General features: G+C 44.4%; 45 protein-coding genes and 2 tRNA genes (1 of these 47 running past the window's edge). 6 read left to right on the top strand and 41 right to left on the bottom strand.

Annotation, left to right across the window (positions count from 1 at the left end; genetic code table 11):
* The 5 genes from Q3C19_RS01715 to Q3C19_RS01695 all read right to left on the bottom strand — a co-directional run.
* Nucleotides 1-1435 carry the 5' end (the start) of a TonB-dependent receptor gene (locus Q3C19_RS01715; protein ID WP_277120457.1) on the bottom strand. The gene continues 1676 nt to the left of window position 1, outside the view, so only the first 1435 of its 3111 coding nucleotides appear in the window; the start codon lies at nt 1433-1435; its stop codon lies off the left edge, out of view.
* A 24-nt stretch (nt 1436-1459) separates the two neighbouring features.
* On the bottom strand, nt 1460-2650 hold the full coding sequence (locus Q3C19_RS01710; protein WP_071149348.1) for an AGE family epimerase/isomerase: 1191 nt from the start codon (nt 2648-2650) through the stop codon (nt 1460-1462).
* 76 nt (nt 2651-2726) lie between these two features.
* Entirely contained in the window at nt 2727-4247 is a 1521-nt protein-coding gene (locus Q3C19_RS01705; RefSeq protein ID WP_071148708.1) for an ADP-ribosylglycohydrolase family protein, read from the bottom strand.
* A 28-nt stretch (nt 4248-4275) separates the two neighbouring features.
* On the bottom strand, nt 4276-5676 hold the full coding sequence (locus tag Q3C19_RS01700) for a sugar porter family MFS transporter (protein ID WP_302726783.1): 1401 nt from the start codon (nt 5674-5676) through the stop codon (nt 4276-4278).
* A gap of 135 nt (nt 5677-5811) precedes the next feature.
* A complete protein-coding gene (locus Q3C19_RS01695) occupies nt 5812-6909 on the bottom strand; it encodes a DUF4434 domain-containing protein (RefSeq protein WP_071149347.1) in 1098 nt (365 codons plus the stop codon).
* A 205-nt stretch (nt 6910-7114) separates the two neighbouring features.
* Here Q3C19_RS01695 and Q3C19_RS01690 point away from each other — a divergent pair, with 205 nt between their 5' ends.
* On the top strand, nt 7115-8323 hold the full coding sequence (locus tag Q3C19_RS01690; protein ID WP_071148706.1) for an ROK family transcriptional regulator: 1209 nt from the start codon (nt 7115-7117) through the stop codon (nt 8321-8323).
* 19 nt (nt 8324-8342) lie between these two features.
* Here the strand turns inward: Q3C19_RS01690 and Q3C19_RS01685 are convergent, their stop codons facing one another.
* Nucleotides 8343-8627, bottom strand: a complete 285-nt coding sequence (locus Q3C19_RS01685; RefSeq protein WP_071148705.1) for a hypothetical protein — start codon at nt 8625-8627, stop codon at nt 8343-8345.
* A gap of 145 nt (nt 8628-8772) precedes the next feature.
* On the opposite strand from Q3C19_RS01685, the gene Q3C19_RS01680 reads away from it, so the two are divergent.
* Nucleotides 8773-9621: a hypothetical protein gene (locus Q3C19_RS01680; RefSeq protein ID WP_071148704.1), complete on the top strand. Its 849-nt coding sequence runs from the start codon at nt 8773-8775 to the stop codon at nt 9619-9621.
* A gap of 16 nt (nt 9622-9637) precedes the next feature.
* Here Q3C19_RS01680 and ispF read toward each other — a convergent pair whose 3' ends face one another.
* From ispF to Q3C19_RS01665, 3 genes are read right to left on the bottom strand one after another with little or no spacing between them, the layout of a single operon-like run.
* A complete protein-coding gene (gene ispF, locus Q3C19_RS01675; RefSeq protein ID WP_022163347.1) occupies nt 9638-10117 on the bottom strand; it encodes a 2-C-methyl-D-erythritol 2,4-cyclodiphosphate synthase in 480 nt (159 codons plus the stop codon).
* A 55-nt stretch (nt 10118-10172) separates the two neighbouring features.
* Complete coding sequence (locus Q3C19_RS01670; RefSeq protein ID WP_302726779.1) at nt 10173-10790, bottom strand: fumarylacetoacetate hydrolase family protein; 618 nt, start codon at nt 10788-10790, stop codon at nt 10173-10175.
* A 2-nt stretch (nt 10791-10792) separates the two neighbouring features.
* Complete coding sequence (locus Q3C19_RS01665) at nt 10793-11452, bottom strand: redox-sensing transcriptional repressor Rex (RefSeq protein WP_071149346.1); 660 nt, start codon at nt 11450-11452, stop codon at nt 10793-10795.
* A 180-nt stretch (nt 11453-11632) separates the two neighbouring features.
* On the opposite strand from Q3C19_RS01665, the gene Q3C19_RS01660 reads away from it, so the two are divergent.
* Nucleotides 11633-11980, top strand: a complete 348-nt coding sequence (locus tag Q3C19_RS01660; RefSeq protein ID WP_288911011.1) for a translation initiation factor — start codon at nt 11633-11635, stop codon at nt 11978-11980.
* Nucleotides 11981-12044: 64 nt separating this feature from the next.
* On the opposite strand, the gene tsf is transcribed toward Q3C19_RS01660, so the two are convergent.
* The 11 genes from tsf to carB all read right to left on the bottom strand — a co-directional run bounded on the left by tsf (nt 12045) and on the right by carB (nt 24355).
* Nucleotides 12045-13037 carry a translation elongation factor Ts gene (tsf, locus tag Q3C19_RS01655; RefSeq protein ID WP_022163351.1) on the bottom strand — a complete coding sequence of 331 codons (993 nt, stop codon included), beginning with the start codon at nt 13035-13037 and terminating at the stop codon, nt 12045-12047.
* Nucleotides 13038-13168: 131 nt separating this feature from the next.
* A complete protein-coding gene (rpsB, locus tag Q3C19_RS01650; protein WP_071148701.1) occupies nt 13169-14005 on the bottom strand; it encodes a 30S ribosomal protein S2 in 837 nt (278 codons plus the stop codon).
* Between the two features lie 198 nt (nt 14006-14203).
* The gene (rpsI, locus tag Q3C19_RS01645) at nt 14204-14590 is read right to left on the bottom strand and encodes a 30S ribosomal protein S9 (RefSeq protein ID WP_071148700.1); all 387 of its coding nucleotides are present in this window, start codon (nt 14588-14590) and stop codon (nt 14204-14206) included.
* A 7-nt stretch (nt 14591-14597) separates the two neighbouring features.
* Complete coding sequence (rplM, locus tag Q3C19_RS01640) at nt 14598-15059, bottom strand: 50S ribosomal protein L13 (RefSeq protein WP_022162284.1); 462 nt, start codon at nt 15057-15059, stop codon at nt 14598-14600.
* Between the two features lie 322 nt (nt 15060-15381).
* Nucleotides 15382-15873, bottom strand: coding sequence for a DUF4488 domain-containing protein (locus Q3C19_RS01635; protein WP_022162285.1), 492 nt, complete (start codon nt 15871-15873; stop codon nt 15382-15384).
* Nucleotides 15874-16052: 179 nt separating this feature from the next.
* A complete protein-coding gene (asnS, locus tag Q3C19_RS01630; RefSeq protein WP_302726770.1) occupies nt 16053-17456 on the bottom strand; it encodes an asparagine--tRNA ligase in 1404 nt (467 codons plus the stop codon).
* A 78-nt stretch (nt 17457-17534) separates the two neighbouring features.
* Nucleotides 17535-18932 (bottom strand): pseudouridine synthase, encoded by a 1398-nt coding sequence (locus Q3C19_RS01625; RefSeq protein WP_302726768.1) that lies wholly within the window; start codon nt 18930-18932, stop codon nt 17535-17537.
* A gap of 99 nt (nt 18933-19031) precedes the next feature.
* On the bottom strand, nt 19032-20378 hold the full coding sequence (gene purB, locus Q3C19_RS01620; RefSeq protein ID WP_277120463.1) for an adenylosuccinate lyase: 1347 nt from the start codon (nt 20376-20378) through the stop codon (nt 19032-19034).
* 348 nt (nt 20379-20726) lie between these two features.
* Nucleotides 20727-20801, bottom strand: a tRNA-Val gene (locus Q3C19_RS01615).
* Nucleotides 20802-20833: 32 nt separating this feature from the next.
* Nucleotides 20834-20908, bottom strand: a tRNA-Val gene (locus tag Q3C19_RS01610).
* Between the two features lie 219 nt (nt 20909-21127).
* Nucleotides 21128-24355: a carbamoyl-phosphate synthase (glutamine-hydrolyzing) large subunit gene (carB, locus tag Q3C19_RS01605; protein ID WP_071148696.1), complete on the bottom strand. Its 3228-nt coding sequence runs from the start codon at nt 24353-24355 to the stop codon at nt 21128-21130.
* Between the two features lie 777 nt (nt 24356-25132).
* Between carB and trpS the strand changes: the two genes are divergently transcribed.
* Nucleotides 25133-26224 (top strand): tryptophan--tRNA ligase, encoded by a 1092-nt coding sequence (trpS, locus tag Q3C19_RS01600; protein ID WP_022164370.1) that lies wholly within the window; start codon nt 25133-25135, stop codon nt 26222-26224.
* An 838-nt stretch (nt 26225-27062) separates the two neighbouring features.
* Here trpS and mutL read toward each other — a convergent pair.
* The 14 genes from mutL to lptB form a co-directional block, all read right to left on the bottom strand.
* Nucleotides 27063-28976 carry a DNA mismatch repair endonuclease MutL gene (gene mutL, locus Q3C19_RS01595; protein WP_302726763.1) on the bottom strand — a complete coding sequence of 638 codons (1914 nt, stop codon included), beginning with the start codon at nt 28974-28976 and terminating at the stop codon, nt 27063-27065.
* Nucleotides 28977-28981: 5 nt separating this feature from the next.
* Complete coding sequence (locus Q3C19_RS01590; RefSeq protein ID WP_022164366.1) at nt 28982-29272, bottom strand: hypothetical protein; 291 nt, start codon at nt 29270-29272, stop codon at nt 28982-28984.
* 4 nt (nt 29273-29276) lie between these two features.
* Entirely contained in the window at nt 29277-31064 is a 1788-nt protein-coding gene (locus Q3C19_RS01585) for an OstA-like protein (RefSeq protein ID WP_277121866.1), read from the bottom strand.
* 2 nt (nt 31065-31066) lie between these two features.
* Complete coding sequence (locus tag Q3C19_RS01580; protein WP_022164364.1) at nt 31067-32437, bottom strand: peptidylprolyl isomerase; 1371 nt, start codon at nt 32435-32437, stop codon at nt 31067-31069.
* A gap of 16 nt (nt 32438-32453) precedes the next feature.
* Complete coding sequence (locus Q3C19_RS01575) at nt 32454-33296, bottom strand: peptidylprolyl isomerase (RefSeq protein ID WP_022164363.1); 843 nt, start codon at nt 33294-33296, stop codon at nt 32454-32456.
* 57 nt (nt 33297-33353) lie between these two features.
* Entirely contained in the window at nt 33354-34901 is a 1548-nt protein-coding gene (locus Q3C19_RS01570; protein ID WP_071148693.1) for a peptidylprolyl isomerase, read from the bottom strand.
* Nucleotides 34902-35001: 100 nt separating this feature from the next.
* On the bottom strand, nt 35002-36477 hold the full coding sequence (gene guaB / locus Q3C19_RS01565) for an IMP dehydrogenase (protein ID WP_071148692.1): 1476 nt from the start codon (nt 36475-36477) through the stop codon (nt 35002-35004).
* Between the two features lie 102 nt (nt 36478-36579).
* The gene (gene recQ, locus Q3C19_RS01560; protein ID WP_071148691.1) at nt 36580-38763 is read right to left on the bottom strand and encodes a DNA helicase RecQ; all 2184 of its coding nucleotides are present in this window, start codon (nt 38761-38763) and stop codon (nt 36580-36582) included.
* Nucleotides 38764-38909: 146 nt separating this feature from the next.
* On the bottom strand, nt 38910-40154 hold the full coding sequence (gene clpX / locus Q3C19_RS01555; RefSeq protein ID WP_302726756.1) for an ATP-dependent Clp protease ATP-binding subunit ClpX: 1245 nt from the start codon (nt 40152-40154) through the stop codon (nt 38910-38912).
* A gap of 2 nt (nt 40155-40156) precedes the next feature.
* Entirely contained in the window at nt 40157-40819 is a 663-nt protein-coding gene (clpP, locus tag Q3C19_RS01550) for an ATP-dependent Clp endopeptidase proteolytic subunit ClpP (protein ID WP_021847796.1), read from the bottom strand.
* Nucleotides 40820-41039: 220 nt separating this feature from the next.
* Nucleotides 41040-42395 carry a trigger factor gene (tig, locus tag Q3C19_RS01545; protein WP_022164358.1) on the bottom strand — a complete coding sequence of 452 codons (1356 nt, stop codon included), beginning with the start codon at nt 42393-42395 and terminating at the stop codon, nt 41040-41042.
* Between the two features lie 287 nt (nt 42396-42682).
* Nucleotides 42683-44905 carry a beta-N-acetylglucosaminidase gene (locus Q3C19_RS01540; RefSeq protein WP_302726750.1) on the bottom strand — a complete coding sequence of 741 codons (2223 nt, stop codon included), beginning with the start codon at nt 44903-44905 and terminating at the stop codon, nt 42683-42685.
* Nucleotides 44906-45107: 202 nt separating this feature from the next.
* A complete protein-coding gene (locus tag Q3C19_RS01535) occupies nt 45108-47027 on the bottom strand; it encodes a glycoside hydrolase family 97 protein (RefSeq protein ID WP_302726748.1) in 1920 nt (639 codons plus the stop codon).
* A 50-nt stretch (nt 47028-47077) separates the two neighbouring features.
* Entirely contained in the window at nt 47078-47833 is a 756-nt protein-coding gene (gene lptB, locus Q3C19_RS01530) for an LPS export ABC transporter ATP-binding protein (RefSeq protein WP_022164355.1), read from the bottom strand.
* A 78-nt stretch (nt 47834-47911) separates the two neighbouring features.
* Here lptB and Q3C19_RS01525 point away from each other — a divergent pair, with 78 nt between their 5' ends.
* A complete protein-coding gene (locus tag Q3C19_RS01525; RefSeq protein ID WP_022164354.1) occupies nt 47912-48655 on the top strand; it encodes an ABC transporter permease in 744 nt (247 codons plus the stop codon).
* Between the two features lie 32 nt (nt 48656-48687).
* Nucleotides 48688-49458 carry an ABC transporter ATP-binding protein gene (locus Q3C19_RS01520; RefSeq protein WP_022164353.1) on the top strand — a complete coding sequence of 257 codons (771 nt, stop codon included), beginning with the start codon at nt 48688-48690 and terminating at the stop codon, nt 49456-49458.
* Nucleotides 49459-49662: 204 nt separating this feature from the next.
* Here the strand turns inward: Q3C19_RS01520 and Q3C19_RS01515 are convergent, their stop codons facing one another.
* The 7 genes from Q3C19_RS01515 to Q3C19_RS01485 form a co-directional block, all read right to left on the bottom strand.
* On the bottom strand, nt 49663-50316 hold the full coding sequence (locus Q3C19_RS01515; RefSeq protein WP_302726747.1) for a response regulator transcription factor: 654 nt from the start codon (nt 50314-50316) through the stop codon (nt 49663-49665).
* A complete protein-coding gene (locus tag Q3C19_RS01510) occupies nt 50294-52531 on the bottom strand; it encodes a tetratricopeptide repeat protein (protein WP_302726746.1) in 2238 nt (745 codons plus the stop codon). The genes Q3C19_RS01515 and Q3C19_RS01510 overlap by 23 nt, the downstream gene beginning before the upstream one ends.
* 356 nt (nt 52532-52887) lie before the next feature.
* A complete protein-coding gene (gene der, locus Q3C19_RS01505) occupies nt 52888-54201 on the bottom strand; it encodes a ribosome biogenesis GTPase Der (RefSeq protein ID WP_302726745.1) in 1314 nt (437 codons plus the stop codon).
* 40 nt (nt 54202-54241) lie between these two features.
* Nucleotides 54242-55123 carry a GTPase Era gene (gene era / locus Q3C19_RS01500; protein ID WP_022164348.1) on the bottom strand — a complete coding sequence of 294 codons (882 nt, stop codon included), beginning with the start codon at nt 55121-55123 and terminating at the stop codon, nt 54242-54244.
* Nucleotides 55124-55240: 117 nt separating this feature from the next.
* The gene (locus Q3C19_RS01495) at nt 55241-56245 is read right to left on the bottom strand and encodes a beta-ketoacyl-ACP synthase III (protein ID WP_022164346.1); all 1005 of its coding nucleotides are present in this window, start codon (nt 56243-56245) and stop codon (nt 55241-55243) included.
* Nucleotides 56246-56369: 124 nt separating this feature from the next.
* Nucleotides 56370-56555 (bottom strand): 50S ribosomal protein L32, encoded by a 186-nt coding sequence (rpmF, locus tag Q3C19_RS01490; protein WP_022164345.1) that lies wholly within the window; start codon nt 56553-56555, stop codon nt 56370-56372.
* A gap of 13 nt (nt 56556-56568) precedes the next feature.
* On the bottom strand, nt 56569-57144 hold the full coding sequence (locus Q3C19_RS01485) for a DUF177 domain-containing protein (RefSeq protein WP_022164344.1): 576 nt from the start codon (nt 57142-57144) through the stop codon (nt 56569-56571).
* Between the last annotated feature and the right edge of the window lie 527 nt (nt 57145-57671).

Below are 57671 nucleotides of genomic sequence, written 5' to 3'. Positions count from 1 at the left end.
TCAATAGATATTTTTTCTGCATTGTATAATTTTTCACATACGATGCATTCAATTTTAAACTTAATCCTTTGACAAACGGCAATTTATAACGCATGGATACATTACCTTGAAAATAGGTCTTTTTAATATTATTTTTTCCAGAAAGGTCTCGTGCTGCAATCGGATTATTATTGCCATTACCATCTAAATTGATACTGCCTACTGGCATACCACTTGCTGTATAAGGTTGCAAATAAGGATAAGACAACATTGCTTGCTGAAAAATAGAAGCATATGATCCTACACCTGCAGAAGCTCCCGGCTCATTTTCATTCGACACATAACCTGACAAATCAAACGATAAATCAAAATTATCCGTCACCTTAGCGTCCATATTAGAACGAAAATTATATTTATCATAAGAAGTTCTATCTATAATACCCTGCTGATTATATGCCCCCACCGAAGCAAAGAATTTTAGTTTCTCTGTACCTCCCGAAATAGAAACATTATTTGTATAAGTAGGAGCAATATCTTTAAATAATAAATCGAACCAGTCCGTATTTCCATAAACACTTTCTTCCGGACCAGGATTATTTATACGGTCAATTTCACCAGCTGTAAAGCGCAAATTCTCTTCAGCTACCCCATCCATACGTTGAGCCATATTATACCAATATGCATAATCTGAACCGTTCAGAAATTTAGGGAAATTAGTATTTTGGCTTAATGTAACAGCCGAATTAACCGTTACTGTAGGTTTCTGTATTTCTCCACGCTTTGTCGTAACCAATATTACACCTGCTGCTGCACGTACCCCATAAACCGCTGCTGCAGTTGCATCTTTCAATATTGTAATGGACTCTACTTCATCTTGCGTAAAAGATGGGAAATAATCAGTTACAACACCATCTATGACAATAAGAGGACTACCATCGCCTGCGCCATTTCCACGAATATACAAACTAGAACCATCATGACCAGGTTGACCACTACTTTGTTTTGTTATCAAACCAGGAAGACGACCTGCCAACATTGAAGACAAATTTCCACTTGGTGCCATCTTTAGTTCTTTATTATCAACCTGAGCAATAGCACCAGTCACATTTATTTTCTTCTGCGTACCATATCCTACAACCACCACTTCATCCAATAATTCAGAATCTTCCTTCATTACCACTTTCAGAATCCTCTCACCATTCAGAGATACCTTCCGCGTTGTGTATCCGATGTAAGAGAATGTCAGGTTAGCTTTAGCATGAGGCACCATAATAACAAAATGTCCATCTGCATTTGTCACAGTACCAACCTTACGATCTTCCGTAAAAACAGAAACTCCAATTAAAGGATTATCTGCTTCATCAAAAACATTTCCTTCCACTCTAATCTGAGCAATAGCCTTTATACTCATAAGAGCAGATAAAAAGAGCAGTAAAATAAAACATCTGTTTTTCATTATCATTCAAATTTAAAGTTAAAACTATACCATTCCATTCTTATTCTGAGAACCTATTTCTTCCAGCACCTTCCAACACTGATAAAGTCCACGAGGTACATGAAAACATCCTTTCCATTTACCACCTTTCAGAGGAAGAAGTACCTCACCACGACGGTTCAGATAACCATACCACTCAGGATATTTTTCATCTCTAAAGTGCGACCACACATAATCGTGCACTTCCTCAAACCACTCCAAACATTGCTTGTCTCCTGTCAGATAATAACCCTTCAAAAGCGAAATCAAAGTCTCAATATGTACCCACCACAGTTTTTGATCCCATTCAAGCTGCTGAGGAGGATTACCCAAACGATCCATAAAATAAAAGATTCCACCATATTGTTTATCCCACCCATAATTGAGCATGGTCAAAGTGATGTTTTTAGCCTTCTCAATCAGTTCCGGGCGTCCAAGACGTCTGCCCAAATCCATAATGAACCACATGGCTTCAATAGCATGACCGGGGGTTACCTGTCTACCTTCGAAAGAATCAGACAGAGAACCGTCAGATAAAACATTTTCTACGATTATTCCTCCTAGTTCAGGACGATAGAAAACATCCATTACTTCGTGAATACAAGTATCCATCGTCTTCACTAAAAACTCTTCGTCAAGCAAATGCTCTATTTCCAATGCGAGATTACAAAGAATCATAGGTAATGCAAATCCTTTCAGATTGCGGGTGCCTGGATGCAGCTTGTTCCACTTTCCTTTCGGATTGTCCACCTTTGAAAGAATAATATCAAACGTCTTCTTGGCAATCTCTGCATACTCCTGTTTTCCGGTAGCCAAACTCAACTGTCCAAATGCCATCGTAGCAAACGTATAAGAGAAGATGTTGTAAGGTTCTACTAAAGGATGCCCCTCACGATCGAGAGAGAAATACCAATTATAGTTTCCGTCATGCCCATACTTCTTCAGGAATTCACCACCTTGAACGGCACAATCCAGCCACTCTTGCTTTTGTTCCACTTTATTGTAAAGCATGGAGAACATCCACACTTCACGCCCCTGCAACCAAATAAACTTATCTGTATCAAACACATCACCATTACGCTTCAGACAAGTGAAATATCCTCCAAATTCACGATCCTGCGAATGATCCAACCAAAAAGGAAGAACCTTATCTAAAAGTTCATCTCTGTACTGATTTGCCAGTCTTTCAAAATCCATCATTTTTTCCGTTTTTAAATTAGATAGTCAAGAGCCTCTATCAAACTAATATTCGTTAATCTCTTCATATTTTTTATTATTCATCTACTGTATAAGTAATCACATCCCTTATCCAAATATCAGCACCTTTTATCGGATTCATCCATTTACACGTTATTTTATAGTTTCCATAAGGTTGTGTATAATTAAAAAACAATTCATGTTTACGATGATTATATTTCGATGGGAGCAAACATCTTTCCACCAATTTTGCATTAAAATATATATCCAACTCAGCGACATAATTTTCAGGAATATTCTCACCTTTAAGTTCGCCACGAATAACAGCGCCAACACCATTAAATTCAACCGACCGAAAATCCTTCACCCAATTTTCTACAATAAATTTCCGATCCAATTTCAAGCCTTCAAAAGAAACTTCTAACGGTACTGGTTGGGGAGATTGATACGCTATTTTGACATTGCCACCATCTACTTTTCCTCCTTCTCTTTCTACCATCTGCAAAGCATGATTAAAACTTAACTCACAACCTTTTTTAAAACTTACTGTATTGTTAAAAGGGAGATCCTCTACCACAGACAACTCCTGTTTATATTTCTCCGGAAGATGATCATAACCTATCATTGCCCCCAATATTCCTCCGGAAGAAGCAGGATTACAATCTGAATCTTGTCCTGCTCGTGTAGATATATCAATCGTTCTTTCAAAATCACCTTTTCCATAAAGTAAGCCCAAAACAATATATGCACCATTGACATAAGTTTCAATGTTAAACGGCATTTCTACTCCATCAGGACAGGCAATATCATTGTCACCCCATTTCTTCTCAATTCTCTCCCAACATTCTTTCCAATTATCTGGATACAGTTTACTCCATCTAATCACATCTGACATACATTCATAAAAACGGCTTCTTTCAGGAACGACTTTCAATGCTTCTGTCACAACATACTCAACATCATCACTTACATATGCCAAAGAATACATAGCCGCGACATATACTCCTCCATACCATCCATCTCCATAAGCCATAATATGCCCTACACGATCACAAATTTCTGTAGCACTATTCACCATACCAGGCGACATAATTCCTGCAAAATCCGCTTCTATTTGAAAATCCAGGCAATTTGCATGAGGATTATTATGCCAATGCCCACATTTCGAAGGTTCTATCCCCCTTAAAAGATTGTAACGAGCCATCTGATTAGCATGACACAAAGGATAGTCCTTGCCCAAGAACGCTACAGCAAATGAGTCGGTCGGTGCATCCAAACCACATTTTTCAATAGTTTCCACAAAAGTCAAATCAACGTAAATATCATCATACAATCCTCCACCAGCATCATACCACTTCTTAATTTCGCCAGATCCCCAAGGAATTCTGACCGAATCAGGAATCATCTGTGACAAATACTTAAACTCTGTTGGTCCACCATATGTACAGCCTATTATCTGTCCAGCCCAAGCGCCTTTCACTTTATCAAATAATATGTCTTTTGATAAAGTAACGTTCATCATTCCATTCTGATTAGCATTACAAGAGCATAAAGTTGCTATCATGCAACCAATTAGCAAACAATTCTTAATCTTCATTTTATATTTTATAATTTAAGGTCATTCTTCATTTTTTCATCCAATAACGCTCAATTTCTTCCAGCGATTTACCTGTTGTTTCAGGAACTAATTTCCAAACTATCAATATATATGGAACACACATAAATGCGAATAATAAGAAAGTGCCAGCAGGAGTCAGATTTTGTAACATCCAAGGAGTAAGCTGACCCACCAAATACGTACCTACCCAAAGAGCAAAACCTGCAATAGACATAGCTATACCACGGATACGAGTAGGATACATCTCGGACAACAGTACAAAAATGACGGCCGAAATGGAAATAGCACAGCAAAACACATAAAACAGAAAGAAAAACAACAAAAAGTTGTTAGATAAGCCTAATACTTCTGAAAAACGAAAATAGAAACCAATCAACAGTAATGACAACACCATACCCGAAACCCCATAATAAACAAGTTTCTTACGACCGACGCGGTCAATAATAAAGACTGCAATCACAGTTGTCACTGCATTAACGATACCCACCAATACCTGACTAAACAAAGCATCACCGCCAGACAGACCCGCTTCTTCAAAAATGGAAGGACCGTAATAAAGTACAGCATTCACACCCATGAACTGTCCCAAAATAGCAATAGCCGCACCAATCAATACCGCCTTCAGGATGCCGGGTTGCAACAAGAATTTCCAATCGGATTTGCTTTCAGATTGAACCACAGACTTTGTCTCGCTAAGCTGCACAACTGCATCCCGAGATAAAAGATATATCTTGCGAAATACACCAAGCGCCTTGTCGTCACGACACTTGAGCACAAGCCAGCGGGGACTTTCGGGAATAAACAACACCACAAGGAAGAACAACAACGAAGGAACACAAGAAAAGCCCAACATACCCCGCCAAACTTCGGACACCAAAATTGTATTCATCCAACCACTACCAAGCGAAGCACCACTCTGTGAGAAATGCAGGAGTTGATAATTGGCCAAATAAGCACCAAGAAAACCCAAAGTTACCGCCAATTGATAAAGTGACACCAATCGCCCCCGATAACGCGCAATAGAAACCTCGGATATATAGAGTGGTGACACAATAGACACTACTCCGATTCCTACCCCACCCAACACACGAGCTACCACCAATTGATCGAATCCGCCGGCAAATGCACATCCTATGCCTGACACCGAAAAGAACAAAGCAGCTATCAGCATCGTAATCTTACGTCCATAACGGTCGCTCAATTTGCCGGCAAACAACACCCCGATGATAGAACCTACCAAAGCACAACCGACAAACCATCCCGTCTGAATCTGGTCAAGCCTAAATTGCGTCGTCACCAGCGATATGGTGCCCGAAATAACCGCCGCATCATATCCGAACAAGAATCCTCCCAAAGCCGCTACGACAGAAAGGAATACCAAATAAGAAAAATTTATATCTGTTTTCATACCTATTAAAGTTAATCTATAAGAAAATCAATGCATTATCTCTAACCATTCAAGAACTGATGAAACCGCTGGTTCCATACTTTGAAGCTATCGGTTTATCTCATCAATAACGGTCAAATTCTCTAACGGAGCAAATTAATCCATCTCGAAATATTCTTTGTATCTGTCATACAAATGTCCGGCCTGAATATAAGCCGACTGCGGACTCATGAAATGAGAAAACTCGAAAGTAATAGCCTTGTCATATCCGGCACGCTTGGCCGCTTCCAACTTCAAGCGGAGCTTATCAAACTTAATCGGCAGAAAATGGATAGGCATATCACGATCGAAAGTTTCTGCATTTGTCCAACACTTCATACTATATTTATCAGCCAACTTCTTATTTACTTCAAAAAATGCATCCAGTTCATCATAATCAATATGCCCATCCTGAAATGCACAAGCGTCAACAACATCATGAATACCATCGAATATCTCATTCCATTCTTGTTCATGCTGTCGTACAGATACCGTTTCCTTTTTGGTCAACTTACTTGTTCCCATAATAGCCTTCTTACCATCAATCCAAGGCGAAATAAAAGTCGGCAAGCCACCTGAGACATCCTTACACTGTTTGCCTAAAGCATGAAAAGCCGTAATAGCTCCTTTTGTAGCCCGACTGATTTCACCACTGATATACCATCCTCCAAAACTATCGAAACGACTACCATACTCCTCCCACACTTCATCTATCACATACTTGTTATCCTCTATCTCACAACTCAAGTCGCCAGTATCCCAATAACGCCCAGAATCGTACAAACCGAAATAGAACTTCATGCCATACTTCTCCGCCAACTTCAAATACATTTCAAGTAAATCAACCGAAGGCATATAGCAACCCTTACCAAGCAAATACTTCGACGGATAAGTAACAAACTTTCGATAACCAGAACGGATCATAATAACAGTATCTATACCAATAGATTTCATATAACGGAAATCAAGTTCCCATTCTTTTGGTCCCCAATTCTGATGAGGAATATCATGTGAAATCTCATCCAAAAAAGTCCCTGTTATTTTCAATCCTCCACACTTAGGTACAATCAATTGAGAATTGCCAGCCGACCCCTGTAAAAGCTGTTGCCCTTCTCTTTCAGATAATGACGCATACGATAAAGATGGAGCCGCCAGTAACGACACACCCGCAAAAACTGATTTTTTTATGAACTCTCTTCTACTACTCGCTTCCATCTGCATTAGATTATTAGTATTTCATTATATAACGCCGCAAATATACTAATCATTTTAATTATATCCAATTAATTAATAAAATATTTTATTATATATCAGCAAAATAATTAAATATATTACATAAATGAAATTATTATGTTATTAATTAATGAATAATTAATGAAATATTTTATTATCTTTGTGCATACTAATAAGAAATGATAATATGGCACAAGCATTACTCAAAGAAATAGAGATAGGGAGCAAAAATGCCCTATTAAAAAAGAGAATAATTACACATTATATATATAATGGAAGTTCTACTATTACAGATCTCTCTAAAGAACTCGATTTGAGCGTGCCGACCGTAACCAAATTCATAACAGAGATGTGTGAAGAAGGATACATCAATGATTATGGTAAATTGGAAACCAGTGGTGGAAGGCATCCCAGCCTCTATGGGCTCAACCCCGAATCCGGCTATTTTATTGGAGTAGACATCAAAAAGTTTGCTATCAATATAGCCTTAATCAATTTTAAAGGTGATATGCTGGAGCTGAAAATGAATATTCCCTACAAATTTAATAACACTCCGGAAGCATTAGAAGAACTATGTAAACTTGTCAAAAATTTCATTAGGAAAGCAGAGATCAATGCAGAGAAAATCATGAATATCTGCATTAATATTTCCGGACGGGTCAATCCTGAATCAGGTTACAGTTTCAGTATGTTCAATTTCTCGGAGAAGCCACTAGCTGAAGTACTGACAGAAAAGATTGGCAAACCAGTCTGTATCGACAACGATACACGAGCTATGACCTACGGAGAATATATGAAAGGATGTGTAACAGGAGAAAAAAATATCATCTTTATCAATATTAGTTGGGGACTTGGCATAGGTATTATCATTGACGGAAAGATATATACCGGAAAGTCCGGATTCTCTGGCGAATTCGGACATGTCAATGCTTTCGACAACGAAATCATCTGCCATTGCGGGAAAAAAGGCTGCTTAGAAACAGAAGCTTCCGGTAATGCACTACATCGCATTTTCCTAGAAAGAGTGAGCAGAGGCGAAACATCTATTTTATCCAACAGATTAAAAGATAAAGGTAACCCACTCACTTTAGACGATTTGATAGTAGCAGTCAACAAAGAGGATCCCCTGTGCATCGAAATAGTGGAAGAAATAGGCCAAAAACTAGGTAAACAAATAGCTGGTCTGATAAATATCTTCAATCCAGAACTAGTCATCATAGGAGGAACGCTTTCGTTAACAGGAGACTACATTGCACAACCAATCAAAACAGCTGTACGAAAATATTCACTAAACTTAGTAAACAAAGATTCCATAATACTGACTTCCAAGCTAAAAGACAAGGCCGGAATTGTGGGAGCCTGTATGTTGGCTCGAAGTCGTATGTTTGAAGGTTAATATCTATCCTAAAAAGAGCTTACCAGATATTCTTCCTTTTCCGCATCTCCTCCCGCACCAGTTCCGCCTCCGTAGGCGACAGTTTGGGCAGCTTTACCGTCTGCGGACTCTCCTGCTGGTAAGCTTTCACTTCGTCGATAAGCAGTTGCCAGTCGTACAGGAATTCTTCCGAACAGCCATGACGGCGGTATATCTCTTTGGCTGCCTCCAGAATTTCGGGAGCGCAACTGTCATCCCCTTGGAAAACCACTGCGGGGATGTCATGATGTATGCAGTCTCTTAGTAAACGTACTTGATCTTTCATTGCAGAATTCTTTTCTATTTTCAGTATTGCAACTTTCACCAATTTAACCCTTTGGCAAGGGGAATACAAAGATAAAGGGTATTTTCCAAAAGGTATTGCATAATAGCCGAAAAATCCGTATATTTGAGGAAACGAAGCAACGGTTATGGCTAACCCGAACATTCCGGGCATTCCCCGGACCGAACAAGACCTGCTGTATCAGAAACTAAGCGTTTACAACAGCGGAAGAACTTCTTACAAAGAGGTAGGAGCCTATCTTGTGGCATTGCCCCGTTACGAACACCCTGCATACTCACTGTGGATTTATTCGCCACTTCCCGAACATCAATCCATCTTCTACATCTGCGACCTCTCCGAAGATGTACACGATTCGCTGCGCATAGCCAGTACGCTCTGTTTCTATTCCCAGCGACCGCTCTACGTCGTAGAATACAATGCCAAAAGGATGCAAAGCAAAGGCGACGACCTTGTCTTTTTCGGAAAATATCGGGGACACTTTCTGCACGAGGTACTACGCATCGACCCGGCTTACCTGTCGTGGATTGCTTTCAAGTTCGAACCACGCATCCCCAAGCAGGAACGCTTTGTACAGATAGCCCGCATATATCATTCGGTCCACCTCGATGTGCAACGGCGAAAAAGCCAGCAACAAAGCAGAAGCAGTTTTCTAGGAAAAGAAGGGGACAAAGTAGAAAATCTGAAACTGACTGTCCAGAGTGTACACATCGAAGACAATCCCTACAAGACGCAAGTCATAAAGGGCATTCCACACTTCTACGTCAGACAAATGCTAAAGCTGAAAGATGCTGCCGGCAACCTCGTTACCCTGCGTATCAATGCACGGACAGCCAGTACACAGTCGTGTCTGCTCCCTGCCCTGGAACACGCCTATCAGCCGGGCGAAACAGTAGAAATCGCCTCGGCACGGATAGCCCGTACTTATCTGATAGGGAACATAAAATGTACGAGGCTCAATTATGTAAAGCTGCGATAGAAGCTTGCAGATGCTTTCACACTTTCTCAATCAGCACCGTAGCATAAGCCGAGATACCTTCTTCACGCCCGGTGAAACCAAGTTTTTCTGTGGTTGTAGCCTTGATAGATACATCATCTTCATCTACCCCCATCACCGATGCAAGCGTACGCTGCATCTCGGGAATATGTGCCTTTAACTTAGGCCGTTCGGCGCAAACCGTAGCATCAATGTTACCGACAGTATAGCCTTTGGTAGCAATCAGTTCAACGGTTTTCTTCAAAAGGATTTTGCTGTCGATACCCGCAAACTCGCCTGCTGTATCAGGGAAATGATAACCGATATCACGCATATTGGCCGCCCCCAACAAGGCATCACAAATGGCATGAATCAGCACATCGGCATCGCTATGTCCCAGCAGCCCTTTCTCATGTTCCAGCCGGATACCTCCCAGCCAAAGCTCGCGTCCCTCGACCAGCCGATGGACATCGAAACCAAAACCTACACGTATCTTCATAAGCTTTCTTATAAAACAATATAAACTACAACTGTTCTTCCTGCCACTTTCACAGTTATCGGATGTAGAAATCAAGCAGTTTTTCTTCTCCCAGATATCCTTGCAAATGTTGTCCGATGCTTACCGGTCCCACTCCCGCAGGCGTACCCGTAAAGAGCAGATCACCAATTTTAAGCGTCATGAAACGACTGACATAAGCAATAATATCGTCCACGCGGAATAACATATCGGCCGTATTTCCACGCTGTACCTCCTTGCCATCTATATCAAGATGAAAGTCCAGATTCTGCACATCCCCACCTGCCTGCTCCAAGGAGATAAAGTCGCCTATTGCAGCCGAATTATCAAATCCCTTACACAGTTCCCAAGGATTGCCCGCCTCACGGAACTTACGCTGAAGGTCGCGGGCCGTAAAATCGATACCGACCGTCACTGCGTCGTAATAACGACGGGCAAAACGTGGAGCAATGTGCTTGCCCAATCGGCAGATACGTACTACAACTTCCGTTTCATAATGCACCTCGTTCGAAAAGTCGGGCAAAAAGAAAGGCTTGCCGTCCTTCAGTATCGCCGAATCAGGTTTCAGGAAGATAACCGGCTCACTATTCACAGCCGTATGTCCCAATTCCTCGTTATGACGGGCATAATTCATGCCCACAGCCAAAATCTTCATGACTAAATATGTTCAAAATTCAATCGGTTAAACATTACCGCCAGATGGGCGTACAGTGAAGTATTCTGCACCACAATATGCTCGGGCACTCGGATACGGAACGGAGTAAAGTTCCACACAGCCTTGATGCCTCCCTCCACCATTTTGTCGGTAATCTGTTGAGCTATCTCAATGGGAACAGTCAGCACACCGATATTGACATCGTACTCCGACATCTTCTGTTCAAACTCATCGGTATGATAAATAGGGATACCGTTCAGCTGCGTTCCTACCAGATCAGGATTCACATCGAATGCCGCCACAATCTCCAATCCGAAATGGTTCAAACCGGAATCGTGCAGCAAGGCTCCTCCCAAGCTACCTACACCAAACAGAAAAGCCTTATGCAGATTGGTAAACCCCAGAAAATCTTCCAATACAGCAATCAAAGTATCAATGTCGTAGCCTACCCGTGTGCGGCCAGAGATATTGACATACGACAAGTCCTTGGCTATCTGAGATGCATCGATATTGATTTCTTTGGATATTTGCGTAGAAGAAACAAAACGTTCTCCTTTCTTTTTCAACAGCTTGACATTAGAAAGATACCACGGGAGACGGCGCAAGGTTGGCTCCGGCACTTTCATGCTATTCTTATGTTGAATTGCCCGGTTCGTGGTCATTCTCTTCAATTATTTAGGTTACAATAGACAAAAGTAGTCTTTTTTCTGTAAACGCTTGGCGATAGTTAACATAATTTCTACAAAACTTTTGACTGCATTGCAAGACTCCATGCAAAACATTATTTTTGCCTGTCGAAATCAAGAAACAGACATACACATATCCTATATACCAAGCATATTATGAAAAAGAACGATTGGAAAGACCGACTCAATGTAGTATACTCCACTAACCCTGACTTCCAATACGAAATGGAAGAAAACATCGAAGAGCAAACCTTGCCACCCGCACAACAACGCCTGCGCGTGCAACTGGACCGCAAGAACCGGGGAGGAAAAGTGGTGACCCTGATAACTGGATTTACCGGTACAGAAGACGACCTAAAAGAACTGGGACGGATGCTGAAAAGCAAATGCGGTGTAGGAGGCAGCGCCAAAGACGGCGAAATCATAATACAAGGTGATTTCAAACAGAAAGTCATCGAACTGCTGAAAAAGGAAGGATATACCCAGACAAAGCCAGTAGGATAAAAAAGAGCGGCAACTACAGAATAAACCGTAGTTGCCGCCTTCATAAATATATTAAAGGAAATAATTATTCAGCACGCAAAGTGAAACGCTTGAAGTCGATAACCTTCAGTTCAGGATCAGCTTCTTTCAACACTTCTCTTACTGTCTTCTTAGGATCCATTACATCCTCCTGGTTCAACAGACAAACTTCCTTCAGGAACTTGCCCAGACGACCTTTAGCGATGTTCTGAATCATCTGCTCGGGCAGGTTAGCAGCCTTCTCAGCAGATACAGTAGCGATGATTTCCTTTGCCTTAGCAACATCTTCTGCTGTAATCCAGCCCTTAGACATGTTGCTTTCCATGTGATCTTCGCTATCTACGTGAGCAGGATTGATACCGGCTTTCTTCAGAGCTGCTTCAACTGCCTTCTGTACTTGCTCAGCCTTTGTCTTCTCGATAGCCACTTCGATTTCTTTCTGCTTGATTTCTTCAGATACGCCGTCTTCGTCGATTGCAATCGGGTTCATAGCTGCAATCTGCATGGCAACCTGCTTACCCAGTTGTTCGTCTACTTTCTTATTGAAAGCAACAATAGTGCAAAGACCGTTCTTATTCATGTGGTTGTAAACAACTGTATCAGCACCTTCTACTGTCATGTAACCGTCAAGTTCCATCTTCTCGCCTGTGATACCACTGCGGTCTGTTACAGCTTGAGCTACAGTTACGTCACCCAGTTGCAGAGCTTTTACTTCATCCAAAGTCTTGCACTTGTTGGCAACAGCAAGATCCAGAATATCCTGAGTCAGTTTAACGAAGTCAGCATTCTGTGCAACGAAGTCAGTCTCGCATTTCAAAGCGATAACTACAGCAAAGTCGCCAGTAGTCTTAGCCAAAACGCAACCTTCTGAAGCTTCACGATCGGAACGTTTAGCAGCTACAGCTTGACCCTTTTCGCGGATAATCTTCATAGCCTTGTCGAAATCGCCTTCAGCGTCATTCAAGGCATTCTTGCAGTCCATCATACCAGCACCGGTCATTTTACGGAGCTTGGTTATATCAGCCATTGTTACAGCCATAATTTCTTCTATCTATTTAAAAGTTAATAATACTCTGTGTTATAAAGCAATTGAGAGCTGAGAACAGAGAATTGAGAATTGCCGTTTAAAGTAACTCTCAACTTTCAATTCTCAACTCTCAAGTATATAATTTAAGCCTCTTCGTCTTCTTTCATGAAGGCAGCAGCCTTAGATGCGTTGATGGCATCTTCGTCAGACTTGTCAAGGCGAGCTTTAGTAGCTTTCTTCTTGCCTTTGTTGGCAGGAGCTTCACCAGCAGCTTCCATATCAACCTTCTCTGCCTTACGCTCTTCCAAACCTTCCTGCATAGCAGCGCAGCAAGCATCCAGAATAACTTCTACAGACTTGGTTGCATCGTCATTAGCCGGAATTACGAAGTCTACGTTAGTAGGATCAGAGTTCGTATCTACAATACCGAATACGGGAATACCCAGACGGTTTGCTTCGCGAACAGCGATGTTTTCCTTCATAACGTCAACTACGAACAATGCAGACGGCAGACGAGTCAAATCGGCGATAGAGCCTAATGTCTTGTCCAATTTGGCGCGTTGACGAGAGATCTGCAGGATTTCTCTCTTAGAGAGGTTAGCATAAGTACCATCGTTAGTCAATTTATCGATAGTAGCCATCTTCTTCACAGCCTTACGGATAGTCGGGAAGTTAGTCAACATACCGCCCGGCCAACGCTCGATTACGTAGGGCATGTTTACAGATGCAGCCTTGTCGGCAACCACCTGCTTAGCTTGTTTTTTAGTAGCAACAAACAGAACTTTCTTACCAGACTTGGCGATTTGCTTCAAAGCTTCAGCAGCTTCGTCTACTTTAGCAACAGTCTTGTTAAGGTCAATGATATGAATACCATTGCGTTCCATGAAAATATAAGGAGCCATTGCAGGGTTCCACTTTCTCTTCAAGTGACCGAAGTGGCAACCGGCTTCCAATAATGTATCAAAATTTGTTCTTGACATCTTGTTTTAATCTTTAATTCGTTTACTTTCTTTTTTGTTTTTCTAAACCAACCGCCGGGTAGCCTGTTCAGTGCGAGCGAGAGTCCCGGTAGTTTAGATGCTAAACGTATCCAGTTGACGAGGTTATCAGTTGACAGTCTACAAGACAATAGACTTATAGGCTCGTTAACTTGTCCACTTGTTAACTTATGTAACTGATTAACGTTTACTGAACTGGAATCTGCGACGTGCTTTCGGACGTCCCGGTTTCTTACGTTCAACAGAACGCGGGTCACGGGTCATGAAGCCTTCTGCACGCAGGGCAGCTTTGTCATCGGCATTGATTTTCACCAAAGCGCGGGCAATAGCCAGACGCAATGCCTGAGACTGGCCAGTGAAACCACCACCGCAAAGGTTCACTTTGATGTCATATTTTTCAGCAACACCCAATTTGTTCAACGGTTGCTTAACCACATACTGAAGAATGCTTGATGGAAAGTACTCTGCGAGGTCTCTCTTGTTAATAGTAATCTTTCCAGTACCTTCGCTTACGAAAATGCGTGCGATAGCACGTTTACGTCTGCCTAATGCATTTACTACTTCCATTATCTTCTTATTTAAGTGCGTTAATATCAATCATTTTCGGGTTCTGAGCAGCATGTTTGTGTTCGCTACCAGCGTATACATACATATTACCCAGCAATTTAGCGCCCAATTTGTTCTTAGGCAGCATACCCTTTACTACTTTTCTCAGCAACTTGTCATCACCGTTCGGTTTAGCCTGCAAGCGGGCAGGGGTGATTTCTCTCTGACCACCAGGATAACCTGTATATGACAAATAGATCTTGTCATTCCATTTGTTACCGGTCAGTTTCACTTTGTCGGCATTGATAATGATCACATTATCGCCACAATCTACATGAGGGGTAAAGTTAGGTTTATACTTTCCTCTCAACAGTTTCGCAACTTTTGCGCCCAAACGACCCAATACTTGGTCGGTAGCGTCAACAATGACCCATTCTTTAGTCACTGTAGCTTTGTTTGCAGAAATGGTCTTGTAACTTAAAGTATCCACTCTTGATTTGTTTTTTAATAATGTTACTACTAATTTTTTCTCTTCACCGCTAATCGGACACCCCGGACAAAGGCCGTCCAACTCGCTATGAATTAATCGCTTATCCTTTTTAGATAATAATCGGCTTGCAAAGGTACGGTTTTTCTGCGAACTGACAAACGATTTAGCCTTTTTTTGATTATCACCGAGTTGGCTTTTTCTCACCCGTCACAGATACATACAAAAAAACTTTCCCACCTGGGACGCACGCACAACGTTTTGTCCCGGATGGGAAAGAATTAAAAACAGAAACAACACTCTTGCTGACAAGTACAGAAAACTATCAGCGAACTATATCTTCTGGAAACTTATCGGGCATCACAACACGTTTCCACGTCTCGTGATACCAGCAATTCAGTTCATTTCCATTCAAGTCCTTCGATATAAAATACTTCAAATGCATGTATTCATCCGATTCCATTTCAAACTGAAGCACATTATCCTGATTGTCCAACATAGGCAGGTGAATGTTCTTTTCAATACTTTCCTTGTAAGAATTATCTGTCAGCTGTTCATAAGTTCCATAACCGGTTATAATGGCATCCGACCCAGGAATAAGCGTAAAATTAACAATCCGCCCATCCTTACCAAGTACTTTGAATGTATTACTCGGTTTCAGCATTCCAGGTACATCAGCAGACTCGGACACATAATGGCACAATTGCCAGATTCCTTCCAGATTGGCCGGTTTAAAAGCAGCCTTCTCCTGTGCGGAGACTCCTGCTACCGCAAGCAGCATAGCTGCAAGCATGGTAAAGAACAAATTTCGTTTCATATTCGTATCGTTTTTAGTTAACACTCTCAGCCTTAGGGGCTGTCACAAATATAAATAAAATTTTCGAGAATATAACACATATACAGAAAAAAAAGTCCGCACAATCTGATAAATTGTACGGACTTGCTCTTTAAGGGTAAAAAATATCCTTATTGTCTTTCAGCAAACAAATTCTTCAATTAGAACTCGGCATTACGCGGAGTACGCGGGAACGGAATAACGTCGCGGATATTGGCCATACCTGTCACAAACAGAAGCAGACGTTCGAATCCCAGACCGAAACCGGCATGAGGACATGTACCGTATTTTCGCGTATCCAGATACCACCACATGTCTTTCATCGGAATATGCAGCTCGGTGATGCGTGCCATCAGCTTGTCATAATTCTCCTCACGCACACTTCCACCGATGATTTCGCCAATCTGCGGGAACAACACGTCAGTACCCTGCACAGTCTTACCATCCTCATTCTGCTTCATATAGAAAGCCTTGATTTCTTTCGGATAGTCAATCATGATAACAGGCTTCTGGAAATGTTCCTCAACCAGGAAGCGCTCGTGCTCGCTGGCCAAATCGCAACCCCAATATACAGGGAACTCAAACTTATGTCCTTTTGCCACGGCTTCTTCCAGAATCTTAATACCTTCCGTATAAGGCAGACGGATAAACTCTGTATCAACCACCTTTTGCAGACGTTCTATCAATCCTTTATCAACCATCTTGTTCAGGAATTCCAGATCGTCACGACAGTTGTCGAGTGCCCATCTTACACAATATTTAATGAACTCTTCTTCCAGATCCATCAATTCGTTCAGATCTGCAAAAGCAACTTCAGGCTCAACCATCCAGAACTCAGCCAAGTGACGGGGAGTATTAGAGTTTTCAGCACGGAAAGTAGGACCAAACGTATAGATAGCACCCAAGGCCGTAGCAGCCAACTCGCCTTCCAGCTGTCCGGAAACCGTCAGACTGGCCTGCTTACCAAAGAAGTCGTCATCGTAAATAATAGAACCGTTATCGTCCTTCTTCAGGTCGTACAGATTCTTCGTTGTCACCTGAAACATCTGTCCGGCACCTTCGCAATCGGACGCTGTGATGATCGGAGTATGGAAATAGAAGAAGCCCTTCTCGTGGAAAAACTTGTGGATAGCTATCGCCATATTGTGACGGATGCGGAACACAGCGCCAAACGTATTGGTACGGGGACGCAAATGAGCAATCTCGCGCAAGAACTCCATGGAGTGACCTTTCTTCTGCAAAGGATATGTATTGTCGCAAGTACCCAACACTTCTATCTCGCGGGCTTGGATTTCGGCTTTCTGTCCGGCACCGACCGATTCGGTCAGAACACCATTCACACTAAGGCAGGCTCCGGTCGTGATATCCTTCAGCACATCTTCGTCAAAGCTGGCCACGTCTACCACAATCTGCACATTATTTATTGTAGAACCGTCATTCAGTGCAATAAAATTCACCTGTTTGCTACCTCTGCGGGTACGAACCCATCCTTTCACATTGACCATAGCGCCAAAATCGTCACGCTTCAGCAGGTCAACAATCTTTGTTCTACTAATCTTTTCCATAATTCTATCGTATTCTGCAAAGAGTCAAAGAGCTGCATCGCTCCCCGACTCTTTACTACATTATATTAATACTCTTTTTTATTCAAACGAACCCATCCGTAAGAAGTTTACCTCCTGCTCTGTCAGGTAACGCCATTCGCCACGACGCAAACCCTTCTTTGTTAATCCGGCAAAGTATACACGATCCAGTTTCACCACCTTATAGCCCAGCGACTCGAAGATTCGGCGCACGATACGGTTCTTACCCGAATGGATTTCAATACCTACATCATTCTTCTTATTCTCGTCAGTATAGCTGATGGCATCTGCATGAATCTCACCATCGTCCAACTGAATACCGGCAGCAATCTGTTCCATATCTGCCTTTGTCAGATTCTTGTCCAGATGCACATGATATATTTTCTTTTTCAAATACTTGGGATGAGTCAGCTTAGAAGCCAGATCACCATCGTTGGTAAGCAACAGCACACCGGTCGTATTGCGGTCCAGACGGCCTACCGGATAAATGCGCTCGGTGCAGGCATCCTTTACCAGATCCATTACCGTGCGACGCGCCTGCGGATCGTCGGATGTAGTCACCGTATCTTTAGGTTTGTTCAGCAATACGTAAATTTTGCGTTCGATGCTGACTGTCTGATCATGGAACTTCACTTCGTCACCACGTTTGATCTTGGTTCCCAACTCGGTTACGACAACACCGTTTACCGAAACTACACCAGCTGTAATAAACTCATCGGCCTCACGGCGTGAGCAGACACCGGCATTAGCAAGGAACTTGTTCAAACGGATCGGCTCGTTCGGATCGACAAACTGTTCTTTGTATTCTATCTGTTTCTTCTTGCTGTACTTAGCGTTCGGATCGTAATCGGCTGTACGACGCTGACGGTTTCCACCTTGTTTGCCATATCCCTGCGGCTTGCCTGCACCACCAGCATTGAAACGCGAACGTTGCGGACGATCACCATTATCGGCATTCGGAGCAAAACGCGGACGTTGCGGGCGGTCGTTTCCATACGAACGTTGCGGGCGATCACTAGCTTCGGCATCATTATAACGCGGGCGCTGCGGACGCGCACCATAAGAACGTTGCGGACGATCGCCATACTCGTTATTCGGAGTAAAGCGCGGACGCTGCGGACGATCATTGCCATAAGTGCGTTGCGGACGACTCGAATTTTCTGAATTGGAATTGAAACGCGGGCGATACGAACGGTCATCGCTGTACGAACGTTGCGGACGATCGCCATTCTCAGTATTAGGATTGAAACGCGGACGGTAAGAACGGTCGCTACTATAAGCACGCTGCACACGTTCACCATTCTCCCTGTTAAATCTCGGGCGATGCGGGCGATCGCCATTTTCACGGTTATAAGACGGACGGTTATAACTTCCGTTGAACTGGTTACCATCACGGCCGGCATTCGAGTTCCCCTCTGCGGAAGAAGCATCGCGCCAAGTTTCGTTTTCTGTACTCATTTTGTTTTTATTCGAATAAAATTAGACGTTGGCCTCACGGCCGTTATTAGGTAGATGTGTCAAATAAAGGAGCTGCTTCCTCTTGACACATCCTCTTATTTACATTCCTGTATAATTGTGCGGAGTGATAGCGCGAAGTTCTTTCTTGATGTCCTCGCTCACGTTCAGCTCCTTGATAAAGTTCTTAATAGATTCTTCTGTTATGGCCTGGTTGGTGCGCGTCAAAGCCTTCAGTGCTTCGTACGGATGCGGATAGGCCTCGCGACGCAGAATAGTCTGAATAGCTTCAGCCACGACGCTCCAGCAGTTGTCCAGATCGCGATAGATGGCTGTTTCATTCAGCAGCAGTTTACGCAAACCTTTCAATGAGCTCTGGATGGCAATGATAATATGTCCGAAAGGCACACCGATATTGCGCAGCACAGTCGAGTCGGTCAGGTCGCGTTGCAGACGAGACACCGGCAACTTCACAGCCAGATGTTCCAAAATAGCATTTGCCATACCCAAATTACCTTCGGCATTTTCAAAGTCGATGGGGTTCACTTTGTGAGGCATAGCACTCGATCCCACCTCACCGGCTTTAATTTTCTGTTTGAAGTATTCCATCGAAATGTATTGCCAGAAGTCGCGGTTCATGTCGATCATGATGGTATTGATGCGCTTCATGGCGTCGAAGATAGCCGACAGATTGTCATAATTGGAAATCTGTGTAGTATATTCTTCACGTTCCAAGCCCAGCTTTTCGGATACGAAACGGTTGCCGAACGCTTTCCAGTCGTATTCGGGATAAGCTACGTGATGGGCGTTGTAGTTACCGGTAGCACCACCGAACTTGGCTGTCACGGGACAGGCCTTCAGCGTGGCAAGCTGACGTTCCAAACGATAGACAAACACATTGATTTCTTTTCCCAGACGGGTAGGCGAAGCGGGTTGTCCGTGCGTCTTGGCCAGCATAGGGATGTTGGCCCACTCTTCAGCATACGTGCGAAGTTGTGCTATCAGCTCTTCTATCTGCGGATAGTACACATTGCTCAGTGCTTCTTTCACCGAAAGGGGGATAGAAGTATTGTTAATATCCTGTGAAGTCAGACCAAAGTGAATAAATTCTTTATAGTCGTCCATTCCACCCAGCTTGTCGAACTCTTCTTTCAGGAAGTATTCTACAGCTTTCACGTCGTGGTTGGTCACGCTTTCAATATCTTTGATGCGCTGTGCATCGGCTTCCGAGAAGTTGCGGTAGATGTTTCTCAAAGTTTCGAACACAGCCTTGTCCACCCCTTTCAATTGCGGCAAGGGCAGTTCGCACAGGGTAATGAAGTATTCCACTTCTACCTGTACACGGTATTTTATCAGTGCAAACTCAGAAAAATAATCAGCCAAGGCCTCAGCCTTGCCTCTGTATCGACCATCGATCGGAGAGATAGCGGTAAGTAAATCCAGTTTCATACGTCGTATCTATAATGATAATTATCAGACTGCAAAATTACGGCTTTTTTCTGACTTACAAGGGATAAGAATGACATAAAAACTCCTTGCAACTATAAAATTATCCAAAATACATCCGCCACTGTCGCCTGCCTCACCTACCGCCGAACGCAAAAGACCCCTCCTCCCTACCCTATCGACTTATCTATACCTTCCTATTTTCCCTAGTTAGAAAAAAATTTTTCCTAGTTAGAGAATAATATTTTCCTAACTGAGAAAAAATAAAGGGATAATTGCTACCCAGAAATGGCTATCCTAAAAAAAAGAAAAAGAGGACACATTTACATGTGTCCTCTAAAAAATTGTCGGTGGGCGTTGACGGATTCGAACCGCCGACCCTCTGCTTGTAAGGCAGATGCTCTGAACCAGCTGAGCTAAACGCCCGTTTTGAATAACGAAAGTGAAGAATTGAGTAGTGGGCGTTGACGGATTCGAACCGCCGACCCTCTGCTTGTAAGGCAGATGCTCTGAACCAGCTGAGCTAAACGCCCGTCACTTTCGTTTCAAAAGCGCTGCAAAGGTACGACATTTTTTGATATCTGCAAACAATCGAATGACTTTTTTCAAAAAAAACATCACAGCCTCATCGAAACAGACGACGGTGTATCCGACCAAACAAACAACACTGTGATGTGCAAAGCACAAAAAAAGTAAGGACACACCTTGATGGTGCATCCTTACAAAATACAATAAAAATATCTCTATTCAGATTATTTATATTCCTGCCAGCTCTTGATCTGGATATCCTCCAATTTCATCTCGCAGAAAGCCTCAATAAAGGCACTAGCCAGACGCGCATTGGTGATCAACGGAATATTATGGTCAATAGCACCACGACGAATCTTATAACCGTTCGTCAACTCACGTTTGGTATGATTCTTCGGGATATTGACAATCAGATCAAACTTATGCTCGGAAATCATCTTCATCACATTATTCTCGGCATCGGGACGTTCATCCGGCCAGAAAACAGGCACTGTATCTACGCCATGGGCATTCAAGAAAGCTGCTGTGCCGGCTGTAGCATAGATCTTATAACCTTTAGTATAAAGCATGCGGCTGGCATCGAGCAAATCAACTTTCGACTTCATAGCACCCGACGAGAACATCACACCCTTTTCTGGAGAAGGAACTTTGAAGCCGGTAGCAATCATCGCATTCAGCAAAGCTTCTGAGAAATCATCACCCAAGCAACCAACCTCACCTGTTGAAGACATGTCTACACCCAATACAGGGTCGGCCTTGTGCAGGCGCGAGAACGAGAACTGGCTGGCTTTTACGCCAATCCAATCGATATCATAAGCCGATTTATCGGGTTTGGTATAAGGAGCATCGAGCATAATCTTTGTTGCGGTCTCGATAAAGTTGCGTTTCAACACTTTGCTGACAAACGGGAAACTACGTGAAGCGCGAAGATTACATTCAATCACCTTAACTTCATTATTGCGAGCCAGGAACTGAATGTTGAACGGACCTGAGATGTTCAGTTCCTTAGCAATCTGACGACTGATCTTCTTGATGCGACGGGCGGTAGCAAAATAGATCTTCTGAGCGGGGAACACCAAGGTAGCGTCGCCAGAGTGTACGCCGGCAAACTCGACGTGCTCGGAAATGGCGTATTCCACCACCTCGCCGTTCTGAGCTACGGCATCGAATTCTATCTCCTTCGTATTCTGCAAGAACTGCGAAACAACTACCGGATATTCTTTCGATACCTCAGCTGCCATCTTCAGGAACTCCTGCAATTCTTCTTCGTCGTAGCAAACGTTCATAGCTGCACCTGAGAGGACGTAAGACGGACGCACCAGCACCGGATAGCCCACCTTAGCCACAAAGCCTTTCACATCTTCCAAGCTGGTTAGTTCCTGCCATGCCGGCTGATCGATACCCAGCTGGTCGAGCATGTGAGAGAACTTATTACGGTTCTCTGCGCGGTCAATAGATACCGGAGAGGTACCCAATACAGGAACTGACTGACGATAGAGTTTCATAGCCAGATTGTTCGGAATCTGTCCGCCTACCGATACGATAACACCACGGGGTTGTTCGAGGTCGATAACATCGAGCACACGTTCGAACGACAGTTCATCGAAATAAAGGCGGTCGCACATATCATAGTCAGTCGAAACCGTCTCTGGGTTATAGTTGATCATGATAGACTTATAACCCAACTTGCGGGCTGTCTGGATAGCATTCACCGAACACCAGTCGAACTCAACGCTGGAACCGATACGATAAGCACCCGAACCCAGTACAACTACCGACTTTTCGTTCTTATAATAGTTTACATCATAACCCTGTACGGCATATGTCATATAAAGATAGTTGGTCAGTTCAGGATGTTCACTGGCTACGGTATTAATACGCTTCACAGCCGGAAGAATACCCAGTTCCTTACGACGGGCACGCACCATGAGATTTTCCTTCTCCATGTTGCCAGTCGGATGAAGTACGAAACGGGCAATCTGAAAGTCGGAGAAGCCTAATACCTTAGCCTGACGCAATACATCGGCAGGTATGTCTTCTATCTTCTTATATTCGGAAAGTTTATGCTTATAATCGACAATATTTTTCAGCTTGCCGAGGAACCACGGATCAATCTTTGTCAGATCGTAAATGCGGTCAATCGTATAGCCTTCTTCCAAAGCCTGGGCAATGGCAAAAATACGAAGATCAGTCGGATGCGACAATTCGTGATCAAGATCATCGAAATGAGTACCATCGTTGCCAACAAAGCCATGCATACCCTGACCAATCATACGCAAACCTTTTTGGATAATTTCCTCGAAGCTACGGCCGATAGACATGATTTCACCTACCGACTTCATGCTCGAACCGATTTCGCGGCTCACTCCGACAAACTTCGTCAAGTCCCAGCGAGGAATCTTACAAATCAGGTAATCGAGCTGAGGTGCTACATAAGCCGAGTTGGGTGTACCCATCTCGCCAATCTGATCGAGCGTATAGCCTAAAGCAATCTTGGCAGCTACAAAAGCCAACGGATAACCGGTAGCCTTGGATGCCAATGCTGAAGAACGACTTAAACGGGCATTTACCTCGATGACACGATAGTCATTGGTTTCGGCATTGAAAGCATACTGAATGTTACACTCGCCCACAATGCCCAAGTGGCGGATACACTTGCGGGAAAGTTCCTGCAACATTTCTACCTGCTCGTTGCTGAGCGAACAAGTCGGTGCAACCACTATAGACTCACCTGTATGGATGCCCAGAGGGTCGAAGTTTTCCATGCTAGCCACGGTGAAACAATGGTCGTTTGCGTCACGGATAACCTCAAATTCTATTTCTTTCCAACCTTTCAGAGACTCTTCTACAAGAATCTGTTTGGAGAAAGTGAACGAGCTTTCGGCCAACTTCACAAATGCTTCTTCGTCGGGGCAAATACCACTACCCAATCCGCCCAACGCATAAGCCGAACGTACCATCACCGGATAACCGATTTCGCGAGCAGCCTTCAAAGCATCTTCCATACTTTCCACAGCATGGCTCTTGGGAGTCTTCATCGGTATTTCATCGAGCTTTTTGACAAACAAGTCACGGTCTTCCGTATACATGATGGCTTCTACTGAAGTACCCAACACACGTACACCGTATTTTTCAAGAATACCTTTCTGATAAAGTTCGGTTCCGCAATTCAATGCAGTTTGTCCACCGAAAGCCAACAGGATTCCGTCGGGACGTTCCTTCTTGATAATCTCTTCCACGAAATAAGGAGTTACCGGCAAGAAATACACCTTGTCAGCGATACCTTCCGAAGTCTGAATCGTAGCGATATTGGGATTAACCAGCACAGAGCTGATACCTTCTTCGCGCAAAGCTTTCAAAGCCTGCGAACCGGAGTAGTCAAATTCTCCAGCCTGACCGATCTTGAGCGCACCTGAACCCAAGACTAACACTTTCTTCAAATCGTTCTTCATTGTTTCTCTTTATAAGTTGTTTTAATGTCTTTTACTCCATATATAAAAAATGCGTCATCCTTATCAAAGGACAACGCATTTATCAAAGAATTAAAAATATCTCTGCAAAAACGGAAAAACCATCAACCGGCGAATGAAATTCATTCGAACTAAAATAAAAACTGGTTCCCATTTCCTGTGACTGCATATACAATTTCTAAAGTTTTTGCAAAGTAACGACTTATTCGTGACATGAACAAATATTTCAGAAATTGTTTTGCAACACAAATGACACATGCCGTTATTTAACAAAAATAACAGGCTGTTCCAATTGTTATCTTGCCGTTTGATTTATCTTTTCCGTATCGTTTTTTAAAACAGCTTTGGTACGATACTCTATTGTTGCCGCCAAGTCTGTACACAGGCCACCATCATTTTCTCCGATTCCGACTGTACCAGTCCTTCAAAGATTAAACAATGAATTATTTACTCCGAGAACGCTTCCGAAATGCGGAAACATTTCCGATAATCACAGCTACCCTATTGTCCCTCGCAGCATTCCTGCTGATTTCCTTTCACTTTTTCACGAAAAACACCTACCTTTACGGCCAGAAAAAAGCAATGGGAAATGATTAATGGTAAATGGTAAATGACCAATGATTAATGATTAATGGTAAATGGTGAATGATTAATGGTGAATGATAACTAATTCTTCATTCTTCATTCCTCATTCTTCATTTTCTTATTCTTCATTTCCCGCTTTCAGTTTACGATTATCAATTATTCAAATATATAAGTATGGCAAAAGAAAAAATCATCCTCACAGGCGACCGCCCGACGGGACGCCTGCACATAGGACACTACGTAGGCTCACTGCGCCGCCGCGTGGAACTGCAGAATGCCGGCGACTACAAAGATATGTTCGTCTTCATAGCCGACGCACAGGCACTGACCGATAACATGGACAACCCCGAAAAAGTACGCCAGAACGTCATCGAAGTAGCATTGGACTACTTGGCCTGCGGACTGGACCCGACGAAGAGCACCATCTTCATCCAGTCGCAGATACCCGAACTGTGCGAACTTTCCTTCTACTTCATGGACCTGGTAACCGTCAGCCGCCTGCAACGCAACCCTACCGTGAAGACCGAAATACAGATGCGTAACTTTGAAACAAGCATCCCCGTAGGCTTCTTCACCTACCCCATCAGCCAGGCAGCGGACATTACTGCCTTCAAGGCAACCACCGTGCCCGTAGGCGAAGACCAGGAACCGATGCTGGAACAAGCCCGCGAAATCGTGCGCCGCTTCAACAACATCTATGGCGAAACACTGGTTGAACCCGAAATCCTGCTGCCCGACAACGCCGCCTGTCTGCGCCTGCCCGGCACCGACGGCAAAGCCAAGATGAGCAAGAGCCTCGGCAACTGCATCTACCTGAGCGACCCCGCCGACGAAGTGCAGAAGAAGATACGCAGCATGTACACCGACCCCGACCACCTGCGCGTACAAGATCCCGGCAAGGTTGAAGGAAACACCGTCTTCACCTACCTCGACGCCTTCTGCCGTCCCGAACACTTCGAGCGTTACCTGCCCGAATACCCCAACCTGGACGAACTGAAGGCACACTACCGCCGCGGCGGACTGGGCGACGTGAAGGTGAAGAAGTTCCTGAACGCCATCATGGAAGAAGAACTGGCTCCGATACGCAACCGCCGCAAGGAGTTCGAGCAGGATATCCCCGCCATCTACGACATGCTGAAGAAAGGTTGCGAAGCTGCCCGCGAGACAGCCGCTGCCACCCTCGACGAAGTTCGCCGCGCCATGAAGATCAACTACTTCGACGACGCCGAACTGATTGCCGAACAGGCAAAACGCTTCAGCAAATAACTCCACCTCAGGAGTTGCACCACTTGCAGGAGTTAGAGAAGCCAAGAGGAGTTGCCACCCGTTTCGAGCAGATTTAAAGGTGAAAGCCGGTCGACAATGCAGGAACAACCTGATGTAGCAGCTTAACTCCTTAGCTTCTTAACTATCCGGCAAGTATTTATTTCAGCATTGGAAATCAACAAAAACAAACTGGGATATAATTATTCTCATAGGTATGAGAAAAGGATTCTCATGCTTATGAGAAAACCATTCTCATAGTTAGGAGAAAACTGTTCTCACGCCTATGAGAAAAACATTCTCAAAGCATGAGAACGGATAAGCCCCACTTGTACGGCTCGCGAACAATGCTTGTTCCGCTCACGAGCCACACTTGCACGGCTCGCGCGTAATGCTTGTGTCGCTCCGCAGCAATACCTGTCATGCTCTACAGCACTGCTTGTTCAGCCAGCTAACTACCCATGTTGTCCGGCTAAAGTAGATGTTTACGCCCGCCAAGTAGAACGTTGGGAATGAATAAACCTTAAACCCTCTATTTTGCCTTCACGCCTTCACCGCGCAATTAGCATCAGATAATCAGGCAGATATGGTGAAAGAAGATGTTTCACCCGAAGGTTCACCAGACTTCAAAGGGCATAAAATTGTACTTGTATGATTTTATACCCTTTGAGGCATCTTTCACCATAAAGCACTCAAAATGAGCGACTTTCGTTGAAACTTCACCCAAAAAACTTGGTAAAACAGAGAATCTCAATTTCAGAAAAGCAGAACAATAAAAAAGGACTGACTCAAAATAAAGAATCAGTCCCTCAAATTATACATGAAATTTATTCTATTTGTCCTACTTAGAAAACAATTTTTCAATCTCATCCTCACGGATAGTAGCCAGTACCACATGCCCATCCGGCGTGTAATTGGGCGAAGGACAGGCAAACAGACTGTCGACCAGATTGGCCATTTCATCGTTACTCAGCACTTGACCGTAAACGATGGCGGCTGCCTGTGCCAACGTAGCCGCAAGCATACTCTGCACTTCTTCCTTCACATCGCAACCTTTCTCCATGGCCGTATGCACCATGCTGCGCACTAGTTCTACCGGATTCAGTCCGTCGATGCCCGAAGGAACTCCGTTGATGGCATAACTGCCCCCACCCAATGAAGTCAGTTCGAAGCCCACTGCCGACAAATCGTCGGTAATGCTTTCGAGCACAGCAGCCTCGGAAGCCGGGAACTGAACGATTTCGGGGAAAAGCACTCCCTGCGACATGCCCTGATGCTGACGAATCTGCTGCATATAGCGTTCGTAGAGCACCCGCACATGTGCACGATGCTGGTCGATGAGCATCAGTCCCGATTTGACGGAAGTCAGAATGAAACGTCCCTTGAACTGCAGATGTTGCGCACCCTTTTCCATCCCGGTCTCCTGACCGTAAAGCGATGCAGGCGCTGTATCCGAAGAAGCAGTAACAGCCGACGAAGCCATAAAGGCGTCGGATGCAGATTCTTCCTCCCAGCTTTCACCGTCTGGTTCCGTAAACTCCGGCGCATTCATCTTGCTGGCCTTCTCCAAACCTGCATAAAGCCCTTCCCACTCTACCTGCTGACGGGAATAACTGCCCCCGCCACCATACGATGACGAAGATGATGACTTGAACGGATTGAAATCAGCATTATAATGCACCTTGGGCGGCTCTATCGGCCGGGCCTGTTCGAAGGCCGGAATGTCCGGCATGTCTTCCGTATCGAAGTCAATCTGCGGGATGGCACTGAACTTACCCAGCGACTCCTTGACTGCCGCCGACAGAATCTGCCAGATGGCCTGTTCGTTCTCGAACTTGATTTCGGTCTTGGTAGGATGAATGTTCACATCGATATTGGCAGGATCGACCTCAAAATAAATGAAATAAGAAATCTGCTCGCCGGCAGGAATCAGCTGCTCGTAAGCCTCCATCACTGCCTTGTGAAAATAGGGATGACGCATGTAACGCCCGTTCACGAAGAAATACTGATGTGCCCCTTTCTTGCGTGCCGACTCCGGCTTGGCCACATAGCCTGAGATTTTTATCATGCTGGTATCCACGTCGACCGAAAGCAACTGCTGGTTCAGCTTCTTGCCAAACACTGCCAGAATGCGCTGGCGCAGAGGCATGGGAGGAAGATTGAACAGTTCGGCATCGTTGCTGTAAAGGTAGAAGGCCACATCGGGATGCACCAACGCGATGCGCTCGAACTCGGCCAGAATATTACTCAGCTCCGTAGAGTTGGCTTTCAGAAACTTACGACGGGCAGGCACATTGAAGAAAAGGTTCTTGACCGAGAAGTTACTGCCTTTGGGACAGGAAACAGCTTCCTGGCTCTCGACTTTCGATCCGGCAATGACCAGACGAGTACCCAGTTCTTCGTCGGCCGGCCGGGTCTTCAGCTCTACTTCGGCTACGGCCGCAATCGAAGCAAGCGCCTCGCCACGAAAGCCCATGGTGCGCAACGCAAACAAATCAGCCGCCTCACGGATTTTGGAAGTGGCATGACGCTCAAAGGAAAGACGTGCATCCGTTTCGGACATACCTTTTCCGTCGTCAATCACCTGAATGCAAGTCTTACCTGCATCCGTCACTAAAACATGAATTTCCTGTGCTTCGGCATCGATGGCATTCTCCACCAGTTCCTTAATAACCGATGCCGGACGTTGAATCACCTCTCCGGCCGCTATCTGGTTAGCAACCGAATCGGGAAGTAAATGAATGATATCGCTCATGATAATCAAATAATCCCATTACTGATGGCATACCATATATAGAACAGGACGGCAATCAGAATCAAGGCTACCCCAAAGTGCATGGGGCGACGTTCGCTCTCCTTGCGACGCTTCAAATGGGTAGTACCTTCCACAAACTTCCCCCGGATGTCTTCGGGCGAAAATTCTTTTTCGGGCAACATGCCAAGTTCGCGCTTGGCTTTCTCTTCCATCTTTGCCAGTTTTTCTTTCCGCTCATCCACATAGATATAGGGATGATTGAAGCCACGGGGCTTCCGCATTGTAAACATTCCCATAACTCTATTTTTTAGTTCGTTTGATATGCATATTCTTTGGCGAAGTTACAGGTTTTCGATCACTTTTCTGCAATACGTCACCTGCTTTTTTACCTCTCCACTCAAAAATATCATCTTTATTGAGAGGGCGTATATAATCGAACCAGACAAAAGAAGGCAGTTTGTATTTCTCCGCAGGAATCTGGTCCATCGGATAGGCTATGCCATTGGCCTTGCCGATAAAAGCTCCCTGTTCCATTTTACGGTCTTTCAGCAACATTCGCAGGAAGCCTCCCTCAGAATAGTTCAGCATCATCAGCGTACTGTCCTTCTCTTCAACGGGATAGAAAACAACCAATACGTTACCGTTGACATCGACCCGGCGCATTTCTCCTCCAACGAAATAGGCTTTCATTTCTTTTCCGGCCACCTGATTGTAGTGTATGGAGTCTTTCTGCTCTACAGCCAATGCCTGGTTGATGATATGAGCCCAGTCGATGGTGCTGTCGTTCATATACACCTTGATTTCCTCGCCCAGCAACTGCTGTTCGCCATACCACATGATGGGGTCGGTGTACATTGTCATGCAGGAATCCTTAGAGTTATATACCATCGAGTCACACACTGCCTGCACATCGGTACGGTAAGCACGTACTTTATGATAGGCACGCATTTCACGATACATGGAGTCGGTATCGAGGTTAAAGGTCACCAAACGCAGTGTATCGGCATGCATAAACAAGCTGTCGCCCTGCGAATAGTCGATAGCCACAGCCCGCTTGGTTGCCACAGCATTTCCCGTCAACTCGTTATAGAAACAGTAGTCACCGGTCAGCATGTTGCGGTTGACGGTATCGTTCATCTGAACATTATCGAATGCTTCTCCGTATCCCAGCTTCCGGTCGTAGAAAAGACTGTCGCCAGTCAGTTTTTTCCCTTGATTGGTCAGCACCGAACGGTCCAGCAACTCGGCCTGTTCGCTATTGGTGTTATAAAATCCACGTTCGGAATAAATATGATTCTGCTCGCTCACAATGTCCGACGGTCCAAGGATGGTTGCGATCTTTGTCTGCGTACTGTATTTCAGAGTATCCGAAGTCAGCACAAATTTCGGATTCACCAGTTTGACATCATGATTGAATACTGCCAATTTGGTAGCGGGACTATATTCTCCCCACACTGAAGTCAAAACGTTTTCTTCGTCGGTCAACGTTCCTCCTTCGAAATAATAACCCAGATTGTAAAGCCGGTCATAGTTCAAACTGTCGGTAGTAAGCACCGTATTACGGTTGATCATCCGGACATTTTCGCGTAACATGGCCAACTGCGACATTCCGTCATAATACAGATAATCGCCATAAATGAACAGCGTATCTCCCTGTTCCATATGAACATTCCCGAAGGCTTCCACCGAATTTATTTTCTCGAAAATCAAAGCACTGTCGCAAAACATATACATGCTGTCATGCCTCAACCGCACCGAACCAATCAGTACCTGCACATCGGGACGCATTTGTTTGTCAGCCTGTGCTTCGTCGGCGTACAACAGGTCGACACGTGTTTTCCCGGCTCTCTGGTTCGTTCTCTTCCCACCGGAAGCATGAGAAGTTCCGGTAGTTTGAGCCGAAGTTTTCTTTTTCACCACTGTATCCTGCACAGCAGTGTCCTTGACAACTCTCTCCGTCTTCCTAACCGGTGTCTTCGATAGCGTTTTTTTGTCTTGAGCTCCTAACAAACAGACACCAAACAGGCATAGAATACCTGTCAGGAGGTATCTATGCCTGTATAGCAGACCATTCTTATATCTTTTCATATTTATTCTTTAATCCAGCCCGGATATTTGAAAGCACAATCTTTTTTCCACTTATCATTGATGCGGACGTACGTGTGTTTCTGCTTCTCGCGTATCCACTTGTCCAACACTTCTGCACGTTTTTTCTCCAATACAATATTTTTCAGATTCTGGTAATCATCGGCCACGGTAGCTTTGTGTCCGTTGGTACGACTCTTCAGCTTAACAATGACACACTCTTCCTTACCCGTACGTTCGGGAATCATTGTGAACGCTTCTGAAATCTCTCCTACCTGCATCTTGTCTACCACCTTGGCAATCTCGGGCGGCAGTTCCTGCATCTCGAATTTGGAAGTATTATTATTGGGATTAGGCAGCAAACCGTAGTTATTGCGCGTATCCTTATCATGCGAAAGCAAAGAAGCAGCCTCCTCAAACGAGAACTTATTGTTACGGATATCATCGGCAATAGAGTCCAGACGTTCAGTAGCAGCCGTCAGTGCAGCCTCGGGAATATGAGGTTTCAGCAAAATATGACGTACCTTAATGCGGTCGCCTCGTTTTTCTACCAACTGAATGATGTGATAACCAAATTCCGATTCTACAATCTTCGACACCTTATCAGGACTTTGAAGATTAAAGGCGACATTGGCAAAAGCAGGGTCAAGCTCACCACGTCCCATAAAACGAGGCAGCTCACCACCGTTGATAGCCGAACCCTTATCTTCGGAATACATACGTGCCAGCATCGTAAAGCTTTCTCCTTTGTTGACACGCTCTGTATATTCACGCAAGCGTCTCTTTACATCCTCTATTTCTTCCAAAGGAACTTTAGGCTGCTGTGTGATAATCTGCACTTCCACCTGAGTAGGAATATAAGGGATACTGTCTTGTGGCAAATCTTTAAAATAACGGCGTACTTCAGCCGGAGTTACTTTGATGTCTCCAACCAGCTTCTGCTGCATCTTCTGCACCGTGATCCCTTCGCGGGCATTTTCACGCAAAGTCTCGCGAATCTGGCTGGATGTTTTATTAAAATACTCCTCCATCTTCTCGCGCGAACCGATGTTGGCAATATACATATTGGTCATATAGTCAACACGCTGAATAACTTCATTTTCAGGAACCTCAATACTGTCGAGAGCAGCCTGGTGCAAAAACAGTTTCTGCACAGCAATCTCTTCAGGAATCATACAATACGGATCACCGTCGAACCGACGGTTTTCCCACAAAGCATTCAGACGTGCTTCTTCCACTTCGGATTTTAATATAGCCTCGTCACCTACTACCCAAACTACCTCATCAATCACGTTGTCTTGTCCGTAAGCAGCAGAACCGGCAAGTAATGTCAAGGCAAACAAAACTATAAACTTAACGTTCATAAACTTTCTCATTCTTGATGTCTTATTACTAATAAAATTTAATCTCATTCTTTTTCACCGCTCTCTCGTACATGCCGTCTTTCAAATCTTTCATAAAGACAACTTGCTTCAGGTTCAATAGCATATCTTTCACATGTTTACGGGCAAATTCGTACGGTTCCTGTTCGCCAACCGGACGATAATCGCTTACATTCAAAAAGTAATAGAAAGCTGTGTCTTTCAGCTCTATATGGCGGTTTTTATTGAGATATTCCTCAGCATCGGGTTTATCCAAAGGCATCATGCCAAGCACTTCGGACACAGGAACCCATCTGTCATAAAAGTACTCATATTTCACAGCGTTCCGCATCTGATACTTTTCCAGATGTTCTACAGCATCGGAAGTCTCCGACTTGTACCAACGACGGACATTGGCAATATGAGGAGCTGTCAGCGGAACTTTAATAAAGAGTCCCTTTATCAAGGGACGGTCTATCTTGAAAAGCCCCTGATTATTATTATAATAATCGACCAGCTCTTGTTCAGTAATCTCATCAGCCAACTTCTGGTGTATCAGTGCCTGCTGATAAGTGTGCATAATCAGTGCCCTTCTGTAATTATCAACCAATTTATCGATTTCCTTATTGTCGGGTATATTATCACATGCCTTATCGTACAATAAAATATCCTCTGCCCAATTACGGATGTAGTTCTCGGCGAACAACAAACTGTCATCTTTCGACAAATCGGGTGGCAACACCGATTGCAAATCTTCACGATAAAGAAAATTCCCATTCAGCTCTACCAAAGGCGTCTTTCCTTCATGGTCGTAGTGTTCGCCACACGACACACAAAGTAGCATAAAAATAAGCCCAAAACAGGTTGTTCGCATTGCTAAATGATATTTTCTTTATTTTGAGTTACGAAGATAGTGGTTTAATTGGTTGCTTCAGTGATTATTAACGGTTTTTAAAACCTCTTGGTTAATTTCAACCTTACTTACAGCCCTCAAACTGTCCAACCAACGTAGCCCCGCATCCTGATAATAATCAACCAAAAGCCTGTCACGAATCTCCTGATAGCTTTCAGGACCGTTCACTTTTTTCCCCTCTACAACAGTAAAAGGATGATCCGGCAAGGGAACTGCTTTCCTTTTTTTAAACACCAGTTCATCAACAAAAGCATTTTCACCTACCGCAAACGTACCGTATTCAATGCTGACCTGCGACTTCCCATCCACATTGAAAACAAGTCGCACAGCATTGTTCCATTCCGCCTCAGGCAATTTCTTCAAAAATTTACGGACCTGTTTGGCCATCCGTTTGGTAACGGCATGAACAACCAATCCCCTGTATCGCGGTTCTTTCCAATCGTACTTAGCCCGATGAGTTTCAAAATACGACTTCAGCCGAGCATCATCACAAAAGTTTTTCTCATACACTTCCTTACGATAGATTTCGTAAGCCAGCAAACTGTCCTGATAAACCTGCAACTGTCCAGCCAGTTCCGGATATTTCTGCTCCAAACAAGAATTCTCCAAATCGAGTACAGACTTGGCGATAAAGTCTTCTATTTGTCGAGATATAGTTCCTGGGTGAGCTGCGGCAAAAGCATTAAAATCAACACCCGTATAAGGTTTGCCGCCAAGGACAAACAAAGTCCGAGTTGTATGGCCAGTCCTATGCAGTTCCTGCATCGCAAGATGATCGGGATTATAGCCAAAATCCTTCTTCAACTTTTCCACAACAGATGCCATCTCTTTTTTCACCTGAATCCGACCGACATGCTTTTCTATCAGACTGTCCTTGATGGCAGAAAATGGAGGGATTTCTTCCCTAGCCAGCACCTTTACGATATGAATTCCCTGAGGTGTGAAAAAAGGCTTTGATATCTGCCCTGGCTTCATACGGAAAACAACATCCTCAAATTCTATAGGCATCTGCAAACGACCTACCCAAAACGTCTGTTTCTCATCAGAAAAACACCGCACACACTCTTCAAAAGAGCTCCCCTTCTGTATTGCCTCGTATATCGAATCCATACGTACTTCGGCAGCATGAAGCATCCGGGCAGACGCGTTTTGAGGAAGATATCTAAATACATGGCAAACCTGCACACGTTCAGCATCATACCCGGTTGCCATCCTCTTGTACGTTGCTTCTACAATCTTATCAATAACTTGTTCGTTAAGCAAATAAGGCTTTGACAGCTTTCGACGATATTCTTCTACCTGCTGCCGAATATCCGGCAAAGTATCCATTCCCGCCTGTCGGGCAGCCTCAACCATCAAGCAAAAATCAATAAAACGGTCAATCGGATCCATTCGCCCAGTAGGAAAGAAAATACTGTCCCGCTCACATATCCGTCTAAAATCCGAATATGAGATTTCCTTTCCGTTGATACGTATCATCAACGGATTTCCCTGTAACATCATGGGATAAATCAATATAAGCCCAATCAGTATACAGGCAAAACGGAACCATTTTCCTACAATCATATTTGCTACAAAGATAAATATTTAAAAAGCTATTTTAAAGCAAAGAATGCCCGAAAAGCATATACTACTCCCCGGGCATTTTAACTTTATCTCACTGTTATTATTCAGGACGGCTATAATTAGGTGCTTCGCTGGTAATAGCTACATCGTGAGGATGGCTTTCAAGAACACCAGCATTAGTAATACGAGTGAACTTAGCTTCATGCAGCTTTTCGATATTGGCAGCACCACAATAACCCATACCGGCACGCAAGCCACCTACCAACTGATAGATAACCTCATACAAAGTACCTTTATACGGTACACGGGCCGCAATACCTTCAGGTACAAGCTTCTTCACATCACTGGTTCCGCTTTGGAAATAACGGTCTTTCGAACCATTTTCCATTGCTTCCAAAGAACCCATACCACGATATGACTTAAATTTACGGCCATTGAAAATAATTGTATCGCCCGGCGACTCTTCTGTTCCAGCTACCAAAGAACCAATCATCACACTCCAACCACCAGCAGCAAGAGCCTTGACAACATCGCCCGAATAACGTAAACCACCATCAGCAATCAAAGGCACACCGGTTCCTTCCAAAGCTTTGGCAACATCATAAACAGCAGTCAGCTGGGGAACGCCCACACCTGCAACAACACGGGTTGTACAGATAGATCCCGGACCGATACCAACTTTTACTCCATCAGCACCAGCCTCAACCAAAGCCTTAGCTGCTTCTCCGGTAGCAACATTACCTACTACAATATCAATATCAGGGAAAACTTGCTTTGCTTCTTTCAGCTTCTCAATAACATATTTAGAATGTCCATGAGCTGTATCAATTACAATAGCATCGGCTCCAGCCTCAACCAAAGCACGCATACGGTCGAGTGTGTCAACCGTAACTCCTACACCAGCTGCTACGCGCAAACGTCCTTTTGCATCTTTGCAGGCCATAGGTTTATCTTTGGCTTTTGTTATGTCTTTATAAGTGATCAGACCAACCAGCTTGTTATCTTTGTCCACAACAGGCAGTTTCTCAATCTTATGTTCCTGAAGTATTTGCGCTGCAGCCTCCAGATCGGTTGTCTGATTGGTTGTGACGATATTTTCTTTCGTCATCACTTCATCAATGCGTTTGCTATGATCTTTCTCAAAACGAAGGTCACGGTTAGTGACAATTCCTACCAAATGTCCTTCATCGTCTACAACCGGAATACCTCCAATCTTATATTCTGCCATCAACGACAATGCATCGGCAACAGAAGAGCCTCTCTTAATGGTAACGGGATCATAAATCATACCGTTTTCAGCACGCTTTACAATAGCTACCTGGCGTGCCTGTTCTTCGATAGACATGTTTTTATGAATCACACCGATTCCACCTTCACGCGCAATGGCAATTGCCATTTTGGCTTCTGTAACAGTATCCATAGCAGCCGTTACAAAAGGAATTTTCAACTCAATGTTTCTTGAAAACTTTGTCGAGAGTTCGACAGTTTTAGGAAGTACTTCAGAATAAGCGGGGATTAACAATACATCATCGTAAGTCAATCCATCCATAACAATCTTATCAGCAATAAATGACATAGGTATGCGTTTAAAATTTATTGCGTGCAAATATACGGTTTTTATTCCATGTCCGTATATCTACACGCAATATTTTTCTTTTATTAAGCTAACTTTCCAAGCTTAATTTGCCATTTCCGAGATAAACTTAATACGCACAAGACGCACTTCTTCTTCGGTAAAATCATCGCCTAATTCATCCAACGCATCATCAATGTTGTCCGTTGTCGATTCTTTAAAGTAATCGTAAATATCAAGCATATGATCCTCGTCCATAATATCTTCGAGGAAATAATCGATATTCAGTTTGGTACCAGAATAAACAATGGCTTCTATTTCATCCAGCAATTCGTCAAATTCAATGCCTTTCGACATTGCTATATCATCCAAAGCTACTTTACGGTCGATCGCCTGAATGATAGCCACCTTCATTTTCGACTTGTTGGCAACAGTGCGCACACGTAAGTCTTCCGGACGCTCAATTTCATTTTCTTCACAATGGCGTTTGATCAGCTTACAGAATTCTTCACCATAACGTTTAGCCTTGCCTGCTCCTACTCCGGGAATATTCTGCAGTTCCTCCAACGTTACAGGATAAATGGTAGCCATTGCCTCCAGCGATGGATCCTGGAAAATTACATAAGGCGGTACTTCCAATTGCTTGGACAGCTTCTTGCGCAAATCTTTCAGCATGGAATATAACGCCGGATCCACAGCACACGAGCCTCCTCCCCGCATCGGAGCTTCTTCTTCCAATTCTTCAAAATCGGTATCTTCCACAATTTTGAAAGATTTCGGATGCTTCAGGAATTTACGTCCTTCATCTGTCACCTTCAGCAAACCATAGTTTTCTACATCTTTGCTCAGATAACCGGCTATCAAAGCCTGACGAATAACGGCATTCCAGGTTTTATCTTCTTCTCCCATTCCGGATCCGAACACTTCCAGATCTTCATGCAAATGAGCCAGAACTTCAGAAGTTTCCTTTCCTTGTATCACATCTATAATATAATCTGCCTTGAAGTTCTCCTTTACGGCAAGAACAGTTTCAATGACAGTACATAATAAATCTTGAGCTTCCACTTGTTTTTTCGGATTTAAACAGTTGTCACAATTTCCACAATTATCTTCCGTGTACTCTTCACCGAAATAATGCAGCAGCGTTTTGCGGCGGCACACGGATGATTCGGCATACGCAGCGGTTTCCAGCAGAAGCTGCTTGCCTATTTCCTGCTCTGCTACAGGTTTTCCCTGCATAAACTTTTCCAGTTTCTGCAAGTCTTTATTGGTATAAAAAGTAATGCATTGTCCTTCTCCTCCATCACGACCGGCACGGCCAGTTTCCTGATAATATCCCTCCAGACTTTTCGGTATATCATAATGGATCACGAAGCGTACATCAGGTTTATCGATTCCCATACCGAATGCTATTGTAGCCACAATAACATCGATCTTCTCCATCAGGAAATCATCCTGATTTTGAGTACGCGTAGCAGAATCCATTCCTGCATGATACGGACGTGCGTTAATGCCATTTGCCTGAAGTATTTCGGCCAGTTCTTCCACCTTTTTCCGGCTTAAGCAATAAATAATACCCGATTTTTCAGGATTATTCTTGATAAACTTTATGATGTCACGATCCACATTGGCTGTTTTGGGACGTACCTCATAATAAAGGTTAGGCCGATTGAAGGATGACTTAAACACCTGTGCTTCTATCATACCCAGATTCTTCTGAATATCGTGCTGCACCTTCGGTGTGGCTGTCGCAGTAAGTGCAATCAGCGGAGCCTTTCCTATCTCGTTGATAATCGGACGAATCCTGCGGTATTCCGGACGGAAATCATGCCCCCACTCCGAAATACAGTGAGCTTCGTCAACAGCGTAAAACGAAATTTTCACTGTCTTAAGAAACTCCACATTTTCCTCCTTCGTCAGCGATTCCGGCGCGACATACAGCAACTTGGTCTTGCCGTTAATAATGTCTGACTTCACCTGATCAATCGCACTCTTGTTCAGAGAAGAATTAATAAAATGGGCTACTCCCTCTTCCTCGCTAAAGTTACGCATCGCATCGACCTGATTCTTCATCAAAGCAATCAAGGGAGAAATTACAATGGCCGTTCCTTCCATCAACAACGAAGGTAACTGATAGCACAAAGATTTTCCTCCACCGGTAGGCATCAATACAAAGGTATCATTACCTGCCAACAAGTTTTTAATGATAGCTTCCTGATTTCCTTTAAATGTGTCGAACCCGAAGTATTTCTTCAGCTGGTCTGTCAAATTTATATTCTTCCCTGCCATGATTCGTTAGGTTGTTTATTCAATTATCAGTTTTATTAGTCACACTAACAAAGTTATAAACAACTTCTTAAATTTCAAGCATATTCTGCTGATTATTTTTTCTGAAACTTCAAAAAAAGTAATCAGACAAAGATTAGCTTTTGATTTTAAGCATTTTGCAAACGAGCCACATTAGCCTTTTCAAGCTGGCTTTTGGCATAATCCAACGTCACGACAAATATTTTTTTCTGTTCGGAAGGAACTTCGAACATCGCATCCATCATGATTGTCTCCACAATGGCACGCAATCCACGGGCGCCCAACTTGTATTCTACCGCCTTATCGACAATGTATTCAAAAACAGCATCCTCGAAAGTCAGCTGCACTCCGTCCATTTCAAACAGCTTGATATATTGCTTGATGATAGAATTTTTAGGTTCAGTCAAAATAGCCCGCAATGCATTACGGTCAAGCGGATTGAGATATGTCAATACCGGCAAACGACCTATGATTTCAGGAATCAGTCCAAACGACTTCAAGTCTTGAGGAGCGATATACTGCATCAGATTCTTTTTATCAATAGTAGCCGTATTACGCACAGCATTATAACCGACGACATGCGTATTCAAACGCTGAGCGATCTTCTTCTCAATTCCATCGAAAGCACCACCGCAAATGAACAGAATGTTTTTCGTGTTCACAGGAATCATCTTCTGATCAGGATGCTTGCGCCCTCCCTGGGGAGGAACATTCACTACCGAACCTTCAAGCAGTTTCAACAGGCCTTGTTGTACTCCCTCTCCGCTAACATCACGGGTAATAGAAGGATTATCTCCTTTGCGGGCAATCTTATCGATCTCATCGATAAAGACTATACCCCGCTCAGCTTCGGGCACATTGTAATCCGCCACTTGCAATAAACGGGTCAAGATACTTTCTATATCTTCGCCCACATAACCAGCCTCGGTCAGTACCGTCGCATCTACAATGGTAAAAGGGACATGCAGCAGTTTAGCAATCGTACGTGCCAGTAATGTTTTACCGGTACCAGTACTTCCTACCATGATGATATTCGATTTTTCAATCTCTACATCATCTCCTGCATCCTTCTGCAGCAGACGTTTATAATGATTATAAACAGATACTGACAAATAACGTTTGGCATCGTCTTGTCCAATAACATATTGATCAAGAAAAGCCTTGATTTCTGCCGGCTTCGGCAATTCCGCAAGATTCAGTTTTGAGACCCCGTTCTTTTTGGCGGCTCCCATTGCTTCTTGTGCTATCTCATAGGCCTGGGTAGCACAACTGTCACAAATGAAGCCGTTCATGCCCGTGATAAGAAAGCCTACCTCATCTTCCGAACGACCACAAAAACTACATCTATTCTTATTTCGTCTCGAATCTGCCATACTTATTTCTTAATCAATACTTCGTCTACCATGCCATATTCTTTTGCCTCCTGGGCAGTCATCCAGTAGTCACGGTCTGAATCAGCCCATACCTTATCGAAAGGAGTATGTGAATGATCGGCAATAATAGTATAAAGTTCTTTCTTCAATTTCTGAATTTCGCGGGCAGTGATTTCAATGTCCGAAGCCTGTCCCTGTGCTCCACCCATCGGCTGGTGAATCATGACACGTGAATGGGTCAGCGCCGAGCGCTTTCCTTCCGCTCCAGCTACCAATAAAACAGCTGCCATGCTGGCTGCCATACCTGTACAGATCGTAGCCACATCACTACTGATAAACTGCATCGTATCATAAATGCCCAATCCGGCATACACCGATCCGCCCGGTGAATTGATATAAATAGATATGTCCTTACCCGGATCTACCGAGTCGAGATAAAGCAATTGTGCCTGCAGAGTATTGGCCGTATAGTCATCGATTTGTGTACCAAGAAAAATGATACGGTCCATCATCAAACGCGAGAATACGTCGAGCTGCGTCACATTAAGCTGGCGTTCCTCCAAAATATATGGATTCAGATACCCGGCTTGCGACTTGATTACATCGTCCAGCACCAAGCTATTCATACCCAAATGCTTGGTTGCGTATTTTCTAAAATCATCCATTGTCTTTCGATTTATTATTAAATTAAAAACGGGTGCAAAGAAACAAAAAAGAATAGATAGACACAAAAAAAACAAGGATGTTTGAAGAGTTTTTCAAACATCCCTGTTTTTTTAAGTAACAAGCTGCAAACTATAAGCAACAAATATGGATATGATAATTATCTGAACCTATCCCTTATCTATTTGTTACAAAGCTTATTGCCTGCTATTTTCGGTTATATTATTCAAACATTTTGTTAAAGTCAACAGCCGAAATAGCCTTGTTTTCTAATGTTACCTGCGGCTTCAATGCAGTAGCAAGTTTGGTTTCTACTACACGGTTCACCAGACCTTCAACACTTTCTTTCTTCTTCAACATCTCTTTCGAGTAGTTTTCCAGAATTTCATCAGGCACACTCAGCATACCGTATTGTGCAAACTGTGCACGGGTAGCTTCCTTAGCCATGTCGGTAATATCCTTTTGCTCAACTTTGATATCGTTAGCTTTCACCAACTGCTCCTTAATCAGGTGCCAAGTCAGCTCTTCAATGCTCTTGTCGTAGTTGTCCTCAACAAACTTCTCGTCCTTATCAGGATTGTTCAGACGCATAATGCGTTTCAGCAATGCATCGGGGAATTCAAGCTTGCCAATCTTATCGGTCAACACCTTGCGCAAGTCAATAAGGAACTTATAGTCGCTATCTGCTACGAACTGGTTAGCGATAACTTCTTTCACCTTAGCACGGAATTCTTCTTCAGTCTTTACATTACCCTCACCAAATACTTGATCGAAGATATCCTGATTCAGTTCACCTTCTACGAAGCGGGTAATTTCTTCTACCTGATAGCTGAAGTTAGACTTCATTTCAGCAGCAGCCTCCTTATCGATCTTCAACAACGAAGCCAGCTCTGCCGGATTGCCATCCCATGCAGTGTGAGGATTGAACACCAGCACATCATTCACCTTAGCATTGGCGAAGATAGCCTTCTGTTCGTCATTCTTCATATAGGCAGGCATCATCACAGCACCTTCTACCTGGATACCGCCTTCCTTGGTGTTTCCTTCCTCATCAAGTTCTGCCAACAGACCTTTCAACAGATCGTTCTCGGCATAAGTCTCAACCTGTTCGTACTTTCCGTTGCGTTGAGTATAGGCTTTCACCTGATTGTTTACCATCTCATCGGTTACCTCGATATCATAATAGTCTACCTTGTCATCCTTGCTAACCTCTACTTTGAACTCAGGTGCCAAAGCGATGTCAAACAAGAATTCGAATTCTTCCATCGTATCGAAATCGATAGCCGGTTGTTTTTCTTCATTAGGCAGCGGTTCGCCCAAGATGTTTACCTTATTGTCCTGAATATACTTATATACAGTTTCTGAAAGCAACTTGTTCACTTCTTCGGCCAGTACAGATTTTCCGTACATCTTCTTCACCAGCCCCATAGGAACCATGCCCGGACGGAAACCCGGCATTTGTGCTTTCTGGCGGAGGTGCTTCAAAGCCTTGTCCACCCTTTCCTGATAATCTGCTTTTTCGAGCTTTACAGTAAGCAGTGCGCTTACCTTGTCAATGTTTTGCAATGAAACGTTCATCGTGACAAATTATTTATTTGATTTATACTATATTCCAAATTCTCAAAATGAGTGCGCAAAATTAGCGTTAATCTTTCAATTATCAAAAACATCGCCAAATTATTTCATTTCAGTAACATTCTACTTGGTTATTCTATCTTCTCCGCACAGCCTCCTCCGCAACTTTCTATACAGGCATCTGTCAATAATAAGAATCGATCATTTTTACAAAAGGAAACAAATAAGTACGGAGGCTGAAATTCGGCCTCCGTACAAACTTTTTTTTAGCAAACTGTTTTTATAAAAATCTACTCTTCTTCAAACATAAAACGTTTGAAATAAACTTGTTGTTCCTGAGCAGAAATACTAATCAGACGAATCTTCTGCACCTTACGCCCAGAGATCTGACCATTAAAACGTGTTTTACCATTCACCGGCTGAAGAGGAACAGACTCCCAATTTCGACCGTCAACAGTCGTTTCGAGGCGGAAAGAAGCCGCCATATCCGCAATACCCAAATCAACAGACAAACTTTTCAGTGTGCGCAAGCCGTCTATCGACAGAACAAATTCACCACCCGGTTGCCAGCGAATTACCTCATTGACAGCAGCCACACTACCGCCCTTACCTTTATGCGAAACGGATAAGGAAGCCAACTGAGGAACGTTGCTGCTCATGGTATAAGGCATGTAAGCAGCACGGGTATCAAGCTGCGTCTTATACTTATTGTTATAACGAGTAACAGCTGATACAAACAAAGCATTAAAGGTAGGCAACAATTCTTTGCTTCCGCTTTTCACCCCAGGCTGATAGGGATTCTGATTGTAAGAAGTATCAATTTTGTACATCAGCATCTGCAAAGCCTTGGCGTGTGCATAAGCAGCATCAAAAGCCTCAGCATCCGAAGCTTTAAGAGATTGCAGCATACGGAGCACCGACTCTCCATATTGTCCCACCAGTTTAAACTGCATCAGCCACGGTTCTATTTCGGTTATCAAAGCCATATTTTCTTGCGATGCCATCAAGCAATCGGCCGCTTCTACAATTTTCCGGCATTCCGTTTCTACCTGGCTGAACGCATTTTCATCGATAGTCCCATTTTCCTTGTAAGCCGAGAGCAATGCCTGTAAAGCCGGTTGCAGGGCCACAGACTCATCGCGACGGAACCCATGACCGTTAACTCCCAAATCGGAATTGTGAACTGCAAAAGTTTCAAGACTGGAAGCGTGAAGAGGCATCAAACTGCGAATAGCACGTTTCCAGGAAGCATCACTGTCATAGTCTGCCAGATTCCAAGCATAGTCTGCCACACTATACAAAGCTATTTTAGAAGCTTCGGCATGTTCCATCGGATTAGAGACAAAACCTTCCATTTGATCGGCAATGTCGAGTCCGTTACCATAAACCGGTCCCATAAGCAAGTGATCGCGTACATAGTCTGAAACCGGGAAATTCCACCAGATGTATGCTTTACGTTTTATTAAAGGATTGATAAAGTCCATCGATTCACGGTCGATCGTGGCAATAACACGGTTTCCTGTCCACATGATCTGAATGCCCGGGTTCAGTTTCTCGCCCAACGTAGTAAGATAGCCTCCAGCCACGTTAGACCACGATCTGTTATATTCCGTAGGACACATGATGAGCGGTTCCACATCGCCCTTCACCTTTACAAAATGGTCATCCAGATAATTAAGCAGTTCGGCCTGCTTGTCTGCTTTGGTTCCTTCACCCGAAATATCATCGAAGAAAACAGCAAAACCACGCACACCCAGCTCATACATGCGTTCGAACTTATTCAGCAGATTCTGACGATCTTCATCGTTCCACTTAATATCCTGTCCCGGATGGATAGCCCAATAAAAGATTACCCCATTCTCGGCAGCTTTGTCTACCAGTTCTTTCAGCTGAGCCGCTTCACGTTCAGGATAAGGTTTCCGCCAGTTGGGAGTACTATGATAAGGATCGTCTTTCGGACCATACAAATAAACATTCATTTTATTACGTCCATAAAACTCCAACTGACTAAGACGTGCCTCATGACTCCAGGGAGTACCATAAAAGCCTTCCACCACACCACGGTAAGGCACATCAGGATAGTCCGTTATCTCAGCCAAAGGCAATTTAGGCAAAGTAAGTAACTGAGCCAGCGTCTGCACGCCATAATAAGTACCCCGTTCGTCGGTACCAGCAATAATAATCTCGTCCTTATCTATCTTCAGATAATAACCTTCCGGATTGGCAGGAATACGTCGAGCGTACTTTTTCACGGCTTTATCGCCCTTAGTACCGATACTGATGCGAAACGCAGCCTTTTCAGCCTTACCAGGCAATAATTTTTCAAGCAAAAGCAAGGCAGGAGAATCTTCCAGTTTCTGATCAGCAGAAAGTGCATAAGTCAAAGGAAGAGCAATGCTGTCCTGAGACGCTTCATAAACCTGAGGAGTGGGTTGTAAATGGAATTCTTGGGCTGACAACATGCCTAACGACAGACAGCCCATAATTCCGGATAGCAGTAGTTTTCTTTTCATAGGAGTTAGTTTAATTATGATCGGGTACAAAAATACGCCTTTCATTCATATAAACCACCTTCCATTCTAAAAAAACGCCAATAATCTGCCGCCCGGCCAGCTCTTTTTATATAAATCTCCGAATATAAGCTGCAGCTTTTCATTATCGATGTAAGGACAACTACAAATTATGCTCTCCAAGCAGCAGCCAAACAGATTCACATCAGATTTTCTTTCTGATCAGCAAACAGCAGCCACCACCCGGAGCCAGCTTCACCTGCACTACAGAATCGGCCGACACCTGTTGCCGACGCACTTTCAGCTGCTCGCGATTATGCAAGTAATGGGCATCATCGCCGTCTTCCACCACCACAGCCTCGTATTCCGTTCCTTTCTCCAGAAAATCCATTGGCAGGTCGAGTGTGCGTCCCTCTTCGTTCGTAGCCACGCCTACCAGATAAGCCTCTTTTGTTTCTCTCATCATGGCAATGTACTCACCAATCTTTCCACAAAGCGTACGGCTCTCCAACCAAGGCATCTGCTGTGCACTGATGAACTCCAACAAAGGAGGGTATTTACGATAGAATTCAGGAATATCAGGAATAACAGTAGCTCCCGAAAAGACGATAAGCGTACGCGCAGCCTCGGACACCAAAGTAGAAGGAACCGGCTGGCTTTCATCCACACGGGTAGTGTGCCCCTGCCGTAGGTCGAACATACCGTTGTTCATGTCGATGGGACCTGCTATCATATTGACAAATACAGAAGTAACAAATGTCTTAGGCTGGAATACCCGATGGGCATCGAGCTGTGCCTGACAATATTCACGCGTAACGGCATTGGGCCACGTACGCATCTGACCGTAAGGATGAACAGGACCATCGTGGAAATCGACAAGCAGCCTGTTCTGTGCGCACAAAGCAGTTATTTTCTGTGTCCACAGATTCTTTTCACGGGGAGTTCCGCTCATAAAGCCATATTTGATTCCGGCTGCTCCCCACGAAGCATATTGCGAAAGAGTTTCTTCGATAGGATATCGCCGTCCGCCTACATCATTCAGATAGAGCCATACGCCCACCCCTTTTTCCTTACCATATTGGATAATACGTTTTACATCCGATGATTTGTCTCCCGAAATCGGATTAGACTCTGCCTCGTGTTCAGGACCGTACCAATTGGCATCAAGCACCAGATAAGGAATATGTTGTTCGGCTGCAAAGTCAATCATACGTACCCACGAAGGATAATTCATTCCATACGTAAAGCCTTCCCATTGGGCACCGTCAATACGCCAGTCCCAAACAGCCACACCGGGTTTCACCCACGAAAAGTCGCCCGTAGGATCGGGATTCAGCAACTCAATCAGGTGAGAATCGACCATCGCGCCAGGAGTACGTCCTACAAAAATCACTCTCCATGCCGACAGATAGCCCGCTGCCAGGTCGACCGCCTGAGGTTCGACTTCAAAAGTCCGTTCGCCTTTGGCTGAACGCAAAAGCAAAGGAGCATCGGTATGCAAGTCGGCTTCGTGCAGAGCCATGTACAACGTGCTGTCCACCTGTACTGTCATTACAGGCTGGCGGGTACCTTCCGATTCAGTCAGACGTTCAGGGCCGATATTATGCCACTCGTTATTATAGAACCAAGCTGTATAATCGCCATTGAAAGCAAAACGGGTACTTTCCGTCACCTTATCTATAGCCAATGGAGAATCTTCGGGAACAAAATAGCGGAATGCTACACCATCATCGTAAGCCCGGAAAGCCATGCCGAGCGTACGGTCGGAATCTCCCAAAGAAAAAGTCAGAGAAAGTTCGTTGTAGCAGTCTTTTACACTGCTTCGTTTGCCCCATACCGGTTTCCAGACACCATTATGCTGATTTCTTTCTGCAGATACCAGCTTAACACGACTGGCAGTAAACAGCTGGCTGTTCAGAGAATCCTGAAATCCTAACAACGAAGTATTCACCAACAGGGAGTCGTAAGCAGACAGACGATAACTCCAGTTTCCACTATCGGATTGGAATACTTCGAGAGAAATCTCTCCGGCAGGAGATGTCAAAACATACTCTGTAGCTTTACCACAACCGGCAAAAGACACAAAGAACAAAAAACAATACAGTAGTTTCATCAAATGTTTCATAATATTTCGGCATTAAATAATCTAAGGTAGTTTGTCTGCGAGCGAAAAGACTAAACCATGAAATCCTTGCGACGCAGCACAAAGCTGTTACTCAAGTACTTTTCGCGCACAATCTTATTTTCGGCCAGTTCTTCGGGTGTACCCTGGAACAGAATCTTTCCCTCGAACAGCAGGTAAGCACGACTGGTGATACTCAATGTTTCCTGCACGTTGTGGTCGGTAATAAGAATACCGATGTTCTTATCCTTCAGTCGCCATACAATCTGTTGGATATCTTCTACAGCAATCGGGTCGACGCCAGCAAAGGGTTCGTCAAGCATAATAAATTTGGGGTCGATAGCCAGACAGCGGGCAATCTCCGTACGTCGGCGCTCACCACCCGAAAGCTGGTTACCCTTGTTCTTACGTACTTTCTGAAGACGGAACTCGGCTATCAGGCTTTCCAGTTTTTCTTTCTGATATTCCAAGGGTTTGTTAGTCATCTCAAGTACAGAAGCGATATTGTCTTCCACACTCATCTGACGGAAAACGGAAGCTTCCTGCGCCAGATAACCGATGCCGGTCTGAGCACGCTTATACACCGGATATTTCGTGATGTCAAGATCGTCCAGGAAAATACGACCTTCGTTAGGAGTTATCAATCCTACTGTCATGTAGAACGACGTAGTCTTTCCGGCACCGTTCGGTCCGAGCAGTCCGACAATCTCTCCCTGCTTGACATCAAACGATACATGACTTACCACTGTGCGCTTTCCGTACTTTTTGACCAAATCTTCCGTGCGAAGCACCATTTTAGTTTCTTCCATATCAGCTAATTTTGCCGCAAATGTAGCAAAATATGCTGAAAAGCCGTACATTTGCAGACAAATACTAACTCAGAAGTTATGATAAAAGCCCTTAAGACAGTAGGAAGATATTTCATGCTCATGGGACGAACTTTCTCCCGCCCCGAACGTATGCGCATGTTCTTCCGCCAATACCTCAACGAAATGGAGAAGCTGGGCGTAAACTCCATCGGCATCGTATTGCTGATATCGTTCTTCATCGGTGCCGTTATCACCATACAGATCAAGCTGAACATCGAAAGCCCCTGGATGCCCCGATGGACCGTTGGCTATGTGACCCGCGAAATCATGCTGCTGGAGTTCTCGTCCTCCATCATGTGTCTGATTCTGGCAGGAAAAGTCGGTTCCAACATCGCTTCCGAACTGGGAACAATGCGCGTCACGCAGCAGATTGACGCATTGGAGATCATGGGAGTCAATTCGGCCAGCTATCTCATTCTGCCCAAAATATTCGCCATGGTTACCATGATTCCGTTACTGGTGACTTTCAGTATCTTCGCCGGCATCATCGGAGCCTTTGCCACCTGCTGGTTCGGGGGCATTATGACGGCTACCGACCTCGAATATGGTCTGCAATACATGTTTGTAGAATGGTTCATCTGGTGCGGCATCATCAAGTCACTGTTTTTTGCCTTCATCATTGCCAGCGTATCGGCTTTCTTCGGCTATACCGTCGACGGCGGATCTATCGAAGTGGGCAAAGCCTCGACCGACTCGGTTGTGACCAGTAGCGTACTGATACTTTTTGCCGACCTGGTACTGACACAACTATTGATGGGATAAACGGAAAATCGTAACAGAAAACAGAAACAATTATGATAGAACTGAAAGGACTATGCAAGTCATTTGAAGAAAAGAACGTATTGACCGACATCAGTGCTACCTTCGAGAATGGAAAGACCAGCCTGATTATCGGACAAAGCGGTTCGGGAAAAACCGTACTGATGAAGTGCATCGTCGGACTGCTGACACCCGAAAAAGGAGAGCTGCTGTACGACAACCGCAACTTCTTGACTATGAACAAGAAGGAGAAAAAAGCCTTACGGCGCGAAATGGGTATGATTTTTCAAAGCGCCGCACTCTTCGACTCAATGACTGTGCTGGAAAACGTCATGTTTCCGCTGAATATGTTCAGCAACGACACTTTACGCGACCGTACCCGCCGGGCCATGTTCTGCCTGGACCGTGTCAACCTGACCGAAGCCCAAAACAAATATCCCGGCGAAATAAGCGGCGGTATGCAAAAGCGTGTAGCCATAGCCCGTGCCATCGCACTGAACCCGCAATACCTGTTCTGCGACGAGCCCAACTCGGGCCTCGACCCCAAGACATCGCTGGTCATCGACGAGCTGATACAGGACATTACACGCGAATACAACATGACAACCCTGATCAACACACACGATATGAACTCGGTGATGGGGATCGGCGAAGAAATTATTTTCATTTATGAAGGCCATAAAGAATGGGAAGGCAGTAAAGACGACATTTTCACTTCGAGCAACGAACGGCTGAACAATTTCATCTTTGCTTCGGACCTGTTCCGCAAAGTAAGAGAAGTAGAAATCCAGAATATCGAAGGATAAGATACAAAAAACGCAGCCATAAAGAGCTGCGTTTTTTTGTTCTCATAAAACCAGTTAATAGAATTGCATATCATCACGACATACATTTGTCTGCTATATGCTTCCTATCCGAAGCATTAAAGGAGATTTCAAATACGCCACAAAAATAACCTATAGTTTTCATATAAAAATCACGGAAAACCGTGAGAAGCTCCTTTTTCGTCCTTATTCCAACTTCAGCCATCCCCGTGACACGGCTTTCAATACCATATCAACGGAATTTCGAGCATCAAATTTAGATATCAGCCTTTTACGGAAAGTCTCTACCGTATTTTCCGAAATACTCAACTGGGCTGCTATCTCACGAGTACTCAGTCCCTTTGCTATGCCCTGCAACACTTCAAGCTCGCGCCGTGTAGGAAGGTCGTGAGGCAACAGTTCGGCCGAATGACGAGCCAACATCCGACAAATAGATGCAAAACGAGGGCAGGTGTACGACTTCCCCTGAAGAACACTGCGAATAGCCTCTGCCAATTCGGACGATGCCGAAGCTTTCAGTATAACGGCATTGACCCCGCTCTGGGCAAGCCTGTTTGCTATCCACACTTCTTCGTGCATCGTATTTACAATAATCAGCGCCTGTTCATTCAGCTCGCGTATGCGGGCTATCAGCTCAAAGCCAGACAGGTCGGGAATGCTGACATCCAGTATATAAATATCGTAATCGCGCTTGGCTATCAGTTCAGCAGCTTTTATACCGGAAGTCACCGCATCGGCCACTACCGCTTCCGGCATCCGGTTCACAACCCTGCAAATGCCTTCGAGCACCAGGCTGTGGTCATCAACCACTAACACTTCAGCTTTCTCTCTCTTCTCCATATTCGTTCAATTTCACTTTAACAGTTACTGCCAGATGCGTACCCTGCCCAGAATGAGCATCCAGCTGCACAGTTGCACCGATGGTTTCGGCTCTTTGCATGATGGTTTGCAAGCCGATTCCTTTTTTCTTCTTATTCAGATCGAAACCTTTCCCGTCATCGTCTACACGCACGGACAATGATGCTCCTTCCAACCGCAGCTCTACTCTGACCAGCGATGCGTCAGCATACTTCAAAGCATTGCTCACCGCTTCCTGAACGATGCGATAAAACTCAAAACCGATGGCTTGCGGAATCTGTTTCCAGTCAACTCCCTCGGTAGAATGATACTCGGCCTTCGTTCCTTCAGGCAGCGACAGGTGCCAGATGTAGTCGCCCAGCATTTCGTCGATGGTTGCATACTGAAAAGCCGGCGGCATCAGTTCGTGCGACATGCTGCGCAAGCGTTCACGGGTAGCATCGAGCACCGCAAGCTGTTCATTCATCGCCTGGTCGTGACAGTCCTCGGTTATCGCCCGTATGTTCATGCCGAGAGCCAGCAGACTGTTGCAGACATCATCGTGCAGTTCGGCAGCCATCCGCTCGCGTTCGCTTTCCAATCCGTCGATATACTTGCGTGCAAGACGTTGTTCGGTATCTTTCTGCAAAGCCAGAAACTGCCGTTCCTTTTCGCCTGCCGCCTGTGCCAACTGGGCCACACGTGCCTTCTGGCGCTGGCGCACATAAAGAAAAACAAGTATCAGCATCAGCAACAAAGCAATGGTTCCGCCCGACACAATACGGCTGCGCAACAATGCAGCTTCCCGCTCCAGCTCTTTCTGCTGCAAGCGCGTAATCTCCAGTTCTTTCTCCTTAGTCCTATATTTTACCAGAAAGTCCGAAAGCTGTTCAGAATATTCCTCACGCGATGCCGAGTCGCGCAAAGCGTATGCCGTACGCAGACTTTTATAGGCCTTTGGATATTCATGCAACGCATGCAAGCATTCGGACAAATGCAGATACACGTCATAATCCTTTATGTCGCGATAACCCGCCTTTTGCATATCTATCAGAGCGAGGTAAGAAGCCATCGCCTCACGATATTGCTTTCTGTCCTGCATCAAAGGGGCACGGGTCTGATGATAACGATAACGCTCCACGTCCGTCCGAAGTTCGCCAACCATTTCCTCCAGGCTTTGCAAACAAATCATGGCACTATCCGTCTGCCCCAATGTACGATAGGCATTGGCCAGATAATTGTAGGCTTCGCAAAGACGTCGTTTGTTGTTCACTTCTTCCAACACCGGAATAGCCTTTTGCAACGTAACAACCGCCTCCCGACTTTTCCCTGCGATATTACACTGGATAGCTCCAAGATTGACATAGAACAGGCCTATCATCTGCGGAGTGCCATAGCGCAAAGCATAGTCGACCGCTTTCTGCGAGAAAGGAAGGGCTGCTTCGGGCTGGTCCGAATCGCAATACACCGTTGCAATGTTGCCATAAATGTGAGCAACCGTCCGGAAGTTACCTTGAGCCTCGCACAGGCGAAGTGCCTGTTCAAAACTATGAATCGATTCATTCAGCCGCTTCTTGCGCCGGTAGATAGCGCCCAGCTGATTCAGGTTTTCTATCAGCATAGCCGTATCTTTATCCAGCTCCGAACGCTTTTCGGCCTGAAGCGTATAGACAAGTGCAGAATCCGTCTTGCCTTCGTACAGAAAAGAGCTGGCATAGTTGGTTAGCATCACCCGATAATCTTCGGCCATGCGTGGCTCGTGCCTGGCTGCTTCCATTCCTTTTTTCAGATAGAAACGGGCTGAATCGTAGCGGGCAGACACATTGAAATAATAGCCCATGTCGGAAGAATAAGTAACAACTTTGTCCTGCATCCGGCCTCTTACCGCAAGGTCGAGCGCTTTGCGTTTCCAGCGGAAACCCGCATCGTAATCACCGTCGACAAAGCAGGCCTCGCCTTTCCAGGCATAGTATTCCCTGAAAGCAGCCAGACTTTTGTCGCGCACCGCCAGCTGCCGGATGGAATCGGCATAAAGAGAAAGCAGTTCGGGATATCGTTCGATCGAAGACAGGTAAGCGCATACGTCGGCATAGCTTTCCATCGTTTTCTTTTCGGCAGCCAGCCTACGCAGTTCAAGCAACCGACCTTCATCAGCCGCCCACAAATCTGCTTGGAACAGAAAAAACGAAAGTATGCACAATACCTTTATAATCTTCATGTATACGTATTTTGGTTCAGCGACAAAAATACAGAAAACCAATCTATCCGCATACGATTCAGGAATTTTTCTTTCATCGGCAAAAATAAAATGACAACAGGGCATAAAAAAACCGCCAGCTTTGCAGCCAGCGGTCAAGAAATAATGATTCATTCCGAAAACCCGACGGAAGGGTTTTAAAAGACACTTGCATGTCATTTGTCAGACACTTGCATTCCATTTGTGGGACACTTGTACGGCTCGTGCAGAACACTTGTGTCGCTCACAAGCCACACTTGCACGGCTCAAAACACCGTTTTACAAGGTCTGGAAGCATCTCCAGACGGCTTTCGGAATGCCTCCGGCACCTTCCCTCCTTACTTCTGACGGATATAGATGTTGATAGGAGTACCCGTCAGGTTCCACTTTTCGCGCATCTTGTTTTCTAGGAAGCGACGATAGGGTTCTTTCACATATTGCGGCAAATTGGCAAAATAGACGAAAGAAGGAACCTTGGTATTGGGAAGCTGTGTGATATACTTAATCTTGATATACTTACCCTTAGTCGAAGGAGGCGGATAAGCCTCGATCAACGGAAGCATCTCCTCGTTCAGACGTGCTGTAGGAATGCGGGTCATGCGGTTCTGGTATACCTGACGCGCTTCTTCAAGCACCTTCAGGATGCGCTGCTTGGTCAGTGCCGACGCAAAAATAATGGGGAAATCGACAAACGGAGCAAAACGCGAACGGATGGCGTCTTCGAACGTCTTCATCACCTTTACCGTCTTGTCCTCGACCAAGTCCCATTTGTTCACCACTACGACCAATCCTTTCTGATTCTTCTGGATAAGCGAGAAGATATTCAGATCCTGGCTTTCGATGCCACGTGTAGCGTCGAGCATCAGAATACAGATATCCGAGTTTTCAATCGAACGAATGGAACGAATCACCGAGTAGTACTCCAAATCTTCAGTCACTTTGTTCTTCTTGCGGATACCGGCAGTGTCTACCAGATAAAAATCGAATCCGAATTTATTGTAACGGGTATAAATAGAGTCGCGGGTCGTACCGGCTATCTCTGTCACGATGTTACGGTCTTCGCCAATGAAAGCGTTCACAATGGACGACTTTCCTGCATTGGGACGACCGACAACGGCAAAGCGGGGAATATATTCATCGAGAATCTCGTCGGACTCTTTCTTGAATTTGCTTACAATCAGGTCCATCATATCGCCCGTACCGCTACCTGTCATGGCCGAGATACAATAAGGTTCGCCCAAGCCCAAGCTATAAAATTCGGGGGCGTTGTATTGCAGTTCGTTATTATCAGTCTTGTTGGCTATCAGCAACACCGGCTTTTTGGCACGGCGCAGAATAGCGGCTACGTGCATATCCAGGTCGGTCACACCGTTCATTACATCAACTACGAACAGAATAACATCTGCCTCGTCGACAGCCATCAGCACCTGTTTGCGGATTTCTTCCTCAAAGATATCATCCGAATTGACAACCCATCCACCGGTATCTACTACCGAAAACTCACGCCCCAGCCATTCCGATTTGCCATATTGGCGATCCCGTGTAGTTCCGGCTTCCTCGTTCACAATCGCCTGGCGGGTTTTGGTCAGACGATTGAACAAAGTCGATTTTCCCACATTGGGGCGTCCTACTATTGCTACTAAATTTCCCATAGTTTTTCTTGTTTTTGCGACTATCCCAGTCGTATGAATACTAATCCAATTGATAACCGAAGTTACGCAATTCCTTGTCCGAATTACGCCAGTCCTTATCAACCTTCACAAACGTCTCCAGAAAAATCGTTTTTCCGAAGAACTTTTCCAGATCACGGCGAGCCTCGGAAGCAACCTTCTTCAAAGCCTTTCCCTGCTTGCCTATAATAATACCCTTCTGCGATTCACGCTCTACGTAAATCACCGCATTGATGTGTATCTTCTTATCATCTTCCTTAAACTGCTCTACCACTACTTCGACAGAATAAGGGATTTCCTTGTCGTAATACAGCAGAATCTTTTCGCGGATAATCTCATTGACAAAGAAACGTGCGGGCCGGTCGGTCCACTGGTCTTTATCAAAATAAGGAGGAGAATCGGGCAGAAGTTCTTTGATACGTTTCATCACGTAATCAACATTGAATTTGGTTGCAGCCGAAATAGGAATAATTTCCGCTTGCGGCAACAATTCCTTCCATGCCTCGACTACCTCAACCAGTTTCTCCTGATTAGTCAGGTCTATCTTGTTGACAAGCAAAAGTACCGGTACGGTCATCTTTGCCACCTTTTCGACAAAGTCGTTATGCTTGTCCGGCGTCTCAACTACATCGGTGACATAAAGCAACACGTCCGCATCGGCCAGAGCCGAGGTCGAAAAATTCAGCATGGACTCCTGCAACTTATAATTCGGTTTCAACACTCCCGGTGTATCCGAAAACACAATCTGCATATCATCCGTATTATAGATACCCATAATGCGGTGACGGGTGGTCTGAGCCTTGAAGGTAGCAATCGAAATCCGTTCACCGACCAAGGCATTCATCAGCGTAGACTTGCCCACATTCGGGTTGCCTACAATGTTTACAAAACCTGCTTTATGCATCGTCTTTCATGTTTTAGAATTGAGACAAAAAAACGCATCGAATTAAAAATAGGATGCGTTCTTTTTATATTATTCATCAGCAGTATGTTCAGGAAAAAATCAAGAACAAAACACTAGCTATTGCTTCTTTCCATCATATCCCCACTTCATATAAAGGGCACCCCAAGTAAATCCGGCACCAAATGCAGTGAAAATAATATTGTCACCTTTCTTCAGTTTCTCTTCGAAATCCCAAATACAAAGTGGCAGTGTTCCGGCACTTGTATTACCATATCGTTCGATGTTGATCAGCACTTTCTCGTGAGGAACTTCCAAACGATGGGCTACTGCATCAATAATACGAAGATTGGCCTGATGAGGAACTACCCAATCGATTGTATCTTTTGTCAGTCCGTTCTTCTCGGCAAGTGCAGCACTAATATCCGACATGTTCGATACAGCATACTTAAACACGGTACGACCTTCCTGATACAAGTAATGCATATGGTTGTCTACCGTAAAATAAGAAGCCGGACAAACAGATCCACCTGCTTTCAAATGCAGGAAAGGCAAACCCTTACCATCTGTACGCAACATTGAATCCATGATACCTACATCTTCCGTTGTCGGTTCCAGCATGAAAGCCGCAGCACCGTCACCAAAGATAGGACAAGTGGCACGGTCGCTATAATTCACGATCGAGGACATCTTGTCGGCACCTACAATAATGATTTTCTTGTAACGTCCCGAACGGATGTAATTGGCAGCTGTCTCCATCATGAAAAGGAATCCGCAACAAGCAGCAGACATGTCATAAGCAAAAGCTCTTTTCAGACCCAGCTTATCACACAAAATGGATGCAATAGAAGGAAACTGATAGTCGGGAGTAGAAGTAGCTACGATAACCAAATCAATATCATCGGGATTAGAACCGGTACGTTGCATCAGCTGCTTGGCAGCTTTACGTGCCATATACGAAGTTCCGAGTCCTTCTTCATTCAGGATATGTCTTTCCTTCACTCCGATACGAGTCATGATCCATTCATCGTTGGTATCCACCATTCTCGACAACTCATCGTTAGTCAGAATATAATCGGGTACATATCCACCGACTCCTGTTACTACAGCATTTATTTTTTCCATCTAAATATCTTTACTAATAAAAAGTACCAACACGAAGTAGTGCCTAAAAAGGATCGGTCACCCCACCCTTCTTAGACACACTATATACATGTTCAAGTACAAAATCATTCAGAATTTGCCGAAATTATACGGCAGCCTCTTTCTCAATAGCCAGCTTACCTCTGTAATAGCCACATGCGCTACATACAGTGTGATATACATGCCATTCACCACAGTTCGGACAAATAGCTAATGTAGGAGCTACAGCTTTATCATGAGTTCTTCTCTTTGCAGTTCTTGTTTTTGACTGTCTTCTTTTAGGATGTGCCATTTTCTTCTAATCTTTAATTGTTATCTAATATTTTCTTTAATTCATTCCAACGCGGATCAATCGGCGTTTCTGTTTCTTCTTCCGTCAGTACATCATCTTCCGGAATGAAGGCATCTTCTTCCTCCTCATCCGGAGTAGTACGTAGATGCTTTCTCAATTTACTGCTCATCGCCTTATTGCATTTTCCGGGAGCATGAACATGCTTCATCGGAATAGCCAAAGCTACAAATTCGTACATGAACCATGCTACATTAATTATCCCTTCATCTTCTGGAATAACGATCAGGTTTTCACCTTCTTCGGCATATTCATGTCCAAACTTCACCAGCAACTTGTCCGTTGAGCTCACTGGCTGCTCCATATCATCCAGACAACGGTCACAAGGCACCCACACCATCCCGTCTGTCTGAAAATTCAATTCAAAAGCACGAGATGTTTTTCGTACAACTAACTCTACATTGACCTTTCCCTTCTGAACTTCAGGCCCGTCAATGTTAGCAAAGAAAAGGTTATCCAAAACAAACTCATACTTACAAGAGTCTGCCTGCATACCTTTCAAGTCTATTTTGTATTTATCAAACTTTCCCAAAGCTTCTTTTGTTTATTCGGGCGACAAAGATACAAATAATTATCCTCATAATGTAGCATTTAGGGGTAAAATATTCTTTTTTATACTGATTTTACATGCTTTCCATAATAAAAACGTAAGTATCCTATTCATATTAGATATGAAATAAAGTACAAAAAAGGATCGATATGTATATTATATAATCGAGCTTAGCACCCATTCCTGCATATTTCCCATGATTGCATATGCCTTTCTATTGTAATCTCTCTTTCTAACTATCCTTCTAAAACTCCCCAGTTATCCCCAGTGAGTGCACTAACTGGTGCACCGCCAGTGCAGTAGTCAGTGCACTAACAGTGCAACAGTTGGTGCACTAACAGTGCAGCAACTATTGCACTGGAACAGCACAGTTAGCGTATTTGGAAAGCACAATTCAAAAGAATAACACGCAGGATATATCGTTCTCAGGCGCGGCCTTCCCCGTGGCTTTCCGTGGCATCCGTGCCTGAAGGGAAAAAAAGAATTCTGCGTGCATGCGGAGGGAAAAC

The organism is Bacteroides sp. ET489 (genome assembly GCF_030518095.1).
Classification (GTDB): Bacteria; Bacteroidota; Bacteroidia; order Bacteroidales; family Bacteroidaceae; genus Bacteroides; species Bacteroides ndongoniae.
This window is presented reverse-complemented; position numbering and strand designations above follow the sequence as displayed.

What these genes read in the sequence shown, in the direction of transcription:
- Q3C19_RS01520 (WP_022164353.1), top strand. Translation starts at nt 48,688, where the DNA reads ATGATAGAACTGAAAGGACTATGCAAGTCATTTGAAGAAAAGAACGTA.
- der (WP_302726745.1), bottom strand. Translation starts at nt 54,201, where the DNA reads ATGGGAAATTTAGTAGCAATAGTAGGACGCCCCAATGTGGGAAAATCG.
- Q3C19_RS01635 (WP_022162285.1), bottom strand. Translation starts at nt 15,873, where the DNA reads ATGAAACGAAATTTGTTCTTTACCATGCTTGCAGCTATGCTGCTTGCG.
- Q3C19_RS01710 (WP_071149348.1), bottom strand. Translation starts at nt 2,650, where the DNA reads ATGGATTTTGAAAGACTGGCAAATCAGTACAGAGATGAACTTTTAGAT.
- Q3C19_RS01700 (WP_302726783.1), bottom strand. Translation starts at nt 5,676, where the DNA reads ATGAAAACAGATATAAATTTTTCTTATTTGGTATTCCTTTCTGTCGTA.
- trpS (WP_022164370.1), top strand. Translation starts at nt 25,133, where the DNA reads ATGGCAAAAGAAAAAATCATCCTCACAGGCGACCGCCCGACGGGACGC.
- era (WP_022164348.1), bottom strand. Translation starts at nt 55,123, where the DNA reads ATGCATAAAGCAGGTTTTGTAAACATTGTAGGCAACCCGAATGTGGGC.
- Q3C19_RS01695 (WP_071149347.1), bottom strand. Translation starts at nt 6,909, where the DNA reads ATGGAAGCGAGTAGTAGAAGAGAGTTCATAAAAAAATCAGTTTTTGCG.
- Q3C19_RS01525 (WP_022164354.1), top strand. Translation starts at nt 47,912, where the DNA reads ATGATAAAAGCCCTTAAGACAGTAGGAAGATATTTCATGCTCATGGGA.
- Q3C19_RS01685 (WP_071148705.1), bottom strand. Translation starts at nt 8,627, where the DNA reads ATGAAAGATCAAGTACGTTTACTAAGAGACTGCATACATCATGACATC.
- Q3C19_RS01690 (WP_071148706.1), top strand. Translation starts at nt 7,115, where the DNA reads ATGGCACAAGCATTACTCAAAGAAATAGAGATAGGGAGCAAAAATGCC.
- carB (WP_071148696.1), bottom strand. Translation starts at nt 24,355, where the DNA reads ATGAAGAACGATTTGAAGAAAGTGTTAGTCTTGGGTTCAGGTGCGCTC.
- Q3C19_RS01670 (WP_302726779.1), bottom strand. Translation starts at nt 10,790, where the DNA reads ATGAAGATTTTGGCTGTGGGCATGAATTATGCCCGTCATAACGAGGAA.
- Q3C19_RS01680 (WP_071148704.1), top strand. Translation starts at nt 8,773, where the DNA reads ATGGCTAACCCGAACATTCCGGGCATTCCCCGGACCGAACAAGACCTG.
- purB (WP_277120463.1), bottom strand. Translation starts at nt 20,378, where the DNA reads ATGAAACTGGATTTACTTACCGCTATCTCTCCGATCGATGGTCGATAC.
- mutL (WP_302726763.1), bottom strand. Translation starts at nt 28,976, where the DNA reads ATGAGCGATATCATTCATTTACTTCCCGATTCGGTTGCTAACCAGATA.
- Q3C19_RS01590 (WP_022164366.1), bottom strand. Translation starts at nt 29,272, where the DNA reads ATGGGAATGTTTACAATGCGGAAGCCCCGTGGCTTCAATCATCCCTAT.
- Q3C19_RS01575 (WP_022164363.1), bottom strand. Translation starts at nt 33,296, where the DNA reads ATGCGAACAACCTGTTTTGGGCTTATTTTTATGCTACTTTGTGTGTCG.
- rpsI (WP_071148700.1), bottom strand. Translation starts at nt 14,590, where the DNA reads ATGGAAGTAGTAAATGCATTAGGCAGACGTAAACGTGCTATCGCACGC.
- guaB (WP_071148692.1), bottom strand. Translation starts at nt 36,477, where the DNA reads ATGTCATTTATTGCTGATAAGATTGTTATGGATGGATTGACTTACGAT.
- Q3C19_RS01660 (WP_288911011.1), top strand. Translation starts at nt 11,633, where the DNA reads ATGAAAAAGAACGATTGGAAAGACCGACTCAATGTAGTATACTCCACT.
- Q3C19_RS01665 (WP_071149346.1), bottom strand. Translation starts at nt 11,452, where the DNA reads ATGACCACGAACCGGGCAATTCAACATAAGAATAGCATGAAAGTGCCG.
- Q3C19_RS01515 (WP_302726747.1), bottom strand. Translation starts at nt 50,316, where the DNA reads ATGGAGAAGAGAGAGAAAGCTGAAGTGTTAGTGGTTGATGACCACAGC.
- Q3C19_RS01625 (WP_302726768.1), bottom strand. Translation starts at nt 18,932, where the DNA reads ATGAGTACAGAAAACGAAACTTGGCGCGATGCTTCTTCCGCAGAGGGG.
- clpX (WP_302726756.1), bottom strand. Translation starts at nt 40,154, where the DNA reads ATGGCAGATTCGAGACGAAATAAGAATAGATGTAGTTTTTGTGGTCGT.
- ispF (WP_022163347.1), bottom strand. Translation starts at nt 10,117, where the DNA reads ATGAAGATACGTGTAGGTTTTGGTTTCGATGTCCATCGGCTGGTCGAG.
- tig (WP_022164358.1), bottom strand. Translation starts at nt 42,395, where the DNA reads ATGAACGTTTCATTGCAAAACATTGACAAGGTAAGCGCACTGCTTACT.
- asnS (WP_302726770.1), bottom strand. Translation starts at nt 17,456, where the DNA reads ATGGAAAAGATTAGTAGAACAAAGATTGTTGACCTGCTGAAGCGTGAC.
- tsf (WP_022163351.1), bottom strand. Translation starts at nt 13,037, where the DNA reads ATGGCTGTAACAATGGCTGATATAACCAAGCTCCGTAAAATGACCGGT.
- lptB (WP_022164355.1), bottom strand. Translation starts at nt 47,833, where the DNA reads ATGGAAGAAACTAAAATGGTGCTTCGCACGGAAGATTTGGTCAAAAAG.
- Q3C19_RS01535 (WP_302726748.1), bottom strand. Translation starts at nt 47,027, where the DNA reads ATGAAACATTTGATGAAACTACTGTATTGTTTTTTGTTCTTTGTGTCT.
- Q3C19_RS01570 (WP_071148693.1), bottom strand. Translation starts at nt 34,901, where the DNA reads ATGATTGTAGGAAAATGGTTCCGTTTTGCCTGTATACTGATTGGGCTT.
- recQ (WP_071148691.1), bottom strand. Translation starts at nt 38,763, where the DNA reads ATGGCAGGGAAGAATATAAATTTGACAGACCAGCTGAAGAAATACTTC.
- Q3C19_RS01705 (WP_071148708.1), bottom strand. Translation starts at nt 4,247, where the DNA reads ATGAAGATTAAGAATTGTTTGCTAATTGGTTGCATGATAGCAACTTTA.
- Q3C19_RS01540 (WP_302726750.1), bottom strand. Translation starts at nt 44,905, where the DNA reads ATGAAAAGAAAACTACTGCTATCCGGAATTATGGGCTGTCTGTCGTTA.
- rpsB (WP_071148701.1), bottom strand. Translation starts at nt 14,005, where the DNA reads ATGTCAAGAACAAATTTTGATACATTATTGGAAGCCGGTTGCCACTTC.
- Q3C19_RS01495 (WP_022164346.1), bottom strand. Translation starts at nt 56,245, where the DNA reads ATGGAAAAAATAAATGCTGTAGTAACAGGAGTCGGTGGATATGTACCC.
- rpmF (WP_022164345.1), bottom strand. Translation starts at nt 56,555, where the DNA reads ATGGCACATCCTAAAAGAAGACAGTCAAAAACAAGAACTGCAAAGAGA.
- clpP (WP_021847796.1), bottom strand. Translation starts at nt 40,819, where the DNA reads ATGGATGATTTTAGAAAATACGCAACCAAGCATTTGGGTATGAATAGC.
- Q3C19_RS01585 (WP_277121866.1), bottom strand. Translation starts at nt 31,064, where the DNA reads ATGAAAAGATATAAGAATGGTCTGCTATACAGGCATAGATACCTCCTG.
- Q3C19_RS01580 (WP_022164364.1), bottom strand. Translation starts at nt 32,437, where the DNA reads ATGAGAAAGTTTATGAACGTTAAGTTTATAGTTTTGTTTGCCTTGACA.
- Q3C19_RS01510 (WP_302726746.1), bottom strand. Translation starts at nt 52,531, where the DNA reads ATGAAGATTATAAAGGTATTGTGCATACTTTCGTTTTTTCTGTTCCAA.